General features: G+C 63.6%; 35 protein-coding genes and 2 pseudogenes. 19 read left to right on the top strand and 18 right to left on the bottom strand.

Annotated elements, in window-relative coordinates:
* The 8 genes from EYW47_RS38280 to EYW47_RS38245 all read left to right on the top strand — a co-directional run.
* Positions 1 to 961: ammonium transporter (locus EYW47_RS38280; protein ID WP_133200003.1), on the top strand; the 961-nt coding region annotated here is incomplete at its 5' end.
* A gap of 266 nt (positions 962 to 1,227) precedes the next feature.
* Positions 1,228 to 1,527, top strand: a complete 300-nt coding sequence (locus EYW47_RS38275; RefSeq protein ID WP_133200002.1) for a hypothetical protein — start codon at positions 1,228 to 1,230, stop codon at positions 1,525 to 1,527.
* A 106-nt stretch (positions 1,528 to 1,633) separates the two neighbouring features.
* Positions 1,634 to 2,668 (top strand): methyl-accepting chemotaxis protein, encoded by a 1,035-nt coding sequence (locus tag EYW47_RS38270; RefSeq protein WP_133200001.1) that lies wholly within the window; start codon positions 1,634 to 1,636, stop codon positions 2,666 to 2,668.
* Positions 2,669 to 2,934: 266 nt separating this feature from the next.
* Positions 2,935 to 3,267, top strand: coding sequence for a hypothetical protein (locus EYW47_RS38265; protein ID WP_133200000.1), 333 nt, complete (start codon positions 2,935 to 2,937; stop codon positions 3,265 to 3,267).
* A gap of 391 nt (positions 3,268 to 3,658) precedes the next feature.
* Entirely contained in the window at positions 3,659 to 4,615 is a 957-nt protein-coding gene (locus tag EYW47_RS38260) for a helix-turn-helix transcriptional regulator (RefSeq protein WP_133199999.1), read from the top strand.
* A gap of 126 nt (positions 4,616 to 4,741) precedes the next feature.
* A complete protein-coding gene (locus EYW47_RS38255; RefSeq protein WP_133199998.1) occupies positions 4,742 to 6,463 on the top strand; it encodes an amidohydrolase in 1,722 nt (573 codons plus the stop codon).
* A gap of 123 nt (positions 6,464 to 6,586) precedes the next feature.
* Positions 6,587 to 7,777, top strand: a complete 1,191-nt coding sequence (locus EYW47_RS38250) for a serine hydrolase domain-containing protein (RefSeq protein ID WP_133199997.1) — start codon at positions 6,587 to 6,589, stop codon at positions 7,775 to 7,777.
* A gap of 246 nt (positions 7,778 to 8,023) precedes the next feature.
* A complete protein-coding gene (locus EYW47_RS38245; RefSeq protein WP_133199996.1) occupies positions 8,024 to 9,157 on the top strand; it encodes a polyamine ABC transporter substrate-binding protein in 1,134 nt (377 codons plus the stop codon).
* 78 nt (positions 9,158 to 9,235) lie between these two features.
* On the opposite strand, the gene EYW47_RS38240 is transcribed toward EYW47_RS38245, so the two are convergent.
* Together EYW47_RS38240 and EYW47_RS38235 are read right to left on the bottom strand one after the other, a co-directional pair.
* A complete protein-coding gene (locus EYW47_RS38240) occupies positions 9,236 to 10,144 on the bottom strand; it encodes an SWIM zinc finger family protein (protein ID WP_240764102.1) in 909 nt (302 codons plus the stop codon).
* An 18-nt stretch (positions 10,145 to 10,162) separates the two neighbouring features.
* Positions 10,163 to 12,826 (bottom strand): DEAD/DEAH box helicase, encoded by a 2,664-nt coding sequence (locus EYW47_RS38235; RefSeq protein ID WP_133200005.1) that lies wholly within the window; start codon positions 12,824 to 12,826, stop codon positions 10,163 to 10,165.
* A gap of 38 nt (positions 12,827 to 12,864) precedes the next feature.
* Between EYW47_RS38235 and EYW47_RS38230 the strand changes: the two genes are divergently transcribed.
* From EYW47_RS38230 to EYW47_RS38220, 3 genes are read left to right on the top strand one after another with little or no spacing between them, the layout of a single operon-like run.
* Complete coding sequence (locus EYW47_RS38230) at positions 12,865 to 13,242, top strand: hypothetical protein (protein ID WP_133199995.1); 378 nt, start codon at positions 12,865 to 12,867, stop codon at positions 13,240 to 13,242.
* Between the two features lie 42 nt (positions 13,243 to 13,284).
* On the top strand, positions 13,285 to 13,569 hold the full coding sequence (locus tag EYW47_RS38225; RefSeq protein ID WP_133199994.1) for a type II toxin-antitoxin system Phd/YefM family antitoxin: 285 nt from the start codon (positions 13,285 to 13,287) through the stop codon (positions 13,567 to 13,569).
* Entirely contained in the window at positions 13,569 to 13,907 is a 339-nt protein-coding gene (locus EYW47_RS38220; RefSeq protein WP_133199993.1) for a type II toxin-antitoxin system RelE/ParE family toxin, read from the top strand. Before EYW47_RS38225 ends, EYW47_RS38220 begins: the two co-directional genes overlap by 1 nt.
* Before the next feature lie 127 nt (positions 13,908 to 14,034).
* Here EYW47_RS38220 and EYW47_RS38215 read toward each other — a convergent pair whose 3' ends face one another.
* The 5 genes and pseudogenes from EYW47_RS38215 to EYW47_RS38195 all read right to left on the bottom strand — a co-directional run bounded on the left by EYW47_RS38215 (position 14,035) and on the right by EYW47_RS38195 (position 20,047).
* On the bottom strand, positions 14,035 to 15,603 hold the full coding sequence (locus EYW47_RS38215) for a DUF3138 family protein (RefSeq protein ID WP_133199992.1): 1,569 nt from the start codon (positions 15,601 to 15,603) through the stop codon (positions 14,035 to 14,037).
* A 53-nt stretch (positions 15,604 to 15,656) separates the two neighbouring features.
* Positions 15,657 to 16,565: an ABC transporter permease subunit gene (locus tag EYW47_RS38210; protein ID WP_133199991.1), complete on the bottom strand. Its 909-nt coding sequence runs from the start codon at positions 16,563 to 16,565 to the stop codon at positions 15,657 to 15,659.
* A complete protein-coding gene (locus EYW47_RS38205; RefSeq protein WP_133199990.1) occupies positions 16,562 to 17,536 on the bottom strand; it encodes an ABC transporter permease subunit in 975 nt (324 codons plus the stop codon). Before EYW47_RS38205 ends, EYW47_RS38210 begins: the two co-directional genes overlap by 4 nt.
* Positions 17,533 to 18,615: pseudogene (locus EYW47_RS38200) on the bottom strand (ABC transporter ATP-binding protein); the annotation flags it as partial. The pseudogene EYW47_RS38200 and the gene EYW47_RS38205, both read right to left, overlap by 4 nt.
* Before the next feature lie 505 nt (positions 18,616 to 19,120).
* Positions 19,121 to 20,047: a LysR family transcriptional regulator gene (locus EYW47_RS38195; protein ID WP_133199988.1), complete on the bottom strand. Its 927-nt coding sequence runs from the start codon at positions 20,045 to 20,047 to the stop codon at positions 19,121 to 19,123.
* A gap of 214 nt (positions 20,048 to 20,261) precedes the next feature.
* Between EYW47_RS38195 and EYW47_RS38190 the strand changes: the two genes are divergently transcribed.
* Positions 20,262 to 21,347 carry a C45 family autoproteolytic acyltransferase/hydrolase gene (locus tag EYW47_RS38190; protein WP_133199987.1) on the top strand — a complete coding sequence of 362 codons (1,086 nt, stop codon included), beginning with the start codon at positions 20,262 to 20,264 and terminating at the stop codon, positions 21,345 to 21,347.
* Positions 21,348 to 21,410: 63 nt separating this feature from the next.
* Entirely contained in the window at positions 21,411 to 21,659 is a 249-nt protein-coding gene (locus EYW47_RS38185) for a hypothetical protein (protein WP_205710231.1), read from the top strand.
* Between the two features lie 109 nt (positions 21,660 to 21,768).
* On the opposite strand, the gene EYW47_RS38180 is transcribed toward EYW47_RS38185, so the two are convergent.
* The 3 genes from EYW47_RS38180 to EYW47_RS38170 all read right to left on the bottom strand — a co-directional run bounded on the left by EYW47_RS38180 (position 21,769) and on the right by EYW47_RS38170 (position 23,571).
* Positions 21,769 to 22,404 carry a histidine phosphatase family protein gene (locus tag EYW47_RS38180; protein WP_133199986.1) on the bottom strand — a complete coding sequence of 212 codons (636 nt, stop codon included), beginning with the start codon at positions 22,402 to 22,404 and terminating at the stop codon, positions 21,769 to 21,771.
* 205 nt (positions 22,405 to 22,609) lie between these two features.
* A complete protein-coding gene (locus EYW47_RS38175; RefSeq protein ID WP_133199985.1) occupies positions 22,610 to 23,026 on the bottom strand; it encodes a VOC family protein in 417 nt (138 codons plus the stop codon).
* Positions 23,023 to 23,571 (bottom strand): helix-turn-helix domain-containing protein, encoded by a 549-nt coding sequence (locus tag EYW47_RS38170; RefSeq protein ID WP_133199984.1) that lies wholly within the window; start codon positions 23,569 to 23,571, stop codon positions 23,023 to 23,025. The genes EYW47_RS38175 and EYW47_RS38170 overlap by 4 nt, the downstream gene beginning before the upstream one ends.
* 225 nt (positions 23,572 to 23,796) lie before the next feature.
* Here EYW47_RS38170 and chrA point away from each other — a divergent pair, with 225 nt between their 5' ends.
* Together chrA and EYW47_RS38160 are read left to right on the top strand one after the other, a co-directional pair.
* On the top strand, positions 23,797 to 25,026 hold the full coding sequence (chrA, locus tag EYW47_RS38165; protein WP_133199983.1) for a chromate efflux transporter: 1,230 nt from the start codon (positions 23,797 to 23,799) through the stop codon (positions 25,024 to 25,026).
* A gap of 240 nt (positions 25,027 to 25,266) precedes the next feature.
* Complete coding sequence (locus EYW47_RS38160; RefSeq protein ID WP_133199982.1) at positions 25,267 to 26,415, top strand: branched-chain amino acid ABC transporter substrate-binding protein; 1,149 nt, start codon at positions 25,267 to 25,269, stop codon at positions 26,413 to 26,415.
* Between the two features lie 100 nt (positions 26,416 to 26,515).
* Here the strand turns inward: EYW47_RS38160 and EYW47_RS38155 are convergent, their stop codons facing one another.
* Complete coding sequence (locus tag EYW47_RS38155; protein WP_133199981.1) at positions 26,516 to 26,959, bottom strand: cupin domain-containing protein; 444 nt, start codon at positions 26,957 to 26,959, stop codon at positions 26,516 to 26,518.
* A gap of 633 nt (positions 26,960 to 27,592) precedes the next feature.
* Between EYW47_RS38155 and EYW47_RS38150 the strand changes: the two genes are divergently transcribed.
* Positions 27,593 to 29,263 carry a phospholipase C gene (locus EYW47_RS38150; RefSeq protein WP_133199980.1) on the top strand — a complete coding sequence of 557 codons (1,671 nt, stop codon included), beginning with the start codon at positions 27,593 to 27,595 and terminating at the stop codon, positions 29,261 to 29,263.
* 137 nt (positions 29,264 to 29,400) lie between these two features.
* On the opposite strand, the gene EYW47_RS38145 is transcribed toward EYW47_RS38150, so the two are convergent.
* Together EYW47_RS38145 and EYW47_RS38140 are read right to left on the bottom strand one after the other, a co-directional pair.
* Positions 29,401 to 29,859: a hypothetical protein gene (locus EYW47_RS38145; protein ID WP_133199979.1), complete on the bottom strand. Its 459-nt coding sequence runs from the start codon at positions 29,857 to 29,859 to the stop codon at positions 29,401 to 29,403.
* A gap of 84 nt (positions 29,860 to 29,943) precedes the next feature.
* Positions 29,944 to 31,389, bottom strand: coding sequence for a DEAD/DEAH box helicase (locus tag EYW47_RS38140; protein WP_133199978.1), 1,446 nt, complete (start codon positions 31,387 to 31,389; stop codon positions 29,944 to 29,946).
* Between the two features lie 294 nt (positions 31,390 to 31,683).
* On the opposite strand from EYW47_RS38140, the gene EYW47_RS38135 reads away from it, so the two are divergent.
* Together EYW47_RS38135 and EYW47_RS38130 are read left to right on the top strand one after the other, a co-directional pair.
* A complete protein-coding gene (locus EYW47_RS38135; RefSeq protein WP_133199977.1) occupies positions 31,684 to 32,001 on the top strand; it encodes a DUF4148 domain-containing protein in 318 nt (105 codons plus the stop codon).
* Between the two features lie 328 nt (positions 32,002 to 32,329).
* A complete protein-coding gene (locus tag EYW47_RS38130; protein ID WP_133199976.1) occupies positions 32,330 to 32,590 on the top strand; it encodes a hypothetical protein in 261 nt (86 codons plus the stop codon).
* A 78-nt stretch (positions 32,591 to 32,668) separates the two neighbouring features.
* On the opposite strand, the gene shc is transcribed toward EYW47_RS38130, so the two are convergent.
* Positions 32,669 to 34,717: a squalene--hopene cyclase gene (gene shc / locus EYW47_RS38125; protein WP_133199975.1), complete on the bottom strand. Its 2,049-nt coding sequence runs from the start codon at positions 34,715 to 34,717 to the stop codon at positions 32,669 to 32,671.
* A gap of 64 nt (positions 34,718 to 34,781) precedes the next feature.
* Here shc and EYW47_RS38120 point away from each other — a divergent pair, with 64 nt between their 5' ends.
* Positions 34,782 to 35,543, top strand: coding sequence for a TetR/AcrR family transcriptional regulator (locus EYW47_RS38120; RefSeq protein WP_133199974.1), 762 nt, complete (start codon positions 34,782 to 34,784; stop codon positions 35,541 to 35,543).
* A 107-nt stretch (positions 35,544 to 35,650) separates the two neighbouring features.
* On the opposite strand, the gene EYW47_RS38115 is transcribed toward EYW47_RS38120, so the two are convergent.
* The 4 genes and pseudogenes from EYW47_RS38115 to EYW47_RS41215 form a co-directional block, all read right to left on the bottom strand.
* Complete coding sequence (locus tag EYW47_RS38115) at positions 35,651 to 37,081, bottom strand: TolC family protein (protein WP_133199973.1); 1,431 nt, start codon at positions 37,079 to 37,081, stop codon at positions 35,651 to 35,653.
* Entirely contained in the window at positions 37,071 to 38,309 is a 1,239-nt protein-coding gene (locus tag EYW47_RS38110; protein ID WP_338117864.1) for an HlyD family type I secretion periplasmic adaptor subunit, read from the bottom strand. Before EYW47_RS38110 ends, EYW47_RS38115 begins: the two co-directional genes overlap by 11 nt.
* A gap of 179 nt (positions 38,310 to 38,488) precedes the next feature.
* The gene (locus tag EYW47_RS38105; RefSeq protein ID WP_133199972.1) at positions 38,489 to 40,630 is read right to left on the bottom strand and encodes a type I secretion system permease/ATPase; all 2,142 of its coding nucleotides are present in this window, start codon (positions 40,628 to 40,630) and stop codon (positions 38,489 to 38,491) included.
* A 75-nt stretch (positions 40,631 to 40,705) separates the two neighbouring features.
* Positions 40,706 to 42,860 (bottom strand): annotated as a pseudogene (locus EYW47_RS41215) (hypothetical protein); the annotation flags it as partial.

Raw genomic sequence — 42,860 nt, 5'->3', positions numbered from 1 at the left:
CCACGGCGACAAGGCGACGACGCTCACCGTGAGCCACCTCGCGCCGACCATCCCCGAGACGGTGTACTTCGTCTATCAGATGACGTTCGCGATCATCACGCCGGCGCTCATCACCGGCGCATTCGCGGACCGCATGAAGTTCTCGGCGATGCTCGTGTTCATGTCGTTGTGGTCGATCATCGTCTACTCGCCGATCGCGCACATGGTGTGGGAACCGACCGGCTGGCTCGCAAGCGCAGGCATCCTCGACTTCGCGGGCGGCACGGTGGTGCACATCAACGCCGGCATCGCAGGCCTTGTGTGCTGCCTCGTGCTCGGCAAGCGCGTGGGCTATGGCCGTGAGGCGATGGCTCCGCACAACCTCACGCTCACGCTGACGGGCGCGGCCATGCTGTGGGTGGGCTGGTTCGGCTTCAACGCAGGCTCGGCAGTCGCGGCTGATGGCCGTGCCGGCTTCGCGATGCTCACGACCCAGATTGCCACCGCCTGCGCGGCGCTCGGCTGGATGTTCGCGGAGTGGATCGCCAAGGGCAAGCCTTCGGTGCTCGGCATCGCCTCGGGCGCCGTGGCGGGTCTCGTGGCGATCACGCCGGCCTCGGGCTTCGTCGGCGTGATGGGCGCGCTCGTGATTGGCGTGGTGGCGGGCGTGGTCTGCTTCTGGTCGGCCACCTGGCTCAAGCACAAGTTCGGCTATGACGACTCGCTCGACGCGTTTGGCGTGCACGGCATCGGCGGCATCATCGGCGCGATCCTGACCGGCGTGTTCGCGATCAAGGACATCGGCGGCGCCGACGGCAACGTCATGCTGCAGCTCAAAGGTGTTGCGATGACGCTGATCTACAGCGGCGTGTTGAGCTTCGTCCTGCTAAAGGTGATCGATCTGGTGATGGGTCTGCGCGTGAGCGAGGAGGACGAACGCGACGGCCTCGACCTGGGGCTGCACGGCGAAGCCATCGAATAAATAACCGATCAGGCGAGCGCAGGCGTCGCGTATCGGCTTCGGCGAACCGGCGTCTTTCAGCCGCACGAGGCTGGAGGACACCGAACGCGGAATATTGCCTGCCGAGCCTGCTCCGATGGCCCTTCCCGGTCCAGACCTACCCACCAATCACAATCACGCAGGGGAACGTCATCCGCGTCTGCCTTGCTGGCGGACGCTGTGCAACGCCAACGGTATGCAGATCCTCGAACGGCCTCGCCCGCCCCTGCACGAGCCGCTTTGAATCCATGATAAAGCGCGATGGGCATCATGCTTTTGTGCTGGTTGTTCTCTCATGTCAGATCGCTTCCCTCACGATGGTCGCATTCGCCGAGCGGGTCGTTCGGCATAACAAGTGGGCCGGCGTTCTGTTTGGTTTCAGCTTTCTGTTCGGCCTGATTCTCTCGCTAGGCGCTTTGGGCACGTGGCTCCAGCGTAGCGACAAATCGAGCCTGCTGGACTTCCTTCAGGCCAATCCGGCGTATCTCGTTGTTGTGCTCGCCACCGCCGGCGAGTTGGCAACGATGCTACTGCTCAATCCGACCTGAACGGCGCTCAACGCAGACTCTCGCAAGCTGAGCATCACTCAACGGGGCATCATGCGACGTCAAGACCCATGGCGCCCAGATAAAACGCATACATCAAAATCAATTCATGTCGAATCCCCAAGCTATTGTCGACCTGACGCACGAAGTCAAACGGCTTGCCACGAGCAAGATCAGCGACATCAACGACATCAATCGCGAAACCACTTTTCTCGCCTTGAACGCACTCATCGAAGCCGCACGGGCGGGTAATGCCGGCAAGGGTTTCGCCGTGGTCGCCAGCCAGGTCAAGCAGGTCTCCAAACGCATCTCGGAAATCACCACAGACCTGAACAAGGATCTCGCTGGCTCGCTTTCGACACTCACTCAACTCGGCGACAGCATGATCGAACGACTGCGCTCGCACGAGGGCCAGCGGTGCGCCGATCTTGCGCTCAACATGATCGACGTGATCGACCGCAACCTGTACGAGCGGTCCTGCGACGTGCGCTGGTGGGCAACGGATTTTTCAGTCGTGCAGTGCCTCGCGAGCGGCGACGTGGCCTCGGCGGAGCATGCTGGCGAACGGCTATCCGTGATTCTCGACAGCTACACGGTCTACCGCGATCTCTGGGTCGTGGACGGACGCGGCGTCGTGGTGGCGAACGGGCGTCCCACGTTGTATCCGGTGCGCGGCCAGAACGTGGCGGGCGCGCAATGGTTCAGGGCCGCGATGCGGACGAAGTCGGGCACTGAGTATGTGGCGCGTGACGTGGAAACGCTCGCGCCCTTGAGCCAGAGCCAGGTTGCGACCTATTCCACGGCAGTCCGCGAGGGCGGTCACGCGAACGGCCGTGTGCTGGGCGCGCTCGTCATCTTCTTCGATTGGGCGCCGCAGGCCGGCGCAGTCGTGAAAGGCGTGCGCCTGAGCGAGGAGGAATGGGCGCGCACGCGTTGCATGATCGTCGATTCGTCGTTTCGCGTGATCGCCGCATCCGACGGCAAGGGGATCCTCAGCGAACGCTTCCCCTTGCAGGCGGACGGCAGGCAAACAGGCTTCTATCGTGCCGCGGACGGCGCGCTCGTCTCGTTCGCCGCCACGCCCGGCTACGAGACATATCGTGGTCTCGGCTGGTACGGGGTAATCCGCCAGAAACCCGCCTGAAGCGCCGCAGCCACCGGCCATCGCGTTCAAGGGCGCAGGCCTGCGCGACTCCTTCATCTATCGCGTAGCCGAAGTTCGCGCGATCCACCACAGCAGTCTGTCGAACTGTCGATTCCATTCAATAGCCGTCGTGACAGTCGAAGCTCACAATCCTCGTGTGGTGAAAATAACAAAGCGGGGCGGTCATATTTTTGAAACGTATTTTTTGCGGGCCATCATAGGGCAACGGGCTTTAAATCTGGTTTGCAACCCAAAGGGGGCATGTCATGGGCAGCGCGCTGGTTTGGGCAGCAATCCCTCACAACAGTGATGGGGTCGTGTTCCAGGTTCGTGTGATTCGCGGACTTCAACGTTTTCATATCGCACGCCGAACGCTTGAGGAGGCTTTCGGCCTGGCACCTCATGCATCGGATGCGGGGCAGCTCGAGCTCTTTTATCAGCATAAGACTCACATCCTGAGCCGGGCGATGCGGAAACGTCCAATCGCGAGCGCTGACACCGCTGCACTTCAAACGGCGGATTTCACCTCTGTCGTGAAAGTAGCACAGGACGCGACGGCGTTCGCGGCGGATACGGAAGGATATCTGGCTACAAACTGAAGGGCCGTTGATGTATCGTTCGCGCCGCTGCCCGTCGCTCCCGTTTGCCCGCGACGGCCCCTATGCGGACTGCGTGCCACCGTCGGTGCGCTCGCTGCCACCGGACGCATTGGTGGATGCGCGATGAACTGAAAGTTTTCGTTGATCGCGCTATTGCCCGTATCGAACGAATGGTGAACGAACACGCTGCTAGTAACTGGGGGGGCACGGCGAGTTTCCTGTTTCGCCATTGGCACAGCGCCGTCGCGTCGTTATCGTCCAGCACTGCCGCGCGTTTGAACGCGGGAGCGCTTCTGTTATGCTTTTTAGCTGGGCAAACGCGCAGCGCGCCCACACGAAAAGCTTGCCAGGCACACGCAGAACTCCTACCCGTTCCCGATCAGGGTGCACCATGTTGCTCAACGTCGACCCATTCAACCACCAAAGCCGCCACATCGACGTGCCCATCAAGGCGCTCGGCGACATCATCGAGTCGGTCGGCACACCGCATTTCGTTCACCGGCTCACGTCGTTCATGAACGGGATCATTCCGCTCGATGTCGTTCACGTGGAGCGCTCGCGCTTTGGCGCCGCCGCGCCGCTCGGCTATAGCTGCGAATGGCTCGGCAGCGGTGCCGTGGACGACGAGCAGGCCGAGCTCGATCACGTCATGGGGCTCTACTACGAGCGCTATCAGGCTGCCGACCCGCTGTTCGCCGCGATACGGGGCACGACCGGCACGCACCTCGTGGTGCGCGACATGAGCAACATTCCCGCTGGCGAATTTCGCAAGCGCATCTTCGACGAACGGCAAATCGCCCACGAATGCGTGCTCACGAAGGATGCGAGCCATGCGCAATACTCGCTCGCCATCGTGCGCCGCAAGCATTTGCCCGCATTCTCGCTGAGCGAGCTGAGCCAGTTGCGCCATCTGGGAGATTTTCTCTTTCCGCTGCTCGAGCTGCATTCGTCGATGTCGGCCGCAAGAAAGGTCGCCAATACGGCGACCAGCACAGACCGGCTCGCCCTGTTCGACGCGCGCGTCGCGCACGAAGGCATCACGCTTTCCAAGCGGGAATACGAAAGCTGCAAGCATCTGATCGTCGGCCGGACCGTGCCCGAAACGGCGGCCATTCTGGGCGTGCGTCAGTCTTCCGCCGAGTCCTATATCCAGCGGGCGTTTGCCAAGCTCGGCGTGCGGACCAAGCGCGATCTGGCCAAATGGGCGCTCGAAGCGCCCGCTGCAGTTGCGGTGCCCAACCCGGCGCCCGCCGCATCGTCCGCTTCATCGTCCGCGTCATCTCCCGCTGCCTCGTTCTCACCCCAGGCCGGCACGACACAGGCCGAGCCACCGCCGGCCGACGCTTGAATCCCCCCGCGCCCAGCGCCACCGGGCGCAAAGCACCCTTGCCCCCTGCAAGGGGGGGCAGACCCGCCTCCAGGCGCTCACTATAGTGACCCGCGATCAGTCACAAATGCGCACCAAGAGGCAGCGATGAGCACACAGGAAACAGGCAACGCAGCAGCGGACGTGCTGTTCACGAACGCAAAAGTCTATACGGTCGATCCACACAAACCCTGGGCGCAGGCCGTCGCGGTGAAAGGCGAGCGCATCGTCTTCGTCGGCGACGAACGCGCCGCCCGGGCCTGGGCCGGCGAGAACACGCGCATCGTCGATGCGGGCGGCCGGTTGATGCTGCCTGGCTTTGTCGAATCGCACTGGCACTTCGAAACGACGGCGGCGGCATTTCAGGCCTTCGTGAACTACGAAGATCCGCAGCAAGTGCTCGGCGCGCTGCGCGCCTACGTCGAGGCGCATCCCGAAGAAAAGGCCATCACCGGCATGGGCTGGATCCAGGCGACGATTCCGCCCGAGCTGCTGTGCAAGGAAACGCTCGACGCCATTTGCCCCGATCGCCCGGTGTGCCTGCTCTCCACCGACTTCCACACGGCGTGGGCCAATTCGAAAGCGCTGGAGATCGCCGGCATCGACGCCTCCACGCCGCCGGTCCAGCCCGGCGCAAGCTGGTTCGAGAAGGATCCCGTCACGGGCGAGCCGACCGGCGTGATCGTCGACGGCGCGGCCTACTCGCTGCTGCTCAAACGGATCAGCGAGGCCGGCTATCTGCCCAAGGGCATGGACCTGTATCTGCGTTCCTTCACGGTGTGGCAGGACAAGCTCGCGGCGGCCGGCATCACGACCGTGTTCGATGCGGGTTTCATGGACCCGAGCGGCGACCAGTCGCTGCTCTACGAAACGCTCCAGCACATGGAGCGGCGTGCGGACCTCAAGCTGCGCGTGGTCGGCAGCGTGGCGGTGGTGGGCGAGGTCGAGAAACCCGTGGAGATGCTGAGCGAGTTCCGCACGCGCTATGACTCGCCGCTCGTCAAGGCGCGCGCGCTCAAGCTGTTTCTCGACGGCACCGAGGCGAACCACACCGCGTGGCTGCTCGAACCCTACGCCGACCGCGCCGACACCTGCGGCGCGCCCACCATGCCCGTTGGCGAATTCGACCAGCACTTGCTGGAGGCCGACAAGGCGGGCTTCAACGTCATGGTTCATTGCGTGGGCGACGCCGCCGTGCGCGCGGCACTGGACGGCTTCGAGCGCGTGAACCGCACGAACCCGCAGCGCGACCGCCGCCACGTCATCACGCATGCCTTCCTCACGCACCCGGACGACATCCCGCGCTTTCGCGAGCTTGGCGTGATGGCCAATACGCAGCTTCAGTGGGGCGTAGTCGATCTGTACACCGAATTGCTGCGCGAACACTACGGCACCGAGCGCTGGAGCAACATGTACAAGTTCCGCACCTTCATCGAGCAGGGCGTGACGGTGTCGATCGGCATGGACGGCCTCGCCTGCCAGTGCCGCTGCCAGCACCGCCCCGTCGAGCATATCGAGTCCGGCCATACGCGCCAGCTCGCGGGCGAACCCGACGCGCCGGCGCTGCCCGACATCAACGAACGCCTGAGCGTTCCGCAGCTCATCGCCGCCTATACGATCAACGGGGCGTGGCAGCTCGGGCTGGAGCACGAGATCGGCTCGGTCACCGTGGGCAAGCGCGCCGACCTCATCGTCCTCGAGAGCAACCTCTTCGAGGTGAACAAGTACCAGATCGGCAAGATCGACATCGCGCTCACGATGATGAATGGCGGCGTCACGCATGCGACCGGTTCGATGCGCGCGGCTTTCGATCTCGAAGCGACGGTCTGAGCACGGCGGCGGGCGCCTCGCGCCTGCCGCGGCAATTCGCTTCGAAGCGCGCTCCGCAGCCCGCTTCAAAGCTTTCCTGACCCAGCTCATCCAGTCAGGATACCGAAACAAGGAACACCGATAATGTCACGCATCATGACCGGCGCGCCGGTCTCATCCGAACACCAGGTCACGCTCGATAACTGGCGCACGAAGCCTTACAGCCAGTGGTCGTTTCGCAACGTGCGCCGCCTGCTGCCCACCGCGGCGATCGCGCACGACCCGCGCGCGGCCACGCCGCTGCCGCAGCGCTGCGACGACCTTGGCACCCTCGCCTTCACGACGCCGGCCGGGGAGACCTTGAGCATCGAGCGCATGCTCGCGATGTCCAACACGGATGGCTTCCTCGTCATGCGGCAAGGCCAGATCGTGACGCAGTGGTACGGCCACGGCCTCACGCCCGAGACCCCGCACCTGGTCTTCTCGATCACCAAGTCGCTGGTCGGACTGCTGTGCGGCGTGCTGGCCGACCAGGGGGTTCTCGATGTCGACGCGAGCGTCGTCGACTATCTCCCCGAGCTGCGCGGCAGCGCGTACGATCATGGCGCGACGGTGCGCCACCTGCTCGACATGACCGCGAGCGTGACGTTCGCGGAAGACTATCTCGACACGCGCGGCAACTTCCTGCGCTACCGCCGCGCGATGGGCTGGAATCCGCCCCTGCCCGACGACCCCGTGGACTTGCGCCGCTTCCTCACGGAACTGCGCCCCGGCGAGCGCGCGCACGGCGAAGTCTTTCACTACAACTCGCCGACGACGGACGTGCTCGGCTGGGTGATCGAACGCGCGGCGGCAAGGCCGCTCGACGCGCTGCTCTCGCAGCATCTCTGGATGCCGCTAGGCGCCCAGCACGAGGCCTGCATCACGCTCGACCGCCTCGGCGCCCCGCGCGCGGCGGCCGGGCTGTGCGCGACGCTCGGCGACCTCGCGCGTTGCGCGGAGATGGTGCGTTGCCGCGGCGTCGCCAACGGCAAGCAGATCGTGCCGGGCTGGTGGATCGACGACATCATGAACAACGGCAGCCGCGAAGCGTGGGCGCGCTCGACATGGGCCGACTTCCTGCCGGGCGGCTGCTACCGCAGCAAGTGGTATCTCACAGGCGCGGCGGGCGCGCCCTTTATCGCGATCGGCATTCATGGCCAGTGGATCTATGTTGATCCGCGCGCGGCCGTGGTCATCGTCAAGCTCTCGTCCCAGCATCTGCCCGTGGACGAGCCGATGGACGACATCGTGCTCGCCGCGTTCAGGGCCATCGCACGCCATCTCGGCGGCTGAGCGAGGCGACACGACAAGACCGGGCCGCGGCACACATGAGCCGGCGCGGTGGCCGGCGCGGCGGCGCGCCGTAGCGCCGTAGCGCCGTAGCGCCGTAGCGGCGTAGCGGCGTAGCGGCGTAGCGGCGTAGCGGCGGCAAGCAATCACACGATGCCGTGCCGCCGGGGGGGCAGACCGGCTACTAGCCCCCCGCTACATTGAAGCAACCGAAACGATACGTCCCGACGAGGACGGCACCACTCAACTATGGAGGAACGACAAGTGGCCAGGAGATTTTCAGGTACGGTGAAGGCGATTTGCGCGGCGCTTGCGCTCGCGGGCGCCGCATGGCAAAGCATGCCCTCGGCGCTCGCCGACGACCAGGTGGTCAACGTCTACAACTGGGGCAACTCGATCGGCAAGGACACGATCGCGAACTTCGAGAAAGCAACGGGCATCAAGGTCGTTTATCAGGAGTTCGATTCGAACGACACGCTGCAGGCCAAACTGCTCTCGGGCAACTCGGGCTACGACGTGGTGGTGCCGTCCGATATGTACTGGGCCCGCCAGGTGCAGGCCGGCATCTTCCAGAAGATCGACCATTCGAAGGTGCCGAACATGGCTGGCCTCGATCCGGACATCATGAAGATCGTCGCGCAGGAAGACCCGGGCAACCGGTATGGCGTGCCGTGGTCCTGGGGCACGGACGGTATCGGCGTGAACGTGGAGAAAGTCAAGGCCGCGCTCGGCAATGATGCCCCGCTCAATAGCTGGTCGCTGCTGTTCGATCCCAAGAATGCGCAGAAGCTCAAGAGCTGCGGGATTTCCGTGCTCGATTCGCCGGTCGACGCGTTCGGCATGGCGCTCGTTTATCTCAAGAAGGACCCTAACACCAACAATCCCGCCGATTACGAAGCTGCTTATCAGGTGCTCAAGGGTATCCGGCCGTATATCACGCAGTTCAACAGCACCAGCTACATCAACGATCTGGCGGGTGGTGACATCTGTATTGCACTCGGCTGGTCGGGCGATGTGAACTCGGCTCGCGTTGCCGCGCTGGACGCGAAGAAGTCGTATCACATCAAGTACCTGATTCCTGATGTCGGCACGGCCATCTGGTTCGACATGATGGCGATTCCCAAGGATGCCCCGCACCCCGAAGCGGCCATGAAGTTCATCAACTTCGTGATCTCGCAGAAGGAGGCCGCTGCGCTGACTAACTATACGTCGTATCCGTCGACGGTTCCCGCATCGCGGGCGCTGGTGCGGCCCGAGGTGATGGCTGACCCGGCCGTGTTCCCGCCGCCGGAGGTCTATCGGAAGCTGTTCGTCAGCATGCCGATGACGGCCGAGCTGACGCGCCTGCAGAACCGTCTCTGGGCGAAGCTCAAGACGGAGTAATTGTGAATGGGGTCGGCGGCGTGGCCGCCGGCCTGCTTTTCGCCTTGCAGGCATGGGATGTGCGAAACAGCAACGAGGTCAGGATGTTGCTTTGCGCGGCCTGGCGGATCGCTTGACCGGCAACTTCTCTTTTACCGGTTGATTGTCCGCCTCGGTCGTCACGGTCGCAGCTGGCTTGCGGGTTGTCGAGACCGCCGGCCTGGACGCCTTCTTCGCCGTCACCTTACCTGTCGATGGCTTCTTGCGTCCGGCAGCAGGCTTCACGGGTGGGTCAGCGTCGGCCATCTCGATGCCGAACACGTCGGCCACCAGCGCGTCGTCGAGCACCTTGCCGGCGGCCGGCCGTTTTCTCGATTGAGGCAGGCCGGCACCGACCTGACTCACGAGATCATTGGCATCGACGCGGCGCAAGGCGAAAAGGAGTTCGGGCTGCTGGTCGAGCCGTGCGCCGACGCCGTAGAGCACGGCGGCGACGTGCTTGCACATCGATGCCCAGTCCGGGCAACTGCACTTGAACCTGATTTCCTTCGGCGCCGGGAAAAGGCCGGTGCCGGATTTGCAGATGCGCTCCATCACGGCGCTCGAGAGCTTGCCCTGCAGGAGTTCCACGATCGAGTCGATCGACCCCGCGCAATCGGCGCCAATCGCCCGCCATCGCTTTTGCGGGCACGCCGTCACGGTCACGGAGACCGTGTAGAGGCGCGAACCCATTACCTTGGCGCAGACTTCGCCTTGCGCGATCTGAAGGTCGATCACGGAACCGTTGCGCACATAGGTACGGCCGCGCGGCAGACGGTTGTCGTAGTCGCTGTAGCCCTCCAGATTGTCGCACCAGGCCTTACCCCAAAAAGTCCTGGCGATGGCGCCACGATACGGTGCGATGGGCGACAGGACCGCACCCGCTTTCTTCGCCCTGGCGGCGGCCAGTTCAGCCTTTTTTCGCCGCTCGGCGACCGGGAAATAGGGCTTCCATCCTCCGTAAGCCATTCCACTTCCTCTTGACCATCAGTTTTCTTGCGCGGCGTGAATGTCCAGCTTCACGAGATCGAGCAATTCCCGGTCGCTCATCTCGGTCAGCAGGAGTTCCGCGCCGCTCTCCAGCACATCCTTCACCAATTGCTGCTTCGCTTCGATCAACTGATCGATACGGTCCTCGACCGTGCCACGGCAGATAAACTTGTGCACCAGCACGTTCCTCTGCTGGCCGATGCGAAACGCGCGATCAGTCGCCTGATTTTCCACTGCCGGGTTCCACCAGCGGTCGAAGTGGATCACATGCGAAGCGGCGGTGAGATTCAGCCCCGACCCGCCGGCCTTGAGCGAAAGCACGAAGAAGGGTACCAGCTCATCTTCCTGGAATTGCTTGACCAATTCGCGGCGCCTGGCAACCGGGGTGCCGCCATGGAGCACCAGGCCTTCGCGGCCAAAGATCGAACCCAGAAATGCCGCCAGCGGCTCCGTGGCCTCGCGAAACTGGGTGAACACCAGCACCTTTTCCTGTTTGGCGGCAATGACTTCGGCGAGCTGGCGCAGGCGGGCGAACTTGCCGCTGTCTTCCGGCTTCCACGCCGCGTCGCCCAGCCATTGCGAGGGATGGTTGCAAATCTGCTTGAAGCGCATCAGGAAGCTCAGCACCACGCCCTTGCGGCCGATGCCTTCGGCATCCTCGAGCGCGGCGGACAGATCCTTCACCGCACGCTGATAAAGCGCCGCCTGGCTCGGGCTCAGTGGACACCAGGCCTTGAGTTCGGTCTTGTCCGGAAGGTCGTCGATGACCCGCTTGTCGGTCTTCAGGCGACGCAGGATGTAGGGCCGTACGAGCGTGCGCAGCGGACCAAAATGTTCGGCCTTCGCCAGCCGCCCGGCAAACTTGGCGAACACTTTGTCCGAGCCCAGCAAACCTGGGTGGGTGAAGTCGAAAATGGACCACAGGTCGGACAGGCGGTTTTCCACGGGGGTTCCGGTCAGCGCGATGCGCGATTGCGCCTGGAGCTGCTTGACCTGTCGCGTTTGCCTCGCGCCCGGATTCTTGATCGCCTGTGCCTCATCGACGACGGCAACGCGCCATTGGATGGTCCCCAGTACCGGCTGGCGAAGCAGCGAGCCAAAGCTGGTAATGACGAGATCGATGTCCGCAAGCCGCCCGGCGTCCAATGCACGCAAATCGGCTGCCGGCGTGAACGACGGATGGGCGATCAGCAGGCGCAAGCCGGGGGCGAAGCGCCCGGCCTCTGCCGCCCAGTTGGCCAGCAGCGATGCAGGGGCGACGAGCACGCTGGGACGCGCCTCGGCGCTTTCGCGCTTCAACACGAGTAGCAGCGAGAGTACCTGCATGGTCTTGCCAAGACCCATATCGTCCGCGAGGCAAGCGCCCAGTCCGAGCCGGGTGAGCAGGTATAACCACCGTACGCCGGCCTGTTGGTAAGGCCGCAGGCTGGCCTTGAGTTCCGGTCCCGGGCCGATCTGCGCCAATCCCTCCGGCTGCCGCAACTCCTGCAGGATGTCGGCCAGCCAGGGGCCTGCAACGAGCTGCGACCAGTCGCGCTCCGCGGGGTCGCCGGTATCGTCGAGCGAAACACCCGCCAGCAGGCGCAGGGCCTCATTAAAGGGCAGCCCGGCTTTCGCCGCCTCTTCCATGGCCTCGAATCGCTTCAGGAGGCGAGTGAGCTTTTTGTGGTCCACCTCGACCCAGCGACCGCGGATGAATTGCAGGCCATCGGCGCCTTTGAGCAGATCCCTGACCTCGGAGGCGTTCAGACGTTCTCCGTCGAGGGACACCTCCATGTTGAAGTCGAGCAGCGCCTCCTTGCCCAGCAGCGCGGGCGGGCGTGTACCGACGCTGGCTTTCACAACGGGACGTGCAGGACGGCCCGCCTGCCAGACGCTGGGCGTGCGTACGACAATCCCGGCGGCTTCGAGTTTGGGCAGGTCCGTGAGAAAGCGATGAGCGTCAAGCGGCGTCCAGCGCAACGGGTGGTAGATCTCGCCGGTATCCACCATTTCGCGCAGCCAATCGCAGTGTTCGGCGGCGCGCTGCACCGGCAGCAGGAGCGACAAGAGCTGCGCACGGCTTCTCGCGCCCGAATATTCCGCCAGGGCTCGCGAGAGTGGCTGGTGTTGCGCTTTGCCAAGAGCCGACAGGCGCGAGGTGTAAGTCGCAAGGAAGGCGAACGGCGACTCCGGGTCCTTGCGGTTCTCAGCAAGGTTGAAATGCACGCGGCCGACGAGATTCCAGGCCGGGTGGCGCGACTTGAGGAAATCCTGAAGCGAGACTTTTGCGCTCGCCAGTTCCCGCTGCAAGGCGGTATCGATCTCACCCCACAGCGTCGCGAGCACATCGGGTGTTAGATACTCCCCGCCGGTCATCGGTGGCGCATCGGCAATCAGGGCATCGAAATCCCCGGCAGCAGGTGTGAGAACCGCGATCTCGCCGCCTTCGGGCGTGGCGCACAGGGCAGTGACATAGCGCGCGGCGAAATCCCGCCACCAGGCCCATGCGGGCGGCAAAATGCGGCCGATTTCCGCCGTCCCCAGATGCAACAGGCCATGTCCTGCGCCGAGCGCAAAAGGGCGGCCTAGCCGCTCTTGTATTTCATCCGCCAAAACCGGCGCGGCGTACTCCGGTACCGCTAGCAGGTGACCACCGGGCGTCAGGCGTGGCGCGAGCATGTCGGAAGGATTCAAGACCGACCGTCCCCGGCGCACAGTTGCAGCAAGCGCTGAAACCGCATGTTTTCACGGAAAGCGGCTTCGAAATCAGCGAGCGGGCCCATCGACCCGGTAAAAACCGGGCGAAGCCCTGTCTGCGCCTCGTCCGCTCGAATCGTGGGACGGACCAGGCGTGCGGGGTATGCCTGGCCGCCGCGTTGCGCATGTCTTGTGGACTGTTTTTTCATCTGCTGCAGGAAAACCTGATTGCTATGTATCGACTCACGGAAGTTCGGCCCCGGCTCATCTACGAGTTGACCCACGCCAATCTCCTCGGCGCTTCCCGTCACGGCAATCCAGCCCCGTTTATCATTTTCTCATGCCATATCGCGGTCAACTGCGGGGCTTCGGCTGGCTTGGTGCTGTCGGACCGATAATAGTCTATATTTGGTCTGGATTTGACCTCAACGGAGCGCCTGATGCACCTCGCCGATCACGTGAAGCCGATCAGCTACCTCAAAAGCGAAGCCGCACAAATCGTCAAGGATCTGACCGACTCAGGAGAGCCGCTCATTATTACGCAGAACGGCGAAGCGAAACTCGTCGTTCAGGATGTGCGAACCTATGAATCAACGCAACAGACCATCGCACTCCTGAAGATCCTTGCGATCGGCCAAAAGCAGATCGAGCGCGGCGACCACGTCGACGGTGATGAGTTCTTTGCGGAGCTCAACGAGCTCGACCGCCACGAAAAGCTTCGCTGATGCAGACCCGGCTGCTGAATTACCGCATTCTGCCAACCGCCCGGATCGGCATCGACGAGTTGAGAAGCTACATCGTCCGCGCGTCCGGATGGGAGACCTGGCGTCAGACGTCGGCCCAGATTCAGGCGGCCATCACGCACATTCGCCAGTTCCCTGGAAGCGGTCACTTGCCTGCCGAACTTGAAGGCTTCGTCGACGACAGTTTTCAACAGGCCATTTCTGGCAAGAATCGGATCATTTATCAGGTGCGGGACGACACCGTTTTCATACACCTCGTGGTCGATACGCGCCGCGACCTGCAGGCCCTGCTCCAGAGAATCGTGCTTCGGCTGATGTAAGTCCCCACAAGACGACACACGGTGTTCGCCTCCAGGCTCTGTTCATTGATCTTCGATCACCCACGTTAATTCGCGGATTGACTGTCCGAACGAACAGGGCCACCGCTGTATGCAGCGGCCCCAAGCATCAGAACGAATAAATAAGCTGCGTACCAAACAAATCGTTAGACTTGCTATACGAGCCATCGCTACGCAGGAAGGTATCCTGAGTCGACCAGTCATGCCGATATTCGACTTTGACCGTAAGCTGCTGCGTCGCATAGAACAGCAAATCTAGCGTCACGTCCTGGCGCACCGCGCCCTTACATTCGAAGCCATATCCACCGGCCGCCTTCGAAGCCGCGAGACAGCTCGCGCCAACACCGAATCCGTTATACGGGTCCATCCCATTGCCATTGAGCACGATGCTGCTCGCGCCTCCGCCGTTCTTCTGGTTGGCGAGCACGTCATAACGCGCGGTCACGCCCATGCGGCCGACGTAAGGCAGGCGGAACTTGCGGTTCGCTAGCAGCGAAAGGCCGTACCACTGCGCCTGGCCGCCGTTATAGGCCGCGTGCTGCTGCTGGCCATAGTCGACTTCCGCGTTGTACTGAATATCGGCGGTCGTGTAGGTGAGATCCGCTTCGCCAAAGAAGAACGTCCCGAACGGGCTGGACGACTGGCCACCCACGCCGTAGACGCCAGGCAAGGTGTTGCCGTTCGCATCCATGCCCTGCATGAGCGACTGCCGGCCAATATTGAACGAACCGCCGAGATCGAGCGCGCTAGACCAGGTGTAGTCCACACGCGCCGTGAAAGTCGGCACCCGGTTGCTGGTGGTGACCGGATCGCCCAGCGCATTGGTGCCGGTCTGCAATTGTGCGCCCGCGGTGCGGAACTGCTCGTTGCCAAGCATGAACTTCCAGATCCAGTTGCTACCCTCGCCCATGTAGTTCACCCCCACGCCAACATAGCTGCCGGGATCGGAGAAGTCATAGAGCAGCCCGTGCGTGAGCGTCAGCATCAGGTTCGACTGCTGCACCTCATAGCCGCCAAAGCTCGGCATCAAGCCCGCCGTGATGGACGTCGTCATCGAGAGCGGCACCGTGAAGAAGGCGGTGTTCAGGATGTTCGAGGTGCTGCTGCCGTGCTCGTTCATCAACTGCGTGATGCCGTTGCCGCGGTTGGGCATCAGCGAAATTTCCGCCGATGGCGCCGTCGGGCCCACGCCGAACGTCTTCTTGATGTCGAGGTACAGGTCGCCAAACGAGCTGTTGAAGTACTGGTAGACGTTCTCGTGGTTCGCGAACAGGAACGACGAGCTCCCCAGGTCGCGGTTGTAGATGTAGGTCGGATCGAGATAACCGGTCACCGAAAGGCCCGCGATCGGGCCCGTGGTGGCCGCGTCGGTGAGCGTGTCCACCTTCATCTGCTGACTGGCGAGCTGCTGCTTCATCTGGTCGACTTCGTCGTTGGTCAGATGCGCCGGCGCCTTGCCGTAGTCGGGAGATGACGCGTCCACGGCCTGGGCCTGCGCGGCCGAAGCCGTCGCTGCTACGGGTTTCGCCGCGCCCTGCTGCTCGCGCAAGGTCTTCACCTCGTTTTGCAGCGCGTGGAGCTGCGCCTGCAACGCCTTGATCTGATCACTCGTGGTGTCCGCTGTGGCGAAGCCAGGCAGCGCACCCGCCACCATGAGGCAGACAAGCTTCTTTCTCATTCTATGTTCTCCTGATTGGTCGTATTGCGAAGCGTTTATTGTGTTGAAATCTTTCAGGCACTGGCAGGGTCGAGTGCCTTCTGCGCCTTTCTCCCAGCGCTTTGCGGGGCCACGCCGGCCGCGTCCGCCGGGGCGAAGGCCCGCTGGATCTCGGCAAAACGCCTGCGCTCACGCGCCTGCAGCCAGAAGTTCACGCCCACCACGCCCGTCGTGACGAGGCAGATGAAGATCGTCGCCAGCGCATTCATCTCCGGGTTGAGGCCAAGGCGCACGCGCGAGTAGACGACGAGCGGCAGTGTGGTCGAGCCGGGACCGGAGAGAAACGCCGAGAGGATCAGGTCGTCGATCGAGACCGTGAACGACAGCAGCCAGCCGGAAACGAGCGCCTGCGCGATGAGCGGCAGCGTGATCACAAAGAACACCTTGAACGGTGTGGCGCCCAGGTCGAGCGCGGCTTCTTCGAGCGACTTGTTGAGCTCCTTCACGCGCGACTGCACGATGATCGCCACGTAGGACACGCACAGCATCACGTGGCCGATCCAGATCGTCACGAGGCCGCGGCCATGCGGCCAGCCGAATACCTGCTCCATCGCCACGAACAGCAGCAGCATCGAGATCCCCATGATGACTTCGGGAATCACGAGCGGCGCGTTGATCATGGCCGTAAAGAGCGTGAAGCCCTTGAAGCGTCCCATGCGCGCGAGCACGTAGCCGGCCCACGTACCGATCGCAACAGAGGCAAACGCCGTCATCAGCGCGATCTTCAGCGAGAGCCACGCGGCGTGCAGCAGCTCGGCATCGTGAAAGACCGCCGTGTACCATTTGAGCGAGAAGCCCGACCAGACGGTTACGAGCTTCGACTCATTGAACGAATAGACGACGAGGCTAACGATCGGGATATACAGGAACACGAAGCCGAACGTGAGCACGGCGGTGGAAAGCGTGCGATTGGGCTTGATCATTTTCCGCCCTCCATTTCCTTGACCTGGTAGTACTGAAAGACCGCCATCGGCACGAGCAGCAGCAAGACCATCGCCACCGTGACCGCCGAGGCCATCGGCCAATCCATGTCGTTGAAGAACTCGTCCCACATGACGCGGCCGATCATGAGCGTGTCCGCGCCGCCGAGCAGTTCGGGAATCACGTACTCGCCCACCGCCGGGATGAACACGAGCAGGCTGCCAGCGATGATCCCGTTCTTCGAGAGCGGCAGCGTGATGCGAGTGAACGCGACCCAGGGCGAAGCGCCCAGGTCATAGGCCGCTTCGAGCAGCGTGAGGTCCATCTTCACGAGGTGCGCGTAGAGCGGCATCACCATGAAGGGCAGGTACGAATAGACCATGCCGATATAGACGCCCGCGTCGCTGTGATAGAGGCGCAGCGGCGAGTGGATCATGCCGATGGCCATGAGCGCGTGATTGAGCAGGCCGTCGTCCTTGAGAATGCCGATCCAGGCATAGACGCGGATCAGGAACGAGGTCCAGAACGGCAGCATCACGCCCATCATCAGCACATTGCGCGTGGCCGGGTTCGAGCGTGCGATGTAGTACGCCACGGGATAGCCGATCAGCAGGCACAGCAGCGTGGAGACGGCCGCCATCTTCAGCGAGCTCAGGTACGTCGAGAAGTACAGGTCGTCCTGGAACAGGAATGCGTAGTGACCGAGCTGCAGCGCCAGATGGACGACGCCGTCCTTCATGGCGATGAGATTCGTGTAGGGCGGCACGCCCATCATCTGGTCGGCGAAGCTGATCTTGAACACCAGCACGAACGGCAGCGCGAAGAACACGAACAGCCACAGGAACGGCACGCCAATCACGGCCGTGCGGCCCGAGGGCACCAGCCGCGCGGCAAAGCGCCTGAGCGCGCCGGGCGCTGCCGGATGCGTTGCTGTGCTGCCGGAAACGGCGCAGGGGGAGGCGATCTCGTTCATTGCGTCACCACCACGCCGCTCGCCGGCGACCACGACACGTACACCTCGTCGTTCCAGACCGGCGTGCCCTCTTCCATCAGATACGCGCTCGAGAGATTCGACACCACGGTCTTGCCGCCCGGCAGACGCACGTGATAGAGCGAATAGCTGCCCATATAGGCGACGTCGGTCACTACGCCGCGTGCCCAGTTGCAGGGCGCCGCGGGCCTCGTGTGCGAGACGCATACGTGCTCGGGCCGCACCGAAATGCCCACCGCCATGCCGAGCGGACCGGTGATGCCGTGGCTCACGTAGAGCCGGTTTTCGAGCGCCTCGCTCTCGACGAAGATGTGATCGGGCTCGTCCTGCACCACGGTGCCCTCGAACAGATTCGTAGAACCAATGAATTCCGCGGAGAAGCGGCTGTTCGGATACTCGTACACCTCGCCCGGCGTGCCGACCTGCACGATGCGCCCTTCGCTCATGACCGCGAGCCGGCTCGCCATCGTCATGGCCTCTTCCTGATCGTGCGTGACCATCACGCAAGTCACGTCCACCTTCTCGATGATGTTGACGAGTTCGAGCTGGGTCTTCTGGCGGATCTTCTTGTCGAGCGCCGACATCGGCTCGTCGAGCAGCAGCAGCTTGGGCCGCTTGACGAGCGAGCGCGCGAGCGCGACGCGCTGCTGCTGCCCGCCCGAGAGCTGATGCGGCTTGCGCTTCGCATAGCGGCCCATCTGCACGAGTTCGAGCGCATCGGCCACGCGCACCTTGATCTCGTTCTTCGGCACGCCTTCCTGCTTGAGGCCGAACGCCACGTTCGACTCCACGCTCATGTGCGGAAAGAGCGCATACGACTGGAACATCATGTTGACGGGCCGCCGGTACGGCGGCAGCGTCGCGAGATCTTCGCCGTCGACATAGATGCGCCCGGCGGTGGCCGTCTCGAAGCCGGCCAGCATGCGCAGCAGCGTGGACTTGCCGCAGCCCGAGCTGCCAAGCAACGCGAACAGTTCGTTCTTGGCGATGTCGAGGCTCACGTCGTTGACCGCGACGCTGTCGCCGAACTTCTTGACGACATTCTCGATGCGCACGAAGCGCTCGTTGCCGGTGCGCACCGGCGCAACGGCACGCGCAGGCTCGGCGGAGCGTGTTGAGGGTGAAGGCGAAGCTTTCATGTTCCAGTGACCCGTATTACAAAATGCAGGCGTGACGGGGCCCAGGCGAGTCCCGCGAAGCGGCCCACCGGCGTCACGTCGTGTTCGGAAGAATCGATTGCCGCGCGCGGCGCGCAAAGGCCGACGCATGCGCAGTCGTGCTGGCGAGAAGAGGCAGACGAGGCGCCGCAAGGCGAGCCCACCCATCGCCGGTCGTGCGCGCCCTGCCCGGCGCGCGTGTCTCCTTGTGTTTTTCGCGTGGCCTGCCCGGCCAGCGTGCAGTGTTTCACACTGCGATCATTTGCTTTGCATTGCTAACGAGTGACGTTTACGCCGGGTTGCATCGATGTATCGGCCACTCGTCCAAACCGGCGACAACGTTAACTGTTCGATTTGCGGCGGTATGCCCCCCCTTCAGGGGGGCAGGTGCGATGAGGAGAGAAAACCACTACGCGCAGGCCGGGGCCCGCGCGCCGATCCCGAGCCCGTCGAGGTGCCGGCGCAGGTGATCGATGAAGACGCGCACCTTGCGTGTGTTGCGCCGGTGTGGCTGATAGAGCACGTGAACCGAGGGGCCAAGCGCGGTCTGCTCGCGCCAGTAATCGGAATCGAGTTCCACGAGCTCGCCTCGCGCGATGTGGGGCACGGCGCTCCACTTCGGCAAGAATTGCAGCCCCTGCCCGTCGAGCAGGCAGGCCAGCAGGAAGTCGAAGTTGTCGCTCGTGAGGCGCGGCACCGGTTGCTTCAGCCGAATACGCTCGCCGCCGTGCTCCACCCACCAGAAGTTACGGTTGAGCAGCGGATGATGAAGGATCAGCCAGTCGTGCGACTGATAGTTTTCCATCGTGACGCAGGCACCCTTGCGGGCGATATAGGCCGGGCTCGCGCAGAGCGTCAGGCAATTCTCGAGCAAGGGCTGCGCAATCAGGCCGGGCAGGTCGATCGGCCCGTCGCGTAACGAAAGGTCGTAGGCCTCGTCGTTCATGCTGTCGTTCAGATCGACCTCCAGCCGCATCTCGGGATGCTCGCGCAGGAAGCTGCAACATGCGCCGTTCAGGAACGCCGGCCCGAACGGCGGCAGCGCGACAATGCGCAGACTGCCGCGCAGCGCGTGCTGTAGATCGTCCACGGCCTCGGCGGCCAGTTGCAGCTGCGTGAGCGCCTGGCGCGCCCCCTCCAGGTAGAGCTGGCCCGCCTCGGTCAGCGTCATGCGGCGAGTGGTCCGCTCGAAGAGGCGCGCGCCCAGGTCGGCCTCCAGCTGCATCACGCCCTTGGTGACGGCCGAGGGCGTCTTGCCCAGTTGCTCCGCCGCGCGGCTGAAGCCGCCGAAGTCGGCGGTCGCGACGAACATGGTGAGCGCAATCATCTTGTCCATGGATCTGTTCCTGGCGGGCACAAAACTTGTGTCAAAACGGGCCACGATGCACGTGGCGAACATCCGCTAATCTACGAAATTCGGCGGGAAAATGTGAGGTGGTGAGTCCAACGGGCTTTCGTCACACCACACGCCGCCCCGCGAATTTGTGCCTCATGGGAAACGGCCAGTGTGAAAAGCCTGGCCGGCGCGGCAAATACTGGGAGCATTCGACGTGAAAATTCATACCTTCGTGACCGAAAGCACGAATCCCGAGCTTCGCGGGCAGCAGATCGGCGAGCGGTGGGCACGGGAAATCCAGGAATCGGCCGCACGCTACCTTGGGTTCTTCCCGCGCGTGGGGGTCCCCGCCGAGCAGGCGCGCGCCATCGGCGAGGCGTGCCAGAGCCGGCTGGAAGCCTGGTGCCCCGACCTCGCAACCGAAGTCGCGGCGATGGCCGAAGGCGCGCGGCTGCCACTGTGGCAGCTCGCTTGCGTCAGCGCGCGCACGGAGATCCTCGCGACGAAGCCGCCGGCGCTCGAAGGCGAGTGCTCGACCGCCGTGCATGCGCCACCGGGCGCGCGCGCGCCGCGCTCGATCCAGACCTGGGACTGGCACGAGGCCCTCGCGCCGCATGGCCTGATGCTTCAGCTCACGACCCGGCGCGGCGTCACGGTGAAGCAGTTCACCGAATTCGGCATGCTGGGCAAGATCGGCGTGAACAGCATGGGGCTGGGCCTGCATTTCAACATCCTCCACCACGCGAGCGACAACGCTACGGGCGGCGTGCCGGTGCATGCCATCGCGCGACGGCTACTCGAAGAGGCGGCCAGCGTCGACGAGGCCATCGATCTTGCGCGCTCCGCGCCCGTGAGCGCATCGACGGTATTGAACGTGTTCGCGCGCGACGCCTCCCCGGCGTCGGGCCTGCGCGCCGCGAGCATCGAGTTGAGCCCGAGCGGCCTCGCGGTCGTGCCGCCGCGCGCGGACGGCTGGCTGCTGCACACGAACCATTTCCTCGACGACGGGCTCAGCCGTGGCGAGCACGCACCGGCGGCCTCCACCACCTGGGCGCGGCTCGACCATCTGAAGGCTGCCGTGGCCGGCATGACCGCACGCGACCTGCGCAGCCGCGCCGAAGCGATGTGCGGCAGCGCGGGCGCGAATGCGCCCGTCTGCGTGCGCCCGGACCCCAGCCGGCCCGATACGGAGCACTGTGAGACGCTGCTCACGATCGGCATCGATACAGAAGGCGGCGCGCTGGAATATGCCGCTGGCAATCCGCAAGTTCTAGTGCAGATGGGCAGCGCACGCTTCTGATACGCGCGGCGCGGGCCACGGAATCCGCGCGCCCAGGCAGGAAAAAAACAAGGAAAAGAGACAATGGTTGGAGACACATCGCGCGCCCTCTCCGCGGCGCTGGGCGGCGGCACCGCATCGAGCGCGGCCATCGCCATCCTGATCGCCACGCACCACAATGCGCTTGCCGTTGCGCTCTATGGCGCGCTGGCGCTCGCGCTGGTGGCGTTCTGCTCGTATGCGCTGAAGGAGACGGCCACGCTGACCATGGCCGAGATCGACGAGCAAATACCGGATCGGACCGATTCAAAAATGGTTTGCAGTTCTGATTGAATCAAGCGATTCGATCCCGGACTGCCGTGACCTCGGCTGGCCGTGCTCATGGATGCACGCGCACCGTAGTTGCACCCTGCCTGCACCCTATTCGCACCTTTCGCGCCCCCTACTCGCACCCCTCGGGCCGCGCGTTCCAGCGCCGGATCGCGCGGCTCTCGCGGTCGAAGCCGAGCATGCTGATCGTTGCCGTATCCAGGTAGAGATGCGCGCCCAGCGCCGCCGAATTGCCGATCCAGCAACCCGCGAGCACGCGCAGGAAATGGGCGTGCGAGAAAACGGCGATGCGGCGGGCCGCCCCGCCGGGCCCACCCTGCGCGAGCATCGCAAGCAGACTCTCCACCACGCCGCGAGCGCGCACTTCGATCTGCGAGAGACTCTCGCCGTGCGGGATCAGCGAGTGCCAGACATTCCAGTCCGGCTCCGTCTTGCGGATGTCGGCCGTGGTGCGGCCCTCGTAGATGCCGTAATCCCATTCGTGCAGATCGCCGGACACGATCATCTCTTCGCCCAGGCCCGCCAGCCGGCAGGTCTCGATGGCGCGCGCCATCGGGCTCGCGAGCACCGCGTCGAAGCGCTGCGCTGCGAGGGGCCTTGCGAGCGCGAGCGCCTGATCGCGGCCATGCTCGGTGAGCGCGATATCGGTGCGCCCCGTGTGCTGGCCGCTGCGGCTCCACTCGGTTTCGCCGTGGCGAATCAGCCAGACTTCGCCGGACGCGGCGCTTGCTTTCATATCGACGGACATCGGGTCACTCCGGTAACGGGCTGCCGCCTCACGACACCCATCGCAAGGCGCAAGAACAAGTTCGCGGAGGTCATTCTAAGGCAGCGGCGCGCACCATACGGCGCACGTCGCGCAGCGCGGTCCGTCAATCTGGACGGACCGGCTTGCCGTTCATCCGATATCCGATGCAAGCCGGCGCTTTCGGCTCAAGGCGCTCAGCTACCGTTCACTTGCCGTTGTGCGGCGCCTGGATCATCTTCCAGCCATTGCCGGCCGGGTCGCGGAAGCCGGCATCGACGCTGCCATAGCGGTCGACCGGCTCTTGCGTGAATTCCACGCCCTTCGCCTTGAGCGCGGCATAGCTCGCGCGGCAGTCGGCCACGGAAAGCACGAGCGGCGGCATGGCCCCCTTGGCGACCATGGCCCGCAGGGTTTGCGCGGTCGCTTCGTCGTGAACGGGCGGCCCGGGCGCGAACAGACCGAGCTGGAACGACGGCTGGTCGGGATGCTGGACCGTGAGCCAGCGGTAAGTGCCGTTGCGCACGTCCGTGTGGACGCGGAATCCGAGTTTGTCGACATAAAACGCGAGCGCTGCATCCTGATCGTCGACGTACAGGCCCACTACATTGATACCGTTGTTCATTTGACCTCCTTGGTTGATGGCCGCACTGTATCGTGGGCCACCCGGCGGCGCTTCTCCAAAACTGCCATCGTGAGGTCGGGGCGCTGCGCGGCCTTCAGGACGCAGGCCGGCACGCGCTCGAGCTCGAGCTCGGACATGCTCGCGCGCGCCTCGCGGCGCATGGCGCTCGGGCTCATGCCGGTGATGTCGCGAAAGATGCGCCCGAACGTGCCCAGACTCTCCCAGCCGGTAGCGAATGCGATATCCGTGATGCCGAGCTCCGTGTCGCGCAGCAGCGTGGTCGCTTGCTCGATGCGCCGGGTCAGCAGGTAGCGGTGCGGCGGCACGCCGAAGGCCCGCTTGAAGGAACGTGCGAAATGCGCCTCGGAAACGCCGCTGACTTCGGCGAGACGCTTGACGGGCCAGGCTTCGTGCGAGGCGGCGTCCATGCGGTCTCGCGCGCGCAGGAGGCGGCGCAGCAGGGCCGGGTCTTGCAGTGCGTCGGCGCTGTGTGGCGCGGGTGACGAGCCAGGCGGCTCTTTGCGATGATCGTTGCGTGAGGGCATGAGTTCCGCTGCGGTGGCAAGGTGCGCGTAGTTTAGGCTCGAAATCGCGATTGCCGACGTGGCAGCGCCGCTTCCCCATCATGTCTGTGCCGTGTGCCGGGCCATGCTCGTCGTGCTCTGGAGCATGTCTATCGTCCTGCCGCGCCCGTTGCGCAGGATGACGCGCCTGGCAACACCCGAGATACGCAGCTAAGATCGAAAGCTTTCGCACCCTGCCCGTCCTCCATGCATACGGACATGTCATCGCCGCGCTCGTCCTCTCCAGGCCGCGCTCTTGAAGTGCTGCTGGTCTTTCTCAGGCTCGGGGTGACGAGCTTTGGCGGCCCGATTGCGCATCTTGGCTACTTCCGCCGCGAGTTCGTCGAGCGCCGCCGCTGGCTCGACGACGAGGCCTTCACCGATCTGGTCGGGCTGTGCCAATTCCTGCCAGGGCCCGCCAGCAGCCAGACCGGCTTTTCGATCGGCCTGCTGCGGGCCGGCTGGGCCGGCGGGCTCGCCGCCTGGTGCGGCTTCACGCTGCCCTCGGTGTTCGCGATGCTGGTCTTCGCAGCCATCGCGCCGGATCTGGGCGGGCCGGTCGGCGCAGGGGTGGTGCATGGCCTGAAGCTCGTCGCGGTGGCCGTGGTGGCCCAGGCCGTCTGGGACATGGCGCGGCGTCTGTGCCCCGACCGTCGCCGCGCCGCAATCGCGCTGGCCTCCGTCGCCTTGCTGAGCCTGCTGAGCTCGGCATACACGCAGCTCATTGCAATCGCTGCGGGCGCCCTGCTCGGTCTCGCGCTGTGCCGCACGAAAACCGGGGGCGACGAGCGCGCCGTGCCCGGGCATTCCGGTGCGTTTCCCGTGTCGCGCAAGGCGGGCATTGCCGCGTTGGCCGTTTTTTGCGTGCTGCTGTTCGGACTGCCGCTGCTTGGCGCGGCCGCGCAAGGGGTGCGTGTGTTCGAGGCGTTCTATCGCTCCGGCGCGCTCGTGTTCGGCGGCGGACACGTGGTGCTTCCCTTGCTCCAGCATGCGACTGTCGCAACCGGCTGGGTCGCGCCCAACGACTTTCTTGCCGGCTACGGCGCGGCGCAGGCCGTGCCGGGGCCGCTCTTCACGTTTGCAGCTTTTCTCGGCTGGATGATGGCGAGCCCGCCCAACCACTGGAGCGGCGCGCTGCTCGCCACCGTGGGGATCTTTCTGCCGGGCCTGCTGCTCGTGCTGGCCGCGCTGCCGTGGTGGCACGCTTTGCGCAGCCGGCCGGCCATGTCGGCGGCCCTTGCCGGTGTCAACGCCGCCGTCGTCGGCTTGCTGGCCGCCGCGCTCTACTCGCCGGTGTGGACGAGCGCAGTCCAGACGCAAGCCGATTTCGCCATCGCGTGCATCGGCTTCTTGCTGTTGATCCGCTGGAAAATGCCGCCGCTTGTGGTGGTGGGTTTCTGCATCGCGACCGGGATCGCGCAAACCGTGCTGCGGTAAACGTTTGCTATCCATCGCAAGATCGAGCAAGGCTGAACGTTACGCCGTGCGCGGCCGGGCGTACTTGCCCTAATTGCTTCGGTTTGGCCGGCTGTGCCGAAATGCGCATACGGAACGTCGCAAACGGTCAAGACGGATCGATATTGGCTTCATATAGTCGCCTCCTGCGATTGCCGCGGCGTTCCTCATTCGGAGCGGTTCGATCGATACCACGCCTACTTTGCCGACAAAGGAAACAACATGCGCTTTGCGAAGACTCTCACCCCTGTCGCAGTTGCAGTTGGAGCACTTCTCGCTGTTGCGCCGCTCGCCTCCCACGCGGATACCGTCGTAAAAATCGGCTTTGCCGCGCCGCTCACCGGACCCAACGCCAATTACGGCAAGGACCTGGAGAACGGCGTCAAGATGGCCCTCGACGACGCCAAGGCACAAGGCGTCAAAATCAACGGCCAGCCCGTCTCGTTCGAGCTCGTTGCCGAAGACGATCAGGCCGACCCGCGCGTCGGCGTGCAAGTCGCGCAAAAGCTCGTGGACGAAGGCGTGTCGATCGTCGTCGGCCACTTCAACTCGGGCACGACCATCCCCGCTTCCGAGCTCTACGAAAAGGCGAGCCTGCCCGACATCGATCCGGCCGCCACGAACCCGGTTATCAGCGGCCGTGGCTTCAAGAACATCTTCATGGTGATCTCGAGCGACGCGCAAAACGCGGGCACCGCGGGCGCCTACGCGGTCACGACGACGAAGGCCAAGCGCATCGCCGTCATCGACGACCGCACGGCGTTCGGCCAGGGCGAAGCCGACGAGTTCGTGAAGGCGGTCAAAGCGCACGGCGGCGACATCATCGATCGCGAATACACGACTAACCAGGCGACGGACTTCAAGACCCAGCTCACGACCATCAAGAGCAAGAACCCCGATCTGATTTTCGTGGGCGCCCTCAACCCGCAGGCCGCCGGCATCATGAAGCAGATGAGCCAGCTCGGCATCAAGGCGCAGTACGTGGGCGGCGGCGGCGTGAAGGACGTGGACTTCATCAAGCTCGCGGGTGACGTGTCCGAAGGCGCGATGGCATGGGAATATGGCCGTCCGCTCGACAGCACGCCGGTAGGCTCGAAGTTCGCCGAGCGCTTCAAGCAGAAGTTCGGCGATGACGTGCTCTCGTACGCGCCGTTCGGCTACGACGCGGCATGGGCCGCCATCAAGGCAATGCAGGCAGCCAATTCGACGAAGCCCGACGACTATCGCGCGAAACTGCAAGGCATTGGCTTTGACGGCATCACCGGCCATATCTCGTTCAACGCGAACGGGTCGCTGAAGAACGGCTCGTCCACCGTCTATCAGGTGAAGAACGGCCAGTGGGTCACGGTGAAGACGGTAAGCGGACTCTAATCGCTCATGCAGGCCCGCCTCTTCCCGGCGGGCCGTGCACCGCTCTCATCATCATGCCCGATGCGAGGTAGTTCGTCCGCTAGCGGTGAAACCTGCGCGATCACTGAGGTTGCGCGGGCACCAGACCGTACCTGGACATGACCGCGCCAAGCATGGCGCGATCGGCGCCGTTGCCTGCATTGATAATTTCCGCGACGTCGAGGAAATACTGCGCCCCAATGTCGGGGGTCAGGACGACAAGGGCACGGGCCACGTCACCGTGAGGATTGCTGAACTGATGGACCGATCCCTTTGGGGTGTGCAGCCAGTCGCCGGGCGACAGGTCCCGGATGACACCATCGACGCCATACCGAAGCACCCCCTCCAGCACATAGACGCACTCTTCGTTGCGTGTGTGACTATGGGGCGGCGGGACACGCGAGCCCGGCGGAACCGTCAACTCGAATACGCCCATACCGCCTGTAGCAGATCCGTCGATCAGATACCGGACGGTCAATAGCCCAAGTTTGATTGGCTCGCTCGAGCCTTCGTTTTCGACAGTCATTGCCGTCTCCCCGACGTGGAAAATTTGCTCACCGTCGCATCAGTGTAGGTCAGGGAGGCCCGGTAAGGGACGCCCGGTCAGGGACGCTCGGAGTCGCGACACATCCCGTGACTGCGTGGCAAGACTCACCGGAGCTTCCAGAGCCCGAAAACGGCAATCAGCAAACCCAGGCCAAACACACCGCCAATCAACACGTACGTTTCCATTTCGTTTCCTGAATACCGTGGTGCTGCCGATTCTGCCGACCGCGTACAGGCGACGCCAGGCGCAACGCGCATCAGTCAGACGCCGCATACTACCGCCTCCACCTTTCAGGGCCCATGCGCGCTGCGTGGCATGCTGCATTGGCCCGCAACGCGCGCAATGCCCGCACGACGATATTCACGGCACAAGCGTCGCGCCATACTCCCCGCACTCGACTCCCAGGAAGATTGCGCGGCATCTGATGACCGATTCATTCGGGTGAAAATATTCCGTAAGGAATCTGACGCTCAGCATTCATGCGTCGATGCTCTAATCGCACTGCCGCGTGGCCCCCTCCCAGTTGGCACAAGCACGTGATGCGAATCTGATCATCGCCACGCCTCGGCTCCGCGGTTAATCCGGCAAAACGAATTCAACCAGGAGCCCGATATGCAATGGCGTCACGTAGCACTTGGATCGCTCACCGCCGCAGCATTCGCATCGACAGTTGCATGGAGTGCTGGCGACGACCACGACCAGAATCATCCAGGCGAAGCTCGCACGGCCACGCCGATCAAGCATCTGGTCGTGATCTACGGCGAGAACGTCTCGTTCGATCATTACTTCGCCACTTATCCGCATGCGACCAACCCGTCAGGTGAGCCGGCATTCAACGCGCAGCCGGGCACGCCCGAGGTGAACGGCCTTTCGGGCACGCTGCTCTCCAGCAACCCGAACACGAATCCGGCCAACGGCGCTGGCGCGTCCAATCCCTTCCGTCTCGACCGCACGCAGGCCGCCACGGCCGACCAGAACCACGCTTACACGGCTGAGCAGCAGGCGTATGACGACGGCAAGGCCGACCTTTTCCCGAAGTACACGGGCAAGGGCACGAGCGGCGGGGCCGGCGCCTTCGGCACGACGGGCCAGGTGATGGGCTATTACGACGGCAACACGGTCACCGCGCTGTGGAACTACGCACAGCGCTTCGCGATGAGCGATAACGCCTATACGTCGACCTACGGACCGTCGACGCCGGGTGCGCTCGAAGTGGTCTCCGGGCAAACCAACGGCATGACGGTTGTGCTGCCATCGCCGCCGCCTTCGACTCCGGCCTCGTACTACGTGAAAGACGGCCAGGGCGGGTACACGATGATCAACGACGCCGACCCGGGCAACGACGTCTGCTCGAGCAAGACCAGTACCGCGATGATGACCGGCCAGAATATCGGCGACCTGCTGAACGCGCGCAACATTACGTGGGGCGGCTTCATGGGCGGCTTCAATCTCGCCACGAAGAACAGCAATGGCACGACAGGGTGCCAGCGCAGCACGGTGTCGCCAGTCGTCGGTTCGGCCACGGCCGACTATATTCCGCACCACAACTGGTTCCAGTACTACGCGTCGACGTCGAATCCGAACCATTTGCGCCCGAGCTCGCGAGAGGCGATCGGGCACACGATGGAACGGCATGGCCACACGCCCGACCCGGCCAATCACGAATACGACACCGACGACTTCTTCGACGCAGTGAGCGCAGGCAATTTCCCCGCGGTGAGCTTCCTGAAGGCCCCGGCCTACCAGGATGGCCACGCGGGCTATTCGGATCCGCTCGACGAGCAGGCTTTCGTCACGAAGGTTGTGAACTTCCTGCAGGAGCAGAAGGACTGGAATGACACCGCCGTGGTCGTGGCATGGGATGACTCCGACGGCTGGTACGACCACGCTTACGCGCAGCCGACCAGTGCTTCGTTCGACCCGGTTGCCGACCAGTTGAATGGTCCCGGAACCTGCGGCACGGGCTCGGCGCCCAATGGCCTGAACGGCAAGCCTGTGAATGGCCGCTGCGGTCCGGGCACGCGCATTCCGTTTGTCGTGATCTCGCCGTGGGCGAAGGAGAACTACGTCGACCACACGCTGATCGACCAGGCATCGGTGGTGCGCTTTATCGAAGACAACTGGCTTGATGGAAAGCGTATTGGCGGCGGTTCATTCGACGCGACGGCGGGCAGCATCATGGGCATGTTCGATTTCAACCGCCGCGGCGAAGGCCGCTATGAACACAAGCTCTTCCTCGACCCGCAGACGGGCCTGGTTCTCGACAAGGCCCCGAAGAGCTGACGCCAGAGCGCGACGGACCATTGCGGCATGACTGACGTGCGCCCTTGCCCTGTTGCTGGTGCAGCAGGGCGGGCGCACGGCTTTATTCGAGCGCGCGCCGGATGGCGCAGGGAGTAGATTGGCGCGTCCCGGGTGTCTCAGTGCAGCGGTTCGATCTTGAAATCATCGACCGCCAGGCCAAGGTCCACGCCTTCACCGCTGCCGCTCAACGCCATCGACGTCGTTCCCTTGGTCAGCACCTGGGCAGTACCGCCGTTCCCCGCCCCGGCCGATGCGCCGGCTTGCGCATAACTGCCGTACACCTCCTTGATGCTGTAGACATGGGTGATATCGCCGTGGCCGCTGACGCGGAACCTGCCGGCTGTCAGGCCGCCGCCGTGCACGCTGATCTTGACAGCGGCCTTTTGCCCGTTGCTGCAAGTGACTTTGCCGCGCCCTTCGGCATGCTGATAAATCGCCGACCATCCGGACATGCTGAAGGTCAGACGGCATTTCACCGGCGCGCCGCCTGCCTGAGCCGGGGTGGCGCTCAAGCCCGCCAGGGCGCCCACGCACAGTAACGTGGCGGCGGTCGATACAAGGGTAGGCTTGCTCATAGGGACTCCACGCACATGAAGAGAGGGCGTCCAGTGTAACTGCCGTTCGCGGTTTGCCGGGTCAGTGACGCTCAAATCCCCAGATCAGGGCTGACGCTTACCGCGGCCACCAGCGGGTTTGCCAGCCGGCTTGCGTGAACCCGCCACCGGCTTGCTGGCGGGTTTGCTGCGTGGCTTTTGCATGCTGAATGGGCTGCCGCTAATCAAGCTTGTGTCTTTACCCGCGGCCACCGCGTGCTGCGCCGCAGGCTTGCGTTTGTTTTCGCCATTTTGCGAGTGCGGTTTTTTGCCGGGCACCTGCATGGCGCCAGGCGCCGTTTGCGGCACTTTGGGCTTCTTGGGCTTTTTGGGCTTCTTGATGATCTGGCCCGTTGCGCTGGTCTCCGGCACGCGGTGTTCGGCTTCGAAACCCGGCTCTTCTTCACGGGGCAGTGTTTGCCGGATCAGCGCTTCAATTGCGGCTAGTTGCGGCGCTTCATCGGCACACACGAGGGACACCGCCACGCCGCTGGCGCCCGCGCGGCCGGTACGGCCAATACGGTGCACATAGTCTTGCGCCACGATCGGCAGATCCACGTTGATCACCAGCGGCAGGTCGTCGATATCCAGCCCACGTGCCGCCACATCGGTGGCTACCAGCATCTGGACTTCACCCGTCTTGAAGCGCTCCAGCGCACGCAGGCGCGCGGGTTGCGGTTTGTCGCCGTGGATGGTGTCGACCGCATAGCCCGCGTCATCCAGCATGGTCGCCAGGTAATCCACGCCAATGCGGGTTTTGACGAACACCAGCGCGTGCTCCCAGTTGTTCTCTGCCACAAGATGCATGAAGAGGTCGGGCTTGTTCCTTTTATCCACCGTCACCACCCACTGCTTGATCTTGCTGGCCGTGGCATTGGGCGGGCTGACGCTGATATTGACCGGGTCGCGCAGAATGCTCGCCGCCATGGCGCGGATTTCATCGGTAAACGTGGCAGAGAACAGCAGAGTCTGGCGCTGAGCGGGCAAGGCAGCAAAGACGGCGTTGAGTTCGCGCGCAAAGCCCAGATCCAGCATGCGGTCGGCCTCATCCAGCACCAGCGTTTGTACTTGATCGAACTGAACAGCGTTCTGGCGATTGAGATCCAGCAAACGGCCCGGCGTGGCAACGAGCACGTCCACGCCTTTGCGCAACTTCATCATCTGCGGGTTGATGCTCACACCGCCGTAGGCGGCCAGAAATCGCAAGTCGAGGCCTTTGCCGTAAGCGATAAAGCTTTGCAGCACTTGTTCGGCCAGTTCACGCGTAGGCACCAGCACCAGAACACGCGCGCGATTGCTGGATACCGCCGGGCCGTGTTGCACCAACCGTTGCAACAGCGGAAGCGCAAAACCCGCCGTTTTGCCAGTGCCGGTCTGTGCCGCAGCCATGACGTCCTTGCCACTGAGCACCGCAGGAACCGCCTTGGCCTGCACCGGCGTAGGTGTCTGGTAATTGAGGTCCTGCACATTACGCAGCAAGGGATCAATCAGGCCAAGCGAGGCAAAAGACATGGACGTATTCCGGGCTAAAACCACGATTCTAGCGGTTGCCGCGCTGATTGCACCGCGCAGACCATGGTTGCCGGCGCGACACGGCCATTGGGCTTCTGCCAATCGACCTGCGGCTGCATGGATCGAGAACCCGTCGGGCGGAACGGCTCACAGAATAGGGTAATCCCCGAGCTTCTTTTAGGACGCTCGCCTTATTCATGCGCGTTTGGTTGGCGAATACAGTCATCAATGCCGGCGTGCCGCGTTGGCAATTTCAATGCACCACGTGCGTGCAACGCGCAATAGGAGGTCGTCGTGAAATCGGTAATCCTTGCAGTCACCGCCGCATCCGCCCTCGCCGTATCGCTCGCGGCAGTCGCCCAGTCGGACACGCAGGCGCCCGTCACACGCGCCCAGGTGCGTGCCGAACTCCAGCAACTCGAGCAGGCCGGCTACACCCCCTCCAGGGGCGAGGACGTCAACTACCCGCAAGACGTTCAGGCAGCAGAAGCGCGCGTGGCGGCCCATAACGGCTCAACCGGGTACGGCGGCGTAGTGAGCGGGTCATCGGCATCGGGTTCGCCGGCGACCGCCTCCCCCTCTTCCCCCGACAGTCAGCCATACGATTACTGACCACCCCAGCCAAATCGTGAAAGACGGGGTCCATCCGGTTGTTAGCGGCCCCGTCGCTGGCGGCGATGATGCAATCAGCCAGCGGCGCTCTCTGGCCCCGCAAGATGTCACGTCAGCTGCGCGACCGCCTAGTCGACCACGCTTGCCCAATCCCCACGCGCTCGTGCAGGAGATCTAGCCTGGTATCCAGGCAATGTTGAGCGAACGTGCATGCGCCGACAACAGTGAGTTGCTCTGCTTGCGCTCAATTCTGAGCCATTGCCGTCCTACACTGTATCCACTAGATCCGCAAAAGAATGCGCGCGGAACACTCCCTGGAGACAAGGTTATGAAACTCGTTCAGCTCATCGTTGCCGCATCCATTTTGATCCCGGCTGTTTCTTCATTCGCTCAATCGACGCCGGTGGCTGTCAATGAAGACGTAAGGTCGCAACTCGTTCAAGAAGAGACGACGTACCGATCTTTGGATGCCAGCGACAAGCAGCCGGCTTCAATCAATAACGTCAATCGGAATGGAGAGCGGAGCCGTCAGACAGCGGAAGTCAACTTGGGTCGTTACTCGCTATCCGTCGTCCGTCCTTCGTTTTGATATTGCCGACGATTATCACGGATGCCGCACAAGAAAACGCCACCCCGAAAGGTGGCGTTTCTCGCACGCGCATGACGCTCAAGCCAGCATAACCGCCTCGTCCGCTTTCGCCTCGCTCACCCGCGCCGCATCCGCAGCGAGCCTGCGATAACGCGCCAGCGCCCAAAGCGGGAAATACGCCGTATACCCGTGATACTTCAGATAGTAGATACGCGGAAAACCTGGCGCATTGTGCGAGCGATGCCACCAGAAACCCTCGCCGTCCTGCACCGAAAGCAGATACGCAATGCCACGCCGCACCGATTCCGACTCGTAGTCGCCGAACGCCATCTGCGCGAGCAGCGCCCACGCCGTGAAATTCGAGGTGCTCTCGCCGCCATTCGTGCCCGCGAGGCGCGGGTCGATGTAGCTGTCGTTGGTCTCGCCCCAGCCGCCGTCCGCGTGCTGGCGCGACCTGAGCCAGGCGAGCGCACGCGCGATATACGGCTGCGACGGGTCCTCGCCCGCCAGCGCGAGGCCCGCCAGCACGCTCCACGTACCGTAGATGTAGTTCGTGCCCCAGCGGCCCCACCAACTGCCATCGGCCTGCTGTGTCGCCTTGATGTACTCGATGGTGCGCACGAGCGCGGCCTTGTCTTCCTCGCGGCCCGTCACGCCGAAGCACAACAGCACGCGGCCCGACACGTCCTCGGTGGGCGGATCGAGCAGCGCGCCGTGGTCCGCGAACGGAATCGCATTCAGATAAAGGCGATCGCAATCGGCATCGAACGCCGCGAAGCCGCCGTTGCGCGACTGCAGCCCGCGAATCCAGTCGAGCGCACGCGTCACGCGCGCGGCATACGGGTCCGTGCCCGTCGTGCGCTTGAGCGAACGCCCCCGGCGATGCAGCATCGCGGCCACGACCGCGCTGTCGTCGATATCGGGGTAATAGGGGTTCGCGTACTGGAACGCCCAGCCGCCCGGCGGCACGTCGGGGCTCACGTTCTCGATCCAGTCGCCCTTGAGGTCGTCCACCTGGCGCGTCGCGAGCCAGTCGTAGGCGCGCGCGATCTTCTGCTGCAGTTCCGCGTTGGGCGTCGATTCGGTGCCCGGCGTATCGACGCCCAACATCTCGGGCACCGCAACCGCCTGTTCGAGCGCCATCGTGCTCCACGCGGTGTCCCATACCGGCGACAGGCACGGCTGGCAGTACATGCTGCCGTCGGGGCGCTCGACGAGCAGTTTCTCCAGCGCATTCTCGCAATCGCGCCGCAGCGGATGATTCTCGTGATAGCCGAGCACTTCCATCATCTGATAGCTGTAGACGATCGGCGGGAAGATGCCGCCCATGCCGTCTTCGCCGTTCATGCGCTCGGCGCACCAGGCTTCCGCGTGCTTCATCGCACGCGCGCGCAAGGCCCGCGGAATCAGCGGCTCGAGGTGGCGAACCGTGCGGTCCAGCGCAAGAAAAAGCTTGCGCACGCCCTTGCCGCGCGGGAAATATTCGCGCTCCTCCTGGGCCGGCGTGACGAACAACTCGGCGATCGACACGTTGTGCGGATTGCGCGCCTGCGCCTTGAGCGAACAGAGCGCGAGCAGCGGCACCATGGTCGTGCGTGCCCAGTAGGCGACCTTGTACATCGAGATCGGCACCCACTTGGGGAACAGCACGAACTCGATGGGCATGAAGGGGGTCGCGCGCCACGGCACCTGGCCGAAAGTGGCCAGCAGGATGCGCGTGAAGACATTGGACTTCGCCGCGCCGCCGAGCTTCAGGATGGCTTCGCGCGCGCGCACCATATGTGGCGCGCTTTGCGCGTCGCCCGCCGCCTTGAGCGCGAAATAGGCCTTCACGCTCGCCGAGACGTCGGGTGCGCCGTCCACGTAGAGATCCCACGCGCCATGCGTTTCGAGGCGCTGGATCGCGCGCAGATAGCGCGCCATTTTCTCCTGACGCACCGTGTCGATCTTGCCCATGAAATGCATCATGAGGATGTATTCGGCGGTGATCGTCGCGTCCGATTCGAGCTCGAAACACCAGCTCCCGTCGGGCTGTTGCCGGCGCGCGAGCGCATCGCGCCCCCGGACAATGGCGGCATCGAGCAGCGCCGCGCGTTGCAAGTTGGTTGGCAGGTCGGAATTCTTCATGGCGCGAATAATACCATCCAGACGGAATGTTTTGCATTGACGCCTGCGGTGGTAAGATCAAGCCATGAAGAATCCCCCCGTCAAAGCCTCAGCCGGCGCCGCAGGACATGCCCCAGGCGGCGCTGCGAGTCCGGCGCGGCAGCCTGCGCCACACGTCGCGCAGGCGCCCGAAGAGGCAGAGCAGCCGCACGCACGCAGCGCCGCGCCCGCTCGGCATCCCGAGGCAAAATCTGCTGAACCGCCCGGCGCCCCCACTTCGGGCTCGCGCCGCAAGAAAGCACCAGTGCAAGTGCGCGCCCAGTTGCTGCAAGCCGCCTCCGATATCGCCACCGACCACAGTGTGCAGGCGGTGACGCTCGACGCCGTCGCGGAACGCGCCGGCGTGACCAAGGGCGCGCTCCAGTATCACTTCGCCAACAAGCAAGGACTCCTTGACGCCCTCTTCGAGCAGACGCTGGCGCACTTCGAATCGCAGATAGAAGCGCGGATCGCGGCGGATCGCGAGGACCCGCGCGGCGCCAATGCGCGTGCGTATCTGCACGCGACCATCGACGAAACAAACCCCGCCGCGAGCACCAATGTGCTGCGCGTGCTGGTGGCCGCGATGATGACCGACCCCGAGATACGCGAGCGCTATTCCGCGCCCATGCGCAAATGGACGCGCCCCGATCCGTTGCCGCTCGAACAGGCGGCGCGACTCATGATCTGCCGGCTCGCGGCCGACGGCCTGTGGATCTCGGACCTGCTCGGCTATCAGGACATGTCGCCGGAAATGCGCGATGAGGTCGTGCGCCAGATCGAGCGGATGACGGCTCTCGAGCGATGAGGCCCCCTGCTGAAGGCCAACACCTCAAATTAGACCTGGCGTGCCGCTCAATCCGCCCTTCGTGTCCGGCGAAGTGATTTGCCCAGAATGCGCGCGCAAGACAAGCACTAACGCAAATCAACGACATCGAGCTTTCCGATGCTGCCCGCAAGACGCAACCGTGCTGCATGCCAGTCGGCCAGTGCCTGCACACGCTGGTGCTTCGCGTTTGCGAGTCCACTCTGGGCGTTGAGCAACTCGAGCACACTGCCGACACCTGCCTGATACCGTCGTTCAGCCGCCGTAAAGGACTGCTCAGCAATTTCCAGCAGAGTTTCGCTGTCGCCAACCGCCGCAGTCGATGTTCGCACGGCTTGATAGCTGTTCCAGACCTCCAATGCGACGTGCTGGCGCGCGTCGTCAAGCGCGTCCACCTGCCGTTCCAGCTGGGCTTCGCCCTGGTTCACCTGATACAAACGGCCGAAACCTTCGAAAATCGGAATGGTCAGTTGTACTCCGATGTACCATTCATGGCCCGTTGCCGGGAATGTGGGGATGCCCAGTCCCAGGCTGGCCGGCTGGTTATTCTGGAGATACTTCGACACAAGGCTTAGCGTTGGCAGCCCCTGCGCGCGCGTCTGGTCCACTTTCGCCGCCGCCGCGTCAACCTGAGCCTGTGTTGAGAGCACTTCGGGATGCGTGCGACGTGCTTCAACCATTAGCTCGCTGACCGACTGCGCAAAATTCGCGTCGGGATGTGCGCCCTCCGCAACTGCCGGCAGATCGAGTACCAGGTCGGGCGAGAGGTCCATGTCGGCCGCCAGGGTGCCCTGCGCGGTCTGCCACTCTCCTTCTGCCCGATTGCGTGCGAGCACCGCCTGGCCCCAGGCGGTCTTCGCCTGCAAGGCATCCGAGATCGGCGCGATGCCTTTGTCCACGCGCGATTGCGCAACCAGGGCGCTTCGCGCGCTCATCTGCTCAACCTCCCCTGCCACCGCAAGCTGGCTCTGCGCTGCCTGCGCGGCGGAGTAGTCTTTTGCCACGGTCACGAACAGCGCCTGAATGGCGGCGTCCTGCGCCGATTGCGCTGCAGCGAGCAGCGCGTTCGCGTTGCGCAGGGCTGCTGAGCGCGCCCCGAAATCGTAGAGCGTCCAGGAGAGCGACACGCTTTCGGAATGGACACTTGAACGGGAATCCGATCCCAGTTGCGGATGGCCGCTCACATCGGTTGACGAGTCGTCGCGCACGACCTGCGCATTGCCCGTCAGGGTCGGCAGATAGGCGGCTCGCGCCGCCCCGACACCGGCCGCCTGCGCCTTCGCGTCGGCCCACGCCTCGCGTGTGCGCGGATTGCTGCACAGCGCGCGCTGGACCGCTTCGGCCAACGTCAGGGGTTGGCCAGGGGCACCGAAGACACAACCAGCCGGGTCGGGCACGATGCTGCCCGCTGACGTTGCCGGTATGGCGGCCTGTGTACGCAGCGGATCGAATGCCTGGGCGACTGTAACGTGACAAAGCACCGTGGCAGCGAGCAGCAGCATCGCCTGTCTAGCGTTCACGCAAACTCTCTCCGCCGGTCCGCCGCAAGGGGTCGAGGAAATAGCCAATCACGCTGCGTTTGCCCGTGCGGATATCCGCCGTCACGGCCATGCCCGGCGTGAGCGCAATCCAGTTGTCGTCTACGCGGATACGGCTTGCGGCCACGCGTATGCGCACCGGGAACGTCAGACCCTGCTTCTTGTCCTGCACAGCATCGTTCGATATTGACGTCACGGTGCCGTCCAGGTAGCCGTAGCGCGTGTACGGAAACGCTTCGACCTTGACAGCGACCCGCTGCCCCACGGACACGAACCCCACGTCGCGGTTCTGCAACTGCGCCTCGACTTCGAGCGAGTCCTCCGGAACGATCTCCATGAGCGACTGTGCGGTCGTGACCACACCGCCGCTCGTATGGATCGACAACTGCTGCACCGTGCCCGCCACCGGCGCCGTCAGGCTCAGGAGCGCCTGACGCGTTTGCGCCTTGGTCTCGTCGTCGCGGCTGCGCGTGGAGAGCTGGCCATTCTTCTCCAGCTCGTCCAGTTGATCGCGCCGGAACTTCGACACTGCCGACGCAATGTCGGCCCGCTGTTCGGCAACGGCCGCCGCCAGCTCACGCGCGTGAGCGCGTTGCGCAGCGAGTTCGTGCTCCTGATTGACGGCGGCCTGTTCCTTGTCGAGCCAGTCGTTGCGCGCAACATACTGATCGGCTACGAGCGCGCTGTAGCTATCGGCCTGCTGGCGCGCGAGCGGCGCCGTCGCCACGAGCTTCGCAATCTCCGCACGGGTGCTGTCAAGTTCGGCCTCCCGCTTTAGCAGTTCAGCGCGTGCGCTGTCGATCTGGTCACCGTACTCGCGCCATGCCCCATCGGCGAGGCGCTGGCTTTCCTCCATGCGCTGGGGCGATGCGCCACCGACCTGCGCCACGAGCGGGGGCCGATTCGTGGCCAGCGCGTCAAGCAGTGCCTGTGCACGGGCCCCGGCCAACTCGGCGTCCAGTCTCGAGTTGTGCGCGGCGTCCGCATCGGCTGCTGCCTGCCGCGTGTCGAGCCGCACGAGCAGCTGTCCCGCCTGGACGTGCTCTCCATCACGTACCAGCACCTCACGCACGACGCCCGTCATGGCAGGCTGGATGACCTTGACGCGTTCGCCAGGCACGAATCGCCCCGACGCGGTCACGACGATATCGAGCCGCCCAAGCGCGCCGATCAGCAGGATTGCCAGTGCGAGCAGTGCAAGGACGCGCATTGTCCGACGCGGCGCCGGATGAACGGGTGTTTCGAGCAGCTCCAACTGCGCCGGCTGAAAAGCCAGTTCATCCGAGTCCCTCTCTGGTCCCGCCAGCGTGTGTCGTATGTCCCAGATAGCACGGCACATCGTCCAGTATCGTCGGAGCAGATCGCCGAGGGCATCCAGTCTCGGCGAGATCATGTTGCAGCCCCACCCTGTAGCGAAACCATGTTCGCGTAGTAGCCGCCTCTTGCAATCAGTTCGTCGTGCGTACCGTATTCGGTGATACGCCCGCGATCCATTGCGACGATCCGGTCGGCGCGGCGCACGGCGCTGAGGCGATGCGCCACCACCATGACGGTACGGCCCGCGCAGATCGCGCGCATATTGGCTTCTATGGTCCGCTCGGTCTCGACATCCAGCGCGCTGGTCGCCTCGTCGAAAACGAGAATGCGAGGATTGGAGAGCAGCGCGCGGGCGATCGCGATGCGCTGGCGCTGGCCTCCAGAAAGGCTCGCGCCATGCTCTCCGACGACTGTGTCATAAGCCTGAGGCAGCTCGCAGATAAACTCGTGCGCACCGGCAAGCGCTGCGGCCCGCATGACCGTCTCTAGCGGCGCACCGGGATCCGCCAATGCGATGTTCTCGCGCACCGAACGGTTAAAGAGCAGGTTTTCCTGGAGTACGACGCCAATCTGGCGGCGCAGCCATGCCGGATCAGCCAGTGCCAGATCCACACCATCGAGCCGAACCGTGCCCTGCTCCGGCAGATAGAGACGCTGCAGAAGGCGCGTAAGCGTACTCTTGCCCGAGCCCGAACGTCCCACCACGCCGACGACCTGGCCGGGCCGAATATCGAGCGATACGCCGTCGAGGACGGCAGGACCATCGGGCCGGTAACGGAACCGGATATTCTCGAAGCGGACATGGCCGCGCAAAGCCGGCAGCGTCTGCCGGCTTTGCGGAATTTCGGTACGTGTGTTGAGAATGTCGCCAAGACGCCGCATGGAAATTCCGACCTGCTGGAAGTCCTGCCAGAGCTGCGCGAGGCGCAGGACGGGCGCGGCAACGCGCTGGGACATCATGTTGAATGCGATGAGGCCTCCAACGGTAAGGCGCCCGTCGATGACGAGCTTCGCCCCAAAGAACAGTGTCGCGACGGTCACGAGCTTGCCGATCGCCTGTATCAATTGCTGGCCGATGTTGCCGAGTTGCGTAACTCGAAAGCCTGCCGCCACATACGCCGCGAGCTGTGTCTCCCAGCGGCGGATAAACTGCGGCTCGACGGCCATTGACTTGACCGTTTCCACGCCCGAGACCGCCTCCACGAGAAACGACTGGTTGTCCGCACCACGGGCGAACTTCTCGTTCAGGCACTCACGTAGCACAGGCACGAGCAGGATCGAGACGAGCGCGTAGAGCGGCAACGATGCAAGCACGAGCACGGTGAGCCAGACGCTGTAGAAACACATGACGACGATAAAGACGACGGAGAACACGATATCGATAATCGCCGTCAGCGCCTGCCCGGTCAGGAAATTGCGGATATTTTCCAGTTCGCGCACGCGCGCAACCGTGTCGCCCACGCGACGTGCGCCGAAATACGCAAGTGGCAGTGCGAACAGATGCCGGAAGAGGCGCGCACCCAGTTCCACGTCGATCCGGTTGGTGGTATGTGCGAGAACATAGTTGCGCAAACCGGTGAGCACGCCCTCGAATACCGAACTCACGAGCAACGCGATGCACACGACGTTGAGCGTGCTGAACGTGCGATTGACCAGAACCTTATCCATCACCACCTGAAACATCAGGGGCGAGGCAAGGCCGAAAAACTGCAGAATCAAGGAAACACCCAACACCTCCAGCAGGAGCCGCCGGTATTTGACGATGGCAGGAATGAACCAGGTGAAATCGAAACGCGCCAGTTCGCCGGTAATCGAGGCCTTCGAAGCGAAGAAGATCAGCTTGCCAGTCGAACGCGCGACGACCATATCGAGCGGCAACACGCTGGGCGTGGCGGCATCCGCTTCCATCACTAGCGCATTCTTTTGGTCGCATCGCGCAAGCACGAAATGCTGGCCGTTCTTGTCCAGCACGAGCGCGGGCAACGGAGCATGAGAGAGGCGTTCAGGCCGAAGGGGAACCGTGCGGGCTTTCAGCCCCAGCGAGCGCGCGGATAGAACCAGGGTGTCGGCATCGAAAGGATGGCTGTCCAGCCCCGATGCGTGGCGCAACTGCGCGCTGTCGGCAGCGATGCCGTGAAAGCGTGCGATGACAACAAGTGCAGCCAGGCCCGGATCGCTTGCACGCGCATCCGGATTCGATTCGGGAGCATTCATAGGGCGGCGGAACTTGCGCACACAGGCAACCCGCGAATCTCGTCGCGAATCGCCTGTGCAACGTGGATGATTCGATCAGTGCGCGCTGGCGGCCAGAAGCACGTGCGGGTCGTTCTGCGCAGGCGCGGCAAGCACAGAACTCGCCGACGTTGCTGCACCAAATGAAGCCATCGCCGCCACGAGATTCTGTGCCCTTGTCTGGTCAGTACCGGCCAACGTTTCGCCCACGGCCGCCCCACCGGTGAAGTTCAGGTTGACCCCAGCCATGTCACCGGTCTTGCCGTTGGCCCAGGTGAACGCGCTGTCGACCACGATCTCATTGCCGTTGTTGTTGCGGTCGACCTCCGTACCGCCAAGCCCCAACGATGCGATTCCGAGCTGATCCAGACTGTAGAGCTGGCCGCTCTGGAACTGCCCCGTGCCCGTGGTATCGACCCAGACCTTGAGATCGCTCCAAAGCGCATCTGACGCGCTTAGCGTGCTGCCCGCCGAGCCGTCCACATGCTGCGCGAGCGCCTTCAGGGCACTCATGCCGTCGACCAGCTGATTGTCCTGACTGATGATCGCCTTGTTACCGGCGTCGTTCGGATCGTAGACGAGGTAGCCCTCGCCGGCAGTGCCCCAACCGGTCTGGATTTTCTGGCCGTCATTACGCATATCGAAGGACGCCGGTGAATTCGCGAGCGAAGTCGTCTGCACTTTGCCGCCATTCAGGTTCAGTATGACCGGATCGTCGTTGTAGCAATCGCCGCCCCAGTCGTCCGACATTTCGTCGTAGCCATCCGAATAGCCGCTGTCGCCGAAATCGCTGAAACCCGTATTGCCCGAATACCAGTTGCCGTTATTGAAGTAATCCAGCTCGGCGCCGGTTGCACTATTGAAGATGCCACCGCCTGTCTGCGCGCCCGTCAACGCATTGAAGGTCTCGATTTCGTTGAAGTAATTGCCGCCATTGGAAAATTCTTCCTCGTACGCGTAGGGATTCGTTCCGTTCCACAGCGTCACCGAATTCAGCGCACCTGTGGATGCGTTGAACTTCTCGTCCTGCGTCTCGATACCACCGCCATTGAACGCGATGACGTCCGTTGCATAATTCCCCGAAGACTGGTTGAACTTCTCGTCCAGCGTTTCGTAATCGTTCCCGGCCGTTCCCTGGAACTGCTGATATTCGGTTTCGTGACCAGAGGGATTGAACATCGTGTTGGATGTCTCAGTACCGGTCGTCGTACTGAATGTCATCTCGCCGGTTTCGTAATCGTTGTTCGCGACACCCGAAAAATTGATGACGTCGGTTTGCCTGCCTGCCGCGCTATAGTCCAGCTCCGACGTTTCCCAGCCGGTCGTGGTGCTGAAGTTGATGCGGTTCGTCTCGTAGTCGTTGGTCAACGTGCCGACATAGTTCAGCACGTCGGTTTCCCTGCCTGCCGGGTTGTAGTCCAGCTCCTCAGTTTCGCCGCCGGTCGAGACGTTGAAGTTGATGCGGTTTGTCTCGTAGTCGTTGGTCAACGTGCCGACATAGTTCTGCACGTCAGTTTCGTTGCCTGCGGGGTTGTAGTCGAGCTCCGAGGTTTCGCCGCCGGTCGAGACGTTGAAGTTGATGCGGTTTGTCTCGTAGTCGTTGGTCGACGTGCCGACATAGTTCTGCACGTCGGTTTCCTTGCCTGCGGGGTTGTAGTCCAGCTCCGACGTTTCGCCACCGGTCGCGACGTTGAAGTTGATGCGGTTCGTCTCGTAGTCGTTGGTCGACGTGCCGACATAGTTCTGCACGTCGGTTTCGTTGCCCGCCGGGTTGTAGTCCAGCTCCGAGGTTTCGCCGCCGGTCGAGACGTTGAAGTTGATGCGGTTTGTCTCGTAGTCGTTGGTCGACGTGCCGACATAGTTCTGCACGTCGGTTTCCCTGCCTGCCGGGTTGTAGTCCAGCTCCGAGGTTTCGCCACCGGTCGAGACGTTGAAGTTGATCCGGTTTGTCTCGTAGTCGTTGGTCGACGTGCCGACATAGTTCTGCACGTCGGTTTCCCTGCCTGCCGGGTTGTAGTCGAGCTCCGAGGTCTCGCCACCGGTCGCGACGTTGAAGTTGATGCGGTTTGTCTCGTAGTCGTTGGTCAACGTGCCGACATAGTTCTGCACGTCGGTTTCCCTGCCTGCCGGGTTGTAGTCCAGCTCAGAGGTCTCGCCGCCGGTCGAGACGTTGAAGTTGATGCGGTTTGTCTCGTAGTCGTTGGTCGACGTG

It is taken from the genome of Paraburkholderia silviterrae (assembly GCF_004353915.1).
GTDB classification, from domain to species: domain Bacteria; phylum Pseudomonadota; class Gammaproteobacteria; order Burkholderiales; family Burkholderiaceae; genus Paraburkholderia; species Paraburkholderia silviterrae.
The sequence above is the reverse complement of the archived record's forward strand: the minus strand, read 5'-3'. Positions and strand labels throughout refer to the sequence as shown.

Bases quoted from the DNA above. Each gene is read 5' to 3' on its own strand.
- EYW47_RS38275 (WP_133200002.1), top strand. From the start codon at position 1,228: ATGATAAAGCGCGATGGGCATCATGCTTTTGTGCTGGTTGTTCTCTCA.
- EYW47_RS38270 (WP_133200001.1), top strand. From the start codon at position 1,634: ATGTCGAATCCCCAAGCTATTGTCGACCTGACGCACGAAGTCAAACGG.
- EYW47_RS38265 (WP_133200000.1), top strand. From the start codon at position 2,935: ATGGGCAGCGCGCTGGTTTGGGCAGCAATCCCTCACAACAGTGATGGG.
- EYW47_RS38260 (WP_133199999.1), top strand. From the start codon at position 3,659: ATGTTGCTCAACGTCGACCCATTCAACCACCAAAGCCGCCACATCGAC.
- EYW47_RS38255 (WP_133199998.1), top strand. From the start codon at position 4,742: ATGAGCACACAGGAAACAGGCAACGCAGCAGCGGACGTGCTGTTCACG.
- EYW47_RS38250 (WP_133199997.1), top strand. From the start codon at position 6,587: ATGTCACGCATCATGACCGGCGCGCCGGTCTCATCCGAACACCAGGTC.
- EYW47_RS38245 (WP_133199996.1), top strand. From the start codon at position 8,024: ATGGAGGAACGACAAGTGGCCAGGAGATTTTCAGGTACGGTGAAGGCG.
- EYW47_RS38240 (WP_240764102.1), bottom strand. From the start codon at position 10,144: ATGGCTTACGGAGGATGGAAGCCCTATTTCCCGGTCGCCGAGCGGCGA.
- EYW47_RS38235 (WP_133200005.1), bottom strand. From the start codon at position 12,826: ATGCTCGCGCCACGCCTGACGCCCGGTGGTCACCTGCTAGCGGTACCG.
- EYW47_RS38225 (WP_133199994.1), top strand. From the start codon at position 13,285: ATGCACCTCGCCGATCACGTGAAGCCGATCAGCTACCTCAAAAGCGAA.
- EYW47_RS38220 (WP_133199993.1), top strand. From the start codon at position 13,569: ATGCAGACCCGGCTGCTGAATTACCGCATTCTGCCAACCGCCCGGATC.
- EYW47_RS38215 (WP_133199992.1), bottom strand. From the start codon at position 15,603: ATGAGAAAGAAGCTTGTCTGCCTCATGGTGGCGGGTGCGCTGCCTGGC.
- EYW47_RS38210 (WP_133199991.1), bottom strand. From the start codon at position 16,565: ATGATCAAGCCCAATCGCACGCTTTCCACCGCCGTGCTCACGTTCGGC.
- EYW47_RS38205 (WP_133199990.1), bottom strand. From the start codon at position 17,536: ATGAACGAGATCGCCTCCCCCTGCGCCGTTTCCGGCAGCACAGCAACG.
- EYW47_RS38195 (WP_133199988.1), bottom strand. From the start codon at position 20,047: ATGGACAAGATGATTGCGCTCACCATGTTCGTCGCGACCGCCGACTTC.
- EYW47_RS38185 (WP_205710231.1), top strand. From the start codon at position 21,411: ATGGTTGGAGACACATCGCGCGCCCTCTCCGCGGCGCTGGGCGGCGGC.
- EYW47_RS38180 (WP_133199986.1), bottom strand. From the start codon at position 22,404: ATGTCCGTCGATATGAAAGCAAGCGCCGCGTCCGGCGAAGTCTGGCTG.
- EYW47_RS38175 (WP_133199985.1), bottom strand. From the start codon at position 23,026: ATGAACAACGGTATCAATGTAGTGGGCCTGTACGTCGACGATCAGGAT.
- EYW47_RS38170 (WP_133199984.1), bottom strand. From the start codon at position 23,571: ATGCCCTCACGCAACGATCATCGCAAAGAGCCGCCTGGCTCGTCACCC.
- chrA (WP_133199983.1), top strand. From the start codon at position 23,797: ATGCATACGGACATGTCATCGCCGCGCTCGTCCTCTCCAGGCCGCGCT.
- EYW47_RS38160 (WP_133199982.1), top strand. From the start codon at position 25,267: ATGCGCTTTGCGAAGACTCTCACCCCTGTCGCAGTTGCAGTTGGAGCA.
- EYW47_RS38155 (WP_133199981.1), bottom strand. From the start codon at position 26,959: ATGACTGTCGAAAACGAAGGCTCGAGCGAGCCAATCAAACTTGGGCTA.
- EYW47_RS38150 (WP_133199980.1), top strand. From the start codon at position 27,593: ATGCAATGGCGTCACGTAGCACTTGGATCGCTCACCGCCGCAGCATTC.
- EYW47_RS38145 (WP_133199979.1), bottom strand. From the start codon at position 29,859: ATGAGCAAGCCTACCCTTGTATCGACCGCCGCCACGTTACTGTGCGTG.
- EYW47_RS38140 (WP_133199978.1), bottom strand. From the start codon at position 31,389: ATGTCTTTTGCCTCGCTTGGCCTGATTGATCCCTTGCTGCGTAATGTG.
- EYW47_RS38130 (WP_133199976.1), top strand. From the start codon at position 32,330: ATGAAACTCGTTCAGCTCATCGTTGCCGCATCCATTTTGATCCCGGCT.
- shc (WP_133199975.1), bottom strand. From the start codon at position 34,717: ATGAAGAATTCCGACCTGCCAACCAACTTGCAACGCGCGGCGCTGCTC.
- EYW47_RS38120 (WP_133199974.1), top strand. From the start codon at position 34,782: ATGAAGAATCCCCCCGTCAAAGCCTCAGCCGGCGCCGCAGGACATGCC.
- EYW47_RS38110 (WP_338117864.1), bottom strand. From the start codon at position 38,309: ATGCGCGTCCTTGCACTGCTCGCACTGGCAATCCTGCTGATCGGCGCG.
- EYW47_RS38105 (WP_133199972.1), bottom strand. From the start codon at position 40,630: ATGAATGCTCCCGAATCGAATCCGGATGCGCGTGCAAGCGATCCGGGC.